Raw genomic sequence first — 57,671 nt, forward strand, 5'->3', positions numbered from 1 at the left:
GTGGTCGATAAAAACACACTCTGGGATGGTTTAAAAGAAAGTTTCCGCGCTAATTTGTCACCCGTTACCTTTAATACGTGGGTCGAATCAGCACTGCCACTTTCTTACCAGCCGCCACGCTTCGTTTTACAAGTTCCTTCCCAGCTTCATAAAGACTACTGGGAGCGAACGCTAACCCCCAAACTGGTCGAATTTGCTTTCTCTGATTTTCAAGCTGAATTGGAACCAGAATACGTCATTGAAGGTGAGCAACCTGCTCAGCCAACAGTAAAAGAACCTGTTACTGACACTGCCACACCTGAAGTTACCAATCATGCAAACTCGTTGAATGACAAATACACGTTTGATACATTCGTTATTGGTAAGGGGAACCAGATGGCGAATGCGGCTGCCATGGCGGTTTCTGAGGAACCCGGTACCTTGTATAATCCCTTGTTTCTCTATGGTGGTGTTGGCTTAGGTAAAACACATTTAATGCACGCCATCGGTCATGCCATGATTGCCCGTAACCCTAATACCAACGTTATGTACGTCACCAGTGAAGAGTTCACCAATGATATGGTTATGTCAATCCGTGACAAGACTCAGGAACAATTTAGGTTGAAGTATCGGTACGTTGATCTACTCCTTGTGGACGATATCCAATTCTTTGCAGACAAGGAAGGGACTCAGGAAGAGTTCTTCCATACGTTTGAGCAACTTTACAATAATAGTAAACAAATCGTGTTGACGTCTGACCGCTTGCCCAACGAGATTCCTAAGTTACAAGACCGCTTAGTAAGTCGCTTCAAATGGGGCCTATCCGTTGACATTACGGCTCCTGACTTAGAAACACGGATTGCCATTTTACGTAATAAAGCTGAACGGGAACAAATTGAAATCCCTGACGATGCACTCGAAATTATTGCCAGCCAGGTCAATAGTAACGTCCGTGAATTAGAGGGCGCGCTCGCACGTGTACAGGCCTATTCGCGCCTTCAAAAGAAGCCGATTGATGAAGACTTAGTTCACAACGCATTGAAGAGTCTTAATCTTGAAAGCAAACCAACACTTACAATCGAACTCATTCAACAGAAGGTTGCAAGCTACTTTGACGTTAATCTCGTCGATCTTAAGGGTAAAAAGCGGATGAAGGAGATCGTTGTTCCACGACAAATCGCTATGTATCTAGCCCGTGAATTAACGAATTCATCCTTGCCAAAAATCGGTAAAGCCTTTGGTGGCAAAGATCATACAACTGTTTTGCATTCTTGCGATAAAATTGCCGAGAGCATTTCAAACGACGCAAAACTTGCTGAAAACATTCAGCAGCTTAAAATTGAGATACAACGCTAGTAAAAACTGGCGTATCATGGGGGCAGGACGTCGTTAGGACCTGTGGATAAGTGAATCGAAACCATCTGAGTTTTACTTAAGTTATCCACAGGTGGAAAACTTTACCAGCTCTTGGAATTCTTGGTTTTCCACAGTATCCACACTGCCTACTACTACGACTATCTTTATATCTTAAATAAGTAATGGGGCTTTGCCCCAAATTACATAAACCACTTTGGGGGACTAAGAATGAAATTTACGGTCAATCGACAAAGTTTTATTAAAAAGCTCAATGATGTTTCACGTGCTATTTCTACAAAAACGACAATTCCGATATTAACCGGTTTAAAACTAGAAGTTACCAGCAACGAAATCACCTTTACCGGATCTGATACTGATATTTCAATTGAAACCACGCTCCGTGCAGATGATGAAAACGCAGAACTAAATGTTGAAGAAGCCGGTAACATTGTTTTACCAGCACGTTTCTTTGGTGAAATTGTCAAACGTTTACCAGAAGCTACAATGACTGTTGCGGTTAAAGAGGGTTTTCAGGCAAACATTACCTCTGGAGCAGCTGCCTTTACGATCAATGGTTTGGATGCCAATAGTTACCCACACTTACCTGAAATTGAAAGTGATGATGAAGTAACGTTGGCTGGTGATGTTTTTCGTGACATTATCAACACTACGGTTATTGCCGTTTCGAACCAAGAAAGTCGTCCAATTTTAACTGGAGTGCACTTTACTTTGGCCGGTGATCAATTTACGGCTGTTGCGACTGATTCACATCGTTTAAGTCAGCGCAAAATTACTCTACCGACGCCGGCGACCGAAACTCACGACGTAATCATCCCCGGAAAATCCTTAGTTGAACTATCACGGATGATTGGCGAAGACAGCACTGACGTTAAGATGCGCCTAGCTGAAAACCAAGTGCTCTTCTTACTTGGTGACACATCGTTCTATTCACGTTTGCTAGAAGGTAATTATCCAGATACGTCACGTTTGATTCCTAGTGAATCTGACACGACTATGGAAATCTCTGCACCAACGTTACTATCTGCTATTGAACGTGCATCATTGTTATCACATGAAAGTCGGAACAACGTGGTTAAAATTACGCTGAAGGGTGAAGAAAAATCGGCCACAATTTTCGGCAACTCACCAGATGTTGGTGCTGTTGAAGAAAATCTATCAGCCATCAGCCTAGAAGGTTCAGACTTAGAGATTTCATTTAACCCAGACTACCTGAAGGATGCATTGCGTTCCTTTGGTCAATCACAGATTAAATTAAGCTTCACTTCAGCTTTACGACCATTCACCTTGGTCCCAAGTGAGGATGAACAAAACTTTATTCAGCTAATTACACCTGTGCGGACGTTTTAGTTGATTGCATAAGTAACCCAAAAGGAGCACTCCAAGACCAGTAGTATTTTGGTCGCGGGGGTGCTCTTTTTTGTGTCAATCTTGTGAAAGTCACATTCTGTGGTTGGGATGTTTGCGATAATTTCAAACGACAGAACGTGGGAATTAGAAACACAACGCCAAGATTCGGGATAAAAGTCGTTTTTTAAGGCGATTTTGTCGTATTTTGCGTTTAAAGCGTCTCTTAGCCATTTTGAGGGTTCGTTAGTATCGGGTATTTAAAAAGATATAAAATCGATTATAGGGCGTAAAAACCGGTTAATTAATTGTTTTTCGGTTCTGAAAACGGTATAATAGTTACTGTAAGTAAGGGATGGTGTTGATTGTGAAAAAAGAAGTTTTAATCAAGACAGCCTTCATTACTTTGGGCCAACTATTGAAAGAAGAATCAGTTGTTGATTCAGGCGGCCAGGCTAAGTGGTACTTACGCGAGCATTCAGTATCCGTTAATAACGAACCGGATGATCGTCGTGGTCGTAAACTTTATCCTGGTGATTCAGTAGATGTCCCAGATGTAGGGCTATTTTTTATACGGCAAAATCAGTCAGCAGACACGACGGAAAAGGATGCGTAAATGTACCTGGAAGGTTTACACCTCAAGAATTTTCGTAATTACGCTGACCTTGACGTCAAGTTTAATCAAGGTGTGAATGTGTTACTGGGCGAAAATGCACAGGGGAAGACAAACCTGCTGGAAGCAATTTACGTTTTAGCCTTGACGCGTTCACACAGAACGGCAAACGATCGTGACTTAATTGGCTGGCAGGCTAATGAGGCCCTAGTTGCTGGTCGTGTTCATAAAACGAATACGGTTACGCCATTAGAGCTGACGTTTAGCAAGAAAGGCAAAAAAGCCAAGGTGAACCACCTTGAGCAGGCTCGTTTATCGGCTTATGTGGGCAATCTTAACGTGATTTTGTTTGCCCCAGAGGATTTGGAGCTGGTTAAAGGGTCGCCATCAGTGCGAAGGCATTTCATTGACCAAGAATTTGGGCAAATGAGTCCTAAGTATCTGTATAACGCTGGCCAGTATCGGTCAATTTTGCGGCAGCGAAATAATTACTTGCGACAATTACAACGTAAACAGGCTAAGGATTTGGTTTATCTCGGGGTGTTGAGTGATCAATTAGCTGCGTTTGGCGCTGAAATTGTTGCAGCACGGTTGAATTTTCTTGATCAATTGGCCGTTTGGGCGCAACAAGTGCATAAAGTGATTTCGCAAGAACGCGAAGAACTCGCGTTTGAATACGTTAACCAGATTAAAGCAATGCGCGAAAAAAGTGTTGATGCCTTATACAAAGCGTATCAGGAACAGTTTGAGCGACAACAAGCGAAGGAAATCGAGCAAGGGACGACATTAATTGGCCCTCACCGCGACGACCTTCACTTCATGGTTAACGGCAAAAATGTCCAGACGTTTGGCTCACAAGGTCAGCAACGGACGACGGCATTATCTGTGAAACTAGCTGAAATTGATTTGATGAAGGCAATCACAGGTGAATACCCAGTGTTGTTACTAGATGATGTGCTGAGTGAACTGGATGATGCAAGGCAGACACACCTGTTGCGGTCTATTCAAGATAAGGTTCAGACCTTTCTAACCACTACATCGTTAAGCGGTATTGCCCGCAAACTGATCAATGACCCGACGATATTCAATATTGCCAGCGGTCATTTAAGTCAGGATGAATCAGTATCATCAAGCGATGGTAGTGATAGCCAAAACGGTGACGATGGACGGGAAACACAACAGGAGTAAGTAACAAGTTAGTAAGCAGCAGTTTTTGAGCAACGTGGTTAACGGTCCGTTTTTAGATGCTGGACCACGTTTGAGGAGGAATTACTTTGGCTGAACAAGACGACGAGCAAAAGTTAACGCAGGCGGAACGCGAACGTGTGGAACAGGCAGAAGCTGACCAAGCATCTAAGGTTGCTTCCGGCGATGCCAACCAACGTGAAGCTGAAGCTGGTCAGTATAATGCTGATCAAATTCAGGTTTTGGAAGGCCTCGAAGCCGTCCGTAAACGTCCCGGAATGTACATTGGGACGACCAGTTCTCAAGGACTGCACCACCTTGTGTGGGAAATTGTCGATAACGGGATTGATGAAGCATTAGCCGGTTTTGCTAATGAAATTAATGTGGTTGTTGAAAAGGACAATTCCATTACCGTTACGGATAACGGTCGTGGGATTCCGGTCGACATTCAAAAGAAAACGGGTAAACCAGCGCTAGAAACTGTTTATACAATTTTGCATGCCGGCGGTAAGTTTGGCGGTGGCGGTTATAAGGTTTCTGGTGGTCTGCACGGGGTTGGTGCGTCCGTTGTTAACGCCTTGTCCACTGAATTAGACGTTAAGGTTATGCGAAACGGCAAAATCTATTACATGGATTTTGATACCGGCCACGTTAAGACGCCAATGAAGATCATCGGCGATTCAGAACCGCATGCTCATGGAACCATTGTTCACTTTAAGCCGGATCCGGATATTTTCCGTGAAACAACGGTTTATGACATTAAGGTCTTGACGACTCGAATTCGTGAACTGGCCTTTTTGAACAAAGGCTTACGGATTACGATTGCCGATAATCGCCCAGAAACACCGACCAAACAAGATTTCCACTATGAAGGTGGGATTAAGGAATACGTCAAGTTCTTGGATGATGGTAAAGATGTCTTGTTTGAGGATCCTGTTTACGTTGAAGGAACTCAAAACAACATCGTGGTTGAAGTCAGTCTGCAATACACTGATGATTTCCACAGCAATTTACTAACGTTTACAAATAATATTCACACCTATGAAGGTGGGACTCATGAAACTGGGTTTAAGTCAGCGCTGACACGAGTCATCAATGACTATGCGCGCAAGAGTGGTCAATTGAAGGATAATGATGATCCATTGTCTGGGGATGATGTTCGTGAAGGTTTGACGGCCGTTGTTTCAATCAAACACCCAGATCCACAGTTTGAGGGTCAAACGAAGACTAAATTGGGTAACTCGGATGCCCGGACCGCCACGGATCACTTGTTCAGTGACACCTTCAGTCGGTTCATGATGGAAAATCCGGACACGGCTCGTAAAATCGTGGACAAAGGCATTTTGGCCTCGAAGGCACGGGTCGCTGCTAAACGGGCACGTGAAGTTACACGGAAAAAGTCAGGTCTAGAAATTTCTAATTTGCCTGGTAAGTTAGCGGATAACACCTCTAAGGATCCAGCAATTTCAGAATTATTCATCGTCGAAGGTGATTCGGCCGGTGGTTCAGCTAAACAAGGTCGATCACGGTTAACACAGGCAATCTTGCCAATCCGTGGGAAGATTCTGAACGTTGAAAAGGCTAGCTTGGATCGTGTCTTAGCCAATGAAGAAATTCGGTCATTATTTACCGCATTAGGAACTGGTTTTGGTGAAGATTTTGATATTTCAAAGGCTAATTACCATAAGCTAATTATCATGACCGATGCCGATGTCGATGGTGCCCATATTCGGACACTGTTGTTGACATTGTTCTACCGGTTTATGCGGCCAATGATCGATGCTGGTTACGTGTATATTGCGCAGCCACCGTTGTACCGAGTTGCTCAAGGTAAGATGATGCGCTATATCGACTCAGATGATGAACTAAACACGATTTTAGGTCAGTTGCCACCGTCTCCTAAGCCAATGATCCAACGGTATAAAGGGCTTGGTGAAATGGATGCCGAACAACTTTGGGAAACAACAATGGATCCTGAAAAGCGCCGTTTGTTACGAGTTGATCCACAAGATGCCATTGAAGCAGATCAGATTTTCACCATGTTGATGGGTGATAAAGTTGAGCCACGTCGGAAGTTTATCGAGGATAACGCTAAGTTCGTTGAAAACCTTGATGCTTAATTTGTTTGCATAAATTAGGGCACTAGAGCACCGACGTAAGAACGAAGACAAAGGAGTAGCGAAATGAGCGAAGATTTACCGAGTCGCATCACCGACGTCAATTTGTCGCAAACGATGCGGACATCATTTTTGGATTATGCGATGTCCGTTATTGTCGCCCGGGCGCTGCCAGATGTTCGTGACGGAATGAAGCCGGTTCACCGCCGGATTTTGTACGATATGCATGAACTTGGCAATACACCGGACAAACCCTACAAAAAGTCCGCCAGAATCGTTGGGGACGTTTTGGGTAAGTATCACCCACATGGTGACAGTGCCGTTTACGAATCCATGGTGCGGATGGCACAAGACTTTAGTTACCGGTATATGTTAGTTGACGGTCACGGGAACTTCGGTTCTGTCGATGGTGACGGTGCGGCTGCTATGCGTTACACGGAAGTGCGGATGAGCAAGATTGCACTGGAAATGTTACGCGATATCAATAAAAACACGATTGATTTCCAAGACAACTATGACGGTACAGAACGTGAACCAACGGTATTGCCAGCGCGATTCCCTAACCTGTTAGTTAATGGTGCTTCAGGGATTGCCGTGGGGATGGCTACGAGTATTCCACCGCATAACTTGGCTGAAGTTATCAAGGGTATCCACATTTTAATGGACAACCCAGATGCTACAACGGCTGATCTAATGGAAGCTATTCCGGGACCAGACTTCCCAACTGGTGCGATCGTCATGGGTAAGGCCGGTATTCGGAAGGCTTACGAAACGGGTAAGGGATCCATTACCGTCCGTTCGAAAGTTGACATCGAAACGCAAAAGAACGGCAAGGAACGCATCATCGTGACCGAATTACCATACATGGTTAACAAGGCCCGCTTGATTGAGCATATCGCTGAATTAGCACGTGACAAACGTATCGAAGGTATCACGGATATCAACGATGAATCTGATCGTGAAGGTATGCGGATTGTGATTGACGCGCGTCGGGACTTTTCTGCATCCGTTATTTTGAACAACTTGTACAAGATGACGATGTTGCAAACCTCATTCAGTTTCAACATGTTGGCTATCGAAGATGGCACGCCAAAAGTCCTTAGTCTTAAGCAAATTTTGATTGACTACTTGCGCCATCAAGAAAGTGTTATCCGTCGCCGGACCGAATTTGATTTAAAACGTGCTCAGGCACGGGCTCACATTCTTGAAGGTTTGCGGATTGCCTTGGATCACATTGACGCCATTATTTCGATTATTCGTAATTCACAAACGGCTGATGTTGCCAAGGCCCAGTTAATGAATAACTATTCGTTGTCTGATAAACAGGCGCAAGCCATTTTGGACATGCGGCTGGTTCGGTTAACTGGTTTGGAACGTGGCAAAATTGAAGATGAATACACTGGGTTGATGAAAGATATCGCTGATTACAAGGATATCTTGGCCCATGATTCACGGATCAACGAAATCATCTACCAAGAACTACTTGAAATTCAGACTAAGTTTGGTGACAAACGACGGACTGAGTTACAGGTCGGTGACATTTCGAATATTGAAGACGAAGATTTAATCGAAGAAGAAGACGTCATTGTGACGTTGACCCACAATGGTTATATCAAACGTCTACCAACAACTGAGTTCAAAGCTCAACATCGTGGTGGTCGTGGGGTTCAAGGGATGAACGTTCATGATGACGATTTCATCGAACACTTAATTTCTACGTCGACCCATGACCGGTTGATGATGTTTACCAACACTGGGAAAGTTTATGCCATGAAGGGCTACGAAATTCCTGAATATGGCCGAACAGCTAAGGGAATTCCAGTGATTAACTTACTTGGTGTGGATGCCGGTGAACGTATTCAAGCGGTGATCAACGTCAAGGGTGGTCCGGATGAGAGCAATAATTACTTGTTCTTCACAACGGTTCATGGTGTGGTTAAACGCACGGCTGTTAGTGAATTCAGTAATATTCGGAGCAATGGACTGAAGGCCATCAACTTGCACGATGGTGATGAGTTGATGAATGTTTCCATCACGGATGGTCATCAAAACATGATTATCGGGACTCACCTTGGTTATGCGGTATCATTTGCTGAAGATGCTGTTCGTGACATGGGTCGTTCTGCGGCCGGGGTTCGCGGAATTCGTTTGCGTGACGATGACTTTGTCGTTGGTGCTGACGTGTTGAAACCGGACAGTCATGTTCTTGTTATTAGCGAGAAGGGTTACGGTAAGCAAACCAAAGCCAGTGAGTACCCAATTAAGGGTCGCGGTGGTAAAGGGATTAAGACCGTTAACGTGACAGCTAAGAACGGGCCACTGACTGGATTAACAACGGTTAGCGGCACGGAAGACATCATGCTAGTAACCAATAAGGGTGTCATGATTCGTTTTAGCATCGATTCTGTTTCTGAAACAGGTCGTGCAGCGCTTGGGGTTCATTTGATTCGGATCGATGAAGATGCCTCAGTCGCAACGATGGCCAAAGTAGAACCTGAAATCGACGACGAAGATGATTCAGCTAGTGCGACCCCAACTGATGGTGATAACACAGTGGTATCATCTTCAAGCGAGGATGTTGATTCGACGACACCAGTAGCAGGCGATGAACCAGCTGGTGACGCTGATGCACAGGTCAACGAATTGTTGAAACGTGCTGAAGCTGATCAGGATGATACATCTGATGATTCTGATGACGACAATGACTAAAAAATATAATTAGATTTAAAAAGAGCATCGCGACGAGCAAAATCGACGCGGTGCTTTTTTTATGACTCAGGGCCTGTCGATTGCTTTTGCGATGCTAATCCTGGACAATAAACTTGAGTTATAAATTCTAGCTAAGGACGTGATACTGCATGAGTGATTCAAAAAAGATTCTCGTTGTGACGACCGAACGAATCCCCGGTCAAGAGTACGAAGTTATTGGTGAAGTCTTTGGGTTAACAACGCAATCCAAAAATGTTGTGCGTAATATTGGTGCTGGTTTGAAAAACATCGTCGGCGGCGAAATTAAAGCTTATACTGAATTGCTCAGTGAGGCACGCGATATCGCAGTGGATCGATTGAGAGAGAATGCTACTGCGATGGGTGCTGATGCTGTGGTCATGATGCGTTACGACTCGGATTCAATTAGTCAAGACATGGAGACCGTTGCTGCGTACGGAACTGCAGTTAAATTTAAATAGTGAGACACAATTTTAAAAAAATTCGACGACAACAAACATTTGTTGTCGTTTTGCGTATGTTATAGGTGTGTGAACGAACAACAGGCGTTGCGGATTAGGAGTTCTGTGGTAAGACAAATAACCGTTTAGTGTTTGTAATGTGGTTGCATATATGTCGATCAGCTACGTCAAACGCAATAAGCTACACCTTGTTATTTAAGCTTTGCCATGCTATACTTTTAGTTCGTGAGCGTTCGCCATCCTGGCGAATGACTCCTTACCCGTTTGAAAAACAGCGGGTCAAAAGTCCATAAGGAGGTAGACAGTCAATGTTAGCAACTAAGTATGAAATTACTTATATTGTTCGCCCAGATCTTGATAGTGAAGCTAAGCAAGCCTTAGTTGAACGTTTCGACAAGATTTTGACAGACAATGGTGCACAAATTGCTGATTCAAAAGACTGGTCAACTCGTCGCTTTGCGTACGAAATTGGAGGCTTCAACGAGGGTACTTACCACGTTGTAAACCTAACCACTGACCAGGCTGAAGCTTTAAACGAATTTGATCGTTTGGCTAAAATCAGCGATGGCATCTTGCGTCACATGATCGTTAAACGTGACGACAAGTAAACAAAACAAAAATTTTAAGAGAGGAGCACTACAACTATGATTAATCGCGCAGTTCTTACCGGACGCTTAACCCGTGACCCTGAAGTTCGTTACACACAATCAGGAGCAGCTGTTGGTTCATTTACGTTGGCGGTGGACCGTCAGTTCACTAACCAACAGGGCCAACGAGAGGCTGATTTCATTAACTGTGTAATCTGGCGTAAGTCAGCGGAAAACTTCGCTAACTTCACGCATAAGGGTTCACTAGTTGGCATCGAGGGCCGGATTCAAACCCGGAACTACGAGAACCAACAGGGCCAGCGCGTTTACGTCACTGAAGTGGTCGTCGAAAACTTTGCCTTACTAGAATCCCGTTCTCAATCTGATCAACGGACTTCTGGTAACACAAATGACAACGGCGGCTACAACAATAATGCTCCTCAATCAGGAAGCGCCAATCCGTTTGGCGGCACTGGCAACAATGGCGGGAACAATGCAGGTAATACTGCACCTTCCAGTCAATCAAGCCAGGCCCCTGCCGATCCTTTCGCTGGTAACGGTGAAAGCATTGACATCTCGGATGACGACCTTCCATTCTAGTCTCAGAAGATAGGAGGATCATATCATGGCAGATCAACGTCGTCGTGGTGGTAACCGTCGTCGCCGTAAGGTAGACTTCATCGCCGCAAACCACATCGAATACATCGATTACAAAGACACTGAATTGTTGCAACGGTTCATCTCAGAACGAGGCAAGATTTTACCTCGTCGGGTGACTGGTACGTCCGCTAAGAACCAACGTCGTTTGACGGTGGCAATCAAGCGTTCACGGATCATGGGCTTGCTTCCATTCGTAGCCGAAGACTAATCAATGTTTTATCAAACAGCCCTTTTAGGGGGGCTGTTTTTTTTAGTCTTTAGGTTTGCCAATTTCATTATCCACAGACTGTCGTGTGCTGTGTATTGGTCACATTAGATGTGATAAACTGGTAACAGTGTAACGGTACCGAAGTACTTTACTGGTAACAATACTTTATAGAAAGGAACGAACAACATGAGACAATTACTCGCAAGATTTCGTTTGCCCGTTTTCATGCAAAACACGCGTTTGCGGTGGATTGCATTTTATGGGTTGGCATTAGGCCTGTTGGGCGTTATTACAGCGTTTATGTTGAATTGGATATTTGGGCTCATTGTGCTGATTGCGGCCGTTGTCGTGTTGGTCGTGATTTTCAATACTCTGCAGGAGATCAGCATCGATACGCAAGAGTTCATTGCCGATTTATCCTATCGCATTAAACGCGGTGAACAGGAAGCACTGATTGAAATGCCAATGGGCGTGCTGATTTTCAATGATCATCAACGCGTCGCTTGGATTAATCCATATTTACAGGCCTATTTTGGTGATACAGAAGTGTTAGGGAAGAGCATTGCTAGCGTGGATCAAACGTTGGCTGATGCGATTGAAGCACACGCAAAAGATGAAACGTACAGTACGATTACATGGGCTGATAAGCAATTTTACTTGCTGGTTCAACCAGAGTTAAACGTTGTGTACCTGATGGATGTCAGTCATTACGCGCAGATTGAACGGGACTACCATAATGAACAACTTGTCCTTGGAATTATTTCATTGGATAACTACGATGAAGTGACTCAAAGCATGAGTGATTCAGATATTTCAACACTTCGTAATTATGTGACGAGCACACTGACAGACTGGACTAAAGATTTTAATACGTACTTGCGCCGTTTGAATTCAGACCATTATTTATTAGTTGGCCATTTGAGCGACTTGGAAAATTTGGAAGCTGATAAATTTAAGATTCTCGACACGATTCGTGAAACCACTTCTAAACAGAACTATCCGCTCACATTGTCCATGGGATTAGCTTATGGACAGAAAGATATCAATCGTCTAGCTAGCTTAGCTCAGAGCAATTTGGACTTAGCTCTCGGCCGTGGTGGTGATCAGGTTGTCGTTAAAGCTGAAAATGAGGAAGCTCGTTTTTACGGCGGTAAGACGAACCCAATGGAAAAACGGACGCGTGTGCGTGCCAGAATGATTTCTCAGGCGTTACAAGAATTATTCAGTCAATCAGACCAGATATTTGTTGCCGGTCACCAAACGCCTGATATGGACTCATTAGGGGCAAGCTTGGGGATTAGACGGATTGCACAGATGAATGGTAAGAAATGTTGGATCATTTTGGATGAGGCACAACAGTCCCATTCTGATATTCAACGTTTGCTACAGTCCATTGATAATTATTCGGAAGTAAAAGATGCGATCATCACGCCGGCAGATGCTGCTAATCGGGCCACTGATCAAAGTTTATTGATTATGGTGGATCATTCCAAACCATCCATGTCGATGGCTGAGAGCGTGTATGACAAGCTTCAGAATCGAACTGTGATTATTGATCATCATCGTCGGGGTGAAGAATTCCCCGAAAACCCAATTTTGGTTTACATTGAGCCTTATGCAAGTTCAACTTGTGAGTTGATTACAGAGATGTTAGAGTATCAACCACAGGAAGCAAATGCAATGAACAAAATTGAAGCGACAGCAATGCTATCCGGGATTGAAATTGATACTAAAAACTTCACGAACCATACCGGTACGCGAACGTTTGATGCAGCCAGCTATTTGCGATCAGCTGGTGCCGATGCAGAACTGATTGTTCAATTTAATAAGGAAAATCCGGACAGTTACATGCAACGTAATCACCTCATTAGCCGAGTTGAACTGATTAATGAGAGCGTGGCATTGATTGCTGGAGAGGACGGTACCACATATGATTCGGTAACGGCGGCCCAAGCTGCTGATTCGTTGCTAAATATGGCAGGCGTCGAAGCCTCGTTTGTTATCACCCAACGTGCTGACAACCGAGTTGGGATTTCTGCTCGTTCTACTGGTGAAGTTAACGTGCAGGTCATTATGGAACAAATGGGCGGTGGCGGTCATTTACAAAACGCAGCCACACAGATTGAAAATCAAAGTGTTACCGAAGTTCGTCAAGAATTATTGAACATTCTCAATAATCAGGCGGCAGAAGCAACACAGGATGCAAAGGAGTAACAACGATGAAAGTTATTTTTACGCAGGACGTTCGTGGCCGTGGCAAGCGCGGTGAAGTCAAAGAAGTACCAGATGGGTTTGCTCAAAATTTCTTAATTAAGACAGGCAAGGCCAAAGCGGCAACCGCAACTGCCATGAGCCAACTAAAAGGCCAACAACGTGCGGAAGCTCGCGAGGAAGCAGCCGAATTAGCAACGGCTCAGGAATTGAAACAGAAATTAGAGGCTGATGAAACAGTTGTTGAAATTAAGGCCAAAGCTGGTTCAGACAGTCGTCTATTTGGTTCAATTCCTTCAAAGCAGATTGCTCAGGCATTAAATCAACAATTCAATATTAAGTTAGATAAGCACAAGATCGAATTGCCGGATCCAATTCGGGTGCTCGGTTATACGAATGTACCAGTTAAACTACACAGCCAAGTGACTGCGAAGATTCGTGTACACGTGGTTGAACAATAGTTATTAAGGCATTTTGACCGCACTATTTCCCGGGAAATGGTGCGTTTTGTTATTTTGGTTCAGAATCAAGTGGAGATAGCATGGATAATGTAGATTTGCGGGAACAAACCCCGCCACAAAACATTGAAGCAGAGCAGGCCGTTTTGGGGGCCATTTTCTTAAGTAATGACGCCATGCCTGAAGCGATGGAATATCTCCAAGCTGAGGACTTTTACCGTCGAGCACATCAGATTATTTTTCAAACGATGATTGATTTGAACAATAACGGCAGTGTTGTTGATGCTGTGACAGTTAACGATGCCCTTACTGCTAACGCACAAATTGATGACGTTGGTGGTGTGACTTATATTGCTGAGTTGGCGCAGGCAGTACCAACTGCGGCGAACGTCGTTTATTATGCCAAGATTGTTCAAGAGAAGGCTTTGCTACGTCGTTTGATAAAGACAGCGACAGACATTGTCACCCGTTCGTATAATGAAGAGGATGATGTTTCGACACTGCTTGAAAATGCCGAGACAGAAATCATGAAGGTGGCCGACGATCGCAATAGTGGTGGTTTCAAACCGATTGCGGACGTGTTAAATCAGGCCATGAATACTGTTAACGAGTTGTCGAAGAATGGCGATGAAATTACCGGTTTAGCTACCGGCTTTCATGAATTGGACAAGATGACGACTGGATTCCATGACGATGAATTGATTATTCTTGCTGCTCGTCCCGGTGTTGGTAAAACAGCGTTTGTTCTGAATATCGCCGAAAATGTGGCAACCAAGACGAATAAAACGGTAGCTTTGTTTAGTCTTGAAATGGGAGCTGAATCGTTAGTCAACCGGATGCTTTGTGCTGAGGGTAGTATCGACGCAAACCATTTGAGAACAGGCCAGTTGACTGATGAAGAATGGCAGAACCTCGTTGTGGCCATGGGCGCACTATCTAAGACTAGTGTTTACATTGATGACACGCCAGGTAACCGAATGGCTGAAATCAGTGCAAAGTGTCGTCGTTTGGCCAAAGAACATGACCTAGGGATTGTTATTGTCGATTACCTTCAGTTGATTGAAGGTGGGAATAAAGAAAACAGGCAGCAAGAAGTTTCTGATATTTCCCGTCAGTTAAAAAAATTGGCTAAGGAATTACGTGTGCCAGTTATTGCTTTGTCACAGCTATCTCGTGGTTTGGAACAACGTCAGGATAAACGACCAGTGTTATCTGATATTCGTGAATCTGGTTCAATCGAACAGGATGCCGATATTGTTGCCTTCCTGTACCGTGATGACTACTATGAACGTGACAACGATGATGAAGATAATGACAACGATCCGCGTGATGATGAGGATCAAAACGTTGGGGAAGTTGAAGTCATTATTGAAAAGAACCGTTCTGGTGCCCGGGGAACTGTCAAATTACTATTTGTTAAGTCGTATAACAAGTTCTCAAACATTGCGTATAACGCGCAAAACTAAAGTGACAACCAATAAAACGGGCGTGCATCGATATGATGTGCACCCGTTTATCAGTACTAATCAATCATTATTTCCGGGGAAATAAATTTGGAGGGAAGACCGATGCAACAACAAGTTACTGGGAAAGAAATTAAGCTGCCATGGTTATTAGTTGCCGGGCTGCTCAACAATATGGGACAAAGTTTTATTTGGCCATTAACAACCATCTATATTCATGATGCACTTCATGAATCATTAACGGTCGTTGGACTTGTATTGTTGTTTAACTCAACTGCAAATATCATTGGTGCTTATTTAGGTGGCTGGCTGTTTGATCGTGTTGATGCTTATAAGCTGACGTTAATTGCGACAGTTTATGAGTTTATTGCTACGGCCTTCTTGATTTTCTGGCATGGGTGGCCGGCATTTCCAATAGGTCTTGTATTTATGGGCTTTGGTAGTGGACTTTTGATCACGCTGATTAATTCTTTGGGAACAACCATTAAAAGTCGTGACGGTCGATATGTGTTCAACATGATTTACTTTATGCAGAACCTTGGGGTTGTCTTTGGGACCATGATGGTTGGCTTTGTTTATGAACACGGTGTTCAATATCTATTCATTATCACTGCGGTAATGTATGTAGCCTACTTCTTTATCGCAATGACGCAGTTTAATGTGGATAGTGTACGTTCTCATGCAACCCATGCCAAACAGACTAAGAGAAAAGTCAAATTGCCTAAGCCGAATTTGGTTATCATCTGGACGTTCTTCGCTACATTGATTGTCATTTGGATCATGTATGAACAATGGACATCAAACATGGCAGTGTACATGACTGATCAAGGGATTCCATTGACAAAATATAGTTTGTTATGGACGATCAATGCCGGGCTTATTCTTGTTTTTCAAATAGGCGTCAATTTTCTTGGCGACCGGATTCGCAATCCATATTATCAAATCATCCCAGGAATTGCTGCAGTAGCAATATCGTTTGTTATTTTGCTCTTTGTTAAACAGTACATTGGGTTTGTCCTTGCCATTGCTGTATTGACGCTGGGCGAAGCGACGGCCTTTCCAGCAATCCCGGCGATTGTCAATCAGTTGACGCCATTAGATGTGAAGGGAAAGTATCAAGGTGCTGTTAATGCGTCCGCCGCTGCGGGACGGGCGATTGGTCCACTTCTAGGTGGTGTCCTGATTGATGCAACCTCATACAAATTTTTGTTTGGTTTTGCGGCGGTTGCCATTGCGTTAACATGGTTCATGGTGATTGTCATTCGCCGATTGATGTATCATAAAACGACACAGTATTAATGTGTTTGCATAAAAAATAAATACTAATAAGATCGGCAGCAACTCTGATTAGGGTCGCTGCCGATTTTGTTTATAGCGTTATTTCCAGAATTGTCAGTGAATTTGAGGTCAGAACCACGTACAATGAATATAATTATGCTTATATTCGAGGAGATTGTGTAGTTGCGACGACAAGAAAAAATTTCACTGACGATTTTAACCTTTGGCGCGTTTTGGAGCTTACTGTGCTCCACACTGATGAACATTGCATTGCCAATTTTAATGCGGACGTTTCACGTTACAGCCGAACAAGTCCAATGGGTTAGCAATGGTTACATGCTAATTAATGCACTGATGATACCGGTGAGCGCTTATTTAATTAAACGTTTTTCATTCAGACGGCTATTTCTTGGTTTTACCAGTGTCTTTTTATTTGGGACAATCCTTGGTTCAATGGCACCAGCTTTTTGGCTAGTCGTGTTTGCACGCATGATTCAGGCCGTTGGAGCAGGTGTTATGGTGCCGCTAGTAAATGTCATGGCGATTCGTTATGCGCCCAAAGGTAAGCAGGGTTCAGTGATGGGCTTTATCGGATTGGCATTCAATTTTTCGCCCATTATTGGTCCGACGCTGTCAGGTGTCATTCTGACTTACTTCTCCTGGCGGTATTTATTTATCTTACTAATTCCATTTTTGGCAGGCGTGCTGGTTGTGGCTTTTAAGGCGTTACCAGCAGAGTCGCATAGCTTGGCGTTGTCCTTTGATTACCGAGGGTTAATGCTGATCAGTTTAGGCCTATGGTTCTTATTGTGGGCATTATCAAACGTCAGCCAGTTGCTGTCGGGAGAAGGGTTACTGATTAGCTTATCCTTAGCAGCGGCGGTAGTTTTCTGGCTATTATTTGTTTGGCTACAATTGCGAACGAAACAACCGCTGGTAAACCTTAACGTTTTTAAAACACGTCAATTTACGTTTGCACTGGTGATTAATTCACTGATAATCGCGACAATGTATGACAATACGATCTTATTACCGCTGCTTGTCCAAAATAGCATGCATAAGAGCCCGCTCGTGTCCGGACTGGTTATTTTACCTGGGGCACTAATTACCGGCCTTATGTCGTCTACCAGTGGCAAGTTTTATGATCGTTTCAAAATCAAACATTTAGTGCTCATTGGGCTCACAATTGATCTTTGTGGAACGCTGTTACAAATGTTGATTGGTGCGCAGTCATCGATTTGGATGGTGACGTTAGGACAAGCAGTTCGTCAGTCAGGCTTAGTGTTGATGTTGATTCCGCTACAAACGCATTCGTTAGTTTATCTGAAACGGGCGCAACTTCCCGATGGCGTCGCAATTTTTAATACGTTGCGTCAGGTAGCCGCAACAATGGGAACGGCATTAATTGTGGCGGCCATTACGATTACTGATGCCCGTTTACATGTACCAAACTCGCGAATTGGAATCCAAGTTGGTTTCGGCATTTGCCTGTGTTTATTACTGGTTGCAGTGACGCAGGCCTTTCGTTTACAAAATGCGAAGGAAATTCCAGACAATGACTAGGCAGACACAATTTTAGTTTCACGTGTAACAATATGGTTTTCCGTTTCTTCTAATCAAGAGGTGGATTCATGAACACTTAATAGTACGCGACCGCGCGATGGCGACTGTAATAGTCGTTGTTGCGCGGTTTTAACATCTTGCATTGGAAAAATGCGGTCGATGTGTGCGACAAGCTGACCAGTAGCGAGCATATGAATGATTGTTTGATATTGTTTTGGAGGAATCGGATTGTTGTTGAACTGACTACGGATATCTTGTCTATGCGGCTGATAATTCGGCAACGCTGACGTAAATAAAATACCATTCGTTTTTAACGTGCGCTCAATCTTGCCTAGTGTTGTGACATCGCTGGATGTGTCGAGGACATAATCGAATGTTTCATTAGCGAGTTCTTCAACCGTTGCATGGATGTCGGCACCCACAAAAGTTTGCCGTGTGTACTCTAAGCTTCTTTGAGAAGAAAGAATTGTGAAGGTTATTCCACGTGAAGTTAAAAGCTGGGCGAGATAATCGCCAACGCCACCAGAGGCACCAATGAGTAAAACGTGGTCTGTTGCTTTCAAACGGACATTGTTTAAAATCATCATTGCGGTATCAGCGCCGCCAAAAATGGTTGCGGCTTCCGCCAGGGAGACCTCGTCTGGCAAAGTGAATAAATAAAGTGGAATTGGTGCATTGACGATTTCTGCGTAACTACCCGTTGGTGTTGCCCCAACGACACGTGTTCCGACAGCTGGTCCAAGGAGATGACTCGTGTTAACAATTCCTGAAAAGCCATAACCCGGTATTTTGGGCAAATGGTCGGCGTGGACATCAGGTAGTAATCCCATTTCACTTTTTACCTCCCAGGGTAATACTGGAACAAAATGGACATTTACCAGTGTTCCCATTAGTTTTAGTTGACCACGCGGGGATGGTGTCTCAATAATCTGTAATGCATCAATGCCGTCGTAACTCGTTTGCATAATTGCCTTCATGATATGGACCTCCATTTGTTTTGATGCACGCAGTATAAAATGCATTTCGTTTTGATAAAAATCAGTATTCTGATTTTGTTGATTTCTCACTTGCGAGCATACTTTTCTCATGGAGGTGGTTATATGCCAGTCGTTTTATGGTTATTAGTTTTGCTAGGTTTGGCGAAAATCTTCTCGGTGAGTTTTGTGGTTGTTTTAGGCTGGGCAAGCGTCGCCTTGGCAATTTTCTTGGCGGTGAAAATTTGTGCGGTTTTATTCTTTAAGCGAAGGTTGTATTAGAAACAGGCATAATCACACTGAGATTGAGTAAAGCAGGATCAGTTTTAAAAAAGCAGCAATGTGCGCTTGAACGCAGAATATCCCCGCTCCAAATGATAGGAACGGGGACATTCTGCATTATTTTTGGTAAAAAAGATTCGTTACCAAACGCTTAGCTGCTTTAGTCGATTGTTTGATTGACGGGCTGATGAAATAATGACTCAAGAACTTGATACTTTTGCGTTGCTGTTCGTGCGTTGTCATCGTCTTTGATCGTGATATATTCTTTTGATAACAGAAAGAAGAAGTCAGCTAACATAAACGTGACGTTATGGTCGGTAGCCCATTTGATTCCTGTCTGTAGAATAGCGATGGATTCTATTTTTTCGCCATGGTGAAACAGAGTTAGCGCGTACTGATAGAATATTAAACTATAGTTTGGATCAAGAGTTAGATTATCATCGTTTAAGATAATGCTTTCGAGCCGTTTGAATCGCTTAAATTCATGATTGATATTGGATTCACTTTCGACAAAATCAATGCAGGACATAATGACCATTTCTAAGCTGGTGAGGTGTGCCTGATGTGGAGAGTAGGTGAAGGATAAGGCTAGGTTTAATTCTCTCAGTGATACTGGCGCATCTTTTGTTAATTGGTAAACGCTGCAGGCATGGTAGTAATAATAAATCTGCAAGTCGTCATCTCGTTGCAAGTGATCCGCAAGTTCGGATTTTTCTAAATAGTCCCGCATTTGTTGATATAAATGCTGATTACATAGTTGTTCAACAGTTTCGTTAAAGTCCTCGTGGTGACTAATTTTGTAGTAATGGTTCAATAAAGCGTGATCGATGGACATTTTCAATCGGTTGCAGATTTGACCAAGTAGAATCGCATTGGGTACATAATTACCACGTTCAATGTTGCTGATGAGTCCCTGCGAACAAATATCACGCGCTAATTGTTTTTGCGTTAGGCCTAAACGACGGCGTTGCATGGCTAAATTCTTGCCCAATGTTTGTGCCATGGTAGCAAACGATGTTTCATATTCAGACATGATAATTTCCTCTTAAAACGTCTCTGTCTAAGCAATCCAATTAATTAATGTGTGCAGTTTAACATCCTTTTCATAAAAATGGGCAGGAAAAGTGTTGATAAAGTTGGTCTGTCAACATTGTTAAAAATGTGTGTGTTAAATAGTGTTCAATATGAGTTAAATTCAAAAGCCTGATTTCTCAACCAACACTGTGAGAAATCAGGCTTTTTAGACTATTTAAAGTTTGGTACACCAAAACGAAGGTAAAGCGCGATGGTTACCACAACGTAGGCTGTCCGCCCAATCAATGGCCACCAACGAATGAGACCCTTGGACCGGTCCGTTTGATAAGCCAATTCAAGTGAGGCGAGACTGCCGACGACAAGAAAGACCCAACTGGCAAGTGTGAGTGCCATTACGATAGTTACGGCGGACCACCACATCGCAATGTGAGTAGACACCTTGGGGTCAGAATATGCTTTGACAGTGGTTACCAGACAAGCAGCGACATAGCCAACGGCCAGTAACTGAGCAAGAAAATAATACACGAGCAGCACTCACTTTCTTCACGGTTTCATTAAAACGTTCGGTTAATTGTACCGCAAAACGTGCACCTCGCCCACTGTGATTAGAACATCGTTGGTACAATCCCGCCGTCCATACGAATAGCGTTACCACTAAAACCACCAACGGCAGGACTAGCGACAAGGGTGACAAGTTTGCCAATTTCTTCTGGGCGAATGAGTCGGCCAAGCGTTGACGTTGGTCGATTCTTGGCCATGTATTCACGTTCTTTTTCTTCAAACGTTTGCTTCGGGTCAGGATACAAATCGTTAATGAAATCGACTACGCCCTCAGTCAGTGTGGACCCTGGCATAACGGTGTTTACCGTAACGTTAGTACCACGAGTGACGTTGGCTAAGCTCTTGGATAGATTCAGTTGCATGGCCTTAGTCATACTATATTGCGGCATTTCTGGGGATGGCATGATAGCGGCTTCACTAGCGATAAAGATAACCCGACCAAAATCAGCTTTCATCAGCCCTGGTAAATAAAATTTGACGAGGTCATTAGCACTTAAAACGTTGGTATTAAAGTAGTTATTCCAGGTTTCGTCGTCGATGTCGAAATAATCCATAGCGCCAAAAATACCTAGGTTGTTGATAAGAATGTCTAGTGTTGGAAACTTTTCTTCCAGTGCTGTGCGACCGTCAGGCGTTGTTAGATCAAACGGGGCAGGTTGCAAAGATGCATCTGGGACAGCTTCGGTAATGTCGCTGATTGCCATTGAAACACTCTTCTGACTGCGGCCATTGATAATAACCGTGGCCCCCTCCCGAGCTAATTCAGTAGCAATGGCCTTACCAATTCCCTTGGTTGAACCTGTTACGAGAGCGATTTTGTGCGTTAATTGTAAATCCATATGTCATAATCTCCTGTCTTTTTTCAATCATCAGGTTAGTTGGTTCTCAGTTAAAGAACAAGTAGGCACTTTTTGGTAACCAATAAAAATAGAATCATAACAATTAATATATTTGTAAAATACGAACTATATAATTAATACATAGCGGAATAGTTAATGTTTATCGTTGATTTAAGAAATGTGCAATGATAGAATTCCTTTATTAACTTTGAAACGAGTTGGTGGATGCTTTTATAAACACGAACTTTATTTAAATGCTCGAAATTAATTAGAAAAGTCAGTCACTCATTTGATGGTAAGGAGATATTAAGGTGAAACGTGCATTGATTAGCGTATTCAATAAAACAGGAGTTGTGGATTTTGCCCGTGGTTTGGTTGACTTGGGTTTTGAAATTGTTTCAACAGGCGGTACTGCACGCCATTTAAGCTCCGCTGGGGTGCCAGTTATTAGCGTAGAGTCAGTGACACAGTTTCCTGAAATGCTCGATGGAAGGGTTAAAACGCTCCATCCCCGCATTCATGCAGGAATTCTTGCGCAGCGCGATAAAACTGAACACATGCAAACGTTGTCTGAAAACGATATTGAACCGATTGACGTTGTGTGCGTCAATCTATATCCATTTTCTGAAACGATAAATCGACCGGACGTATCACGTACTGAAGCAATTGAGCAAATTGATATCGGTGGTCCGACGGCACTGAGGGCGGCTGCGAAGAACGCTAAAGATGTTTGGGCTGTTGCAGATCCGAGTGATTATTCAGCTGTACTGAGCGGCATTAAGTCTGAAGATGCGACATTACGTAGTCAGCTGGCGGCAAAAGTTTTTTCCATTACTGCCGCCTACGACACAACTATTGCACATTATCTAAATCCTGAACCTTTCCCAGAAAAATTAACGATGACTTATCAGAAGCGCCAAGCTCTTCGTTATGGTGAAAATGCACATCAACAAGCCGCTTTTTATGCAAAGGAATATCCTTCGAAAATAAGTCTTGCATCTGCTAAACAGCTTCATGGTAAAGAACTGTCCTACAACAATATCAAGGACGCTGATGCAGCGTTATCTGCACTTAGTGAATTTGATCAACCAGCAGTGGTGGCAGTCAAACATATGAATCCGTGTGGCATTGGTCTTGGAGATGATATTGAGCAGGCATGGGACAAAGCATACAGTGCAGATAAAATGTCGATTTTTGGTGGCATTGTTGCGCTGAATAGATCGGTCGACCTTGCCACAGCGACAAAGATGCACGCCTTGTTTCTAGAAATTATCATGGCGCCTGCGTTTGATGATGATGCTTATGCAATTTTGGCTAAGAAAAAGAACGTCAGATTGCTAACTATCGGATTAGGAAAAGCACAACCAGGTGAACTTGAGGCGATTTCTGTAACAGGTGGGTTGCTTTTACAAAATAAAGATCTTCAGACTGAAGCAATTACTGATATGACCGTTGTAACAGAAATTCAGCCAACTGAGGCAGAACTAAAAGCTCTTCAGTTTGCACAAACTGTTGTGAAACATGTTAAGAGTAATGCCATTGTTGTAGCTACTACTGATCAGACATTGGGCATTGGTTGCGGCCAAATGAATCGTATTGGTTCAGTGGAACTAGCTATTAGCGCCGCAAAAAAACAGCCTCGATTTAACGAGGCCGTGTTAGCTAGTGATGCCTTTTTCCCGATGGACGACTGTGTTGAATATGCGGCTAAGCATGGTATTCATGCAATCATTCAACCGGGTGGTAGCATCCGTGATCAAGATTCTATTGATAAGGCCAACGAACTTGGCATTGCAATGGTGACGACAGGTGTTCGACATTTTCGACACTAGTTTATGATCTGATAATTATTACGCCAAACATACAGAATGAAATCCGGGGGTATTTGCATGCATTGGTTGGCTGATTTAATGGCGGCAATAGGAGTTGTCTTGAACGGGATTCCTCAAGGTATTATGGCCATGACTCTGGGATTCGCCATTTTTCCAACGTCCTTTTCCTTTGTTTTTGGTGCATTAGTGAATGGCGCAGTTGGGTCAGTTGCGCCGATTTCATTTCAAGCTGAATCACTTGGGCTGCTGAGTCATTTAGGGCAAACGCACCGTGAACGTTCTTCAATCATTTTGGGTGGCTCACTCATTATGTTAATTATTGGTTTGACGGGCACGTTGACTAGTATTGTGCACCTTTTGGGCAATGGCATCATTGCGGGGATGATGGCTGGCGTCGGGCTAATGCTAAGCAAGATTAGCTTAACGATGGTTAAAGAAGAACGCATCGCAGGTGGGACGTCGATTGGCGTTGCTGTGCTGACATATTTATTAACCAAGGACTTGGTTTGGACAATTGTCTTATCCGTCATTGCATCAAGCTTAGTGGCCGTTTATGGCACTCACTATCGGGTGGAACTGCCACAATACGTTATAGAGCGGCGATTTCACTTCTTGAAACCAATGGTTAATCTGCGGGTGATTCGGGGAGCACTAAGCTTGGCCTGTTTGAATATTGGCGCGAACATTTCATACGGGCTGGTAACAGGTCAGTTAACGAACATTAAGCCAAATCCGGTGAACCTGAATATTCTGACGGGGACTCAGGCCTTTGCGGATATGGGAACGAGTTTACTTGGTGGGGCGCCAGTAGAAAGTATTATTTCGGCGACTGCAAGTGCACCGGAACCAGTTGTTTCTGGAATATTGATGATGTTACTAATGGCACTTTTACTATTTTCCGGTTGGTTACCACGATTGGGTAAATATGTACCAGCTGCTTCAATTGCAGGATTTTTGCTAATTTTGGGAGCCGTGATTATTTTTCCAGAGAACGCTGCATTAGCGTTGAAAGGATCTGGTGCATCGGTTTCTGCGTTGACATTGATTGTCACAGCATTAGTTGATCCAATGTCAGGCTTATTGACAGGGGCTATTTTCAAATTTATTTTGCCAATAATCGGATTGGGGTTATGAGGATGGAAAAAAGTTATGAAGTCACGATAGGAGTTCTGAAAAGAAAGTTGCCGATTATTCCGATTAGTTCAACTGTTGCAATTGCGTCATTTGTTCTGCTCGGGGATACAGAAATGGCTAGTTATGCGGCCGCTGAACTTGTCAAACGAATAACTGAACCGTTTGATGAAATCGTCACAATTGAAAGCAAAGGTATTCCGTTAGCAGAAGAAATAAGTAAAATAACGCATCGTAAAAACTATGTTGTTCTTCGAAAAAGTGTAAAGGGGTACATGGCTCATCCAATAAGTGTTCCTGTAAAATCAATTACGACAAATGAATCACAAACGTTAGTGTTAGATGGTAATGATGTTCTTCGACTTACTGACAAACGAATACTCTTAGTGGACGATGTGATTTCGACTGGAGGTTCATTGACTGCAGCAGAAAATTTAATGGCTAAAGTTGATGCCAATGTTGTTTATAAATGTGCGATTTTGGCCGAGGGAACAGCAGCAACGAGGGATGATATTACTGTTCTGGGGTCTCTGCCAGTCTTTCCAATTTAAGGCTAACCAATAAAAATAGACAAAAAGAAACTGACCTAGGATCGGGGAATCCTAGGTCAGCCATCATTCTAGAGAGAGTCTTAACATATCTGGGGGGAGATACATTACGTCGGAGGAGTGAGGGGTATGAACTCCTTCGATGTTTATAATATACCGACGTTACCTAAAAGTAAGCTTAAAAAGACTTAATGAAATAGTTGCGAAACGTGGAAATTTCGGTGTTAACGTTTGTAAACGATTGATGTGACAACGTTTACGAGTTTGAAACGTGGCGCATATTTTTTGGAAAAATTTTTAGTGACGCTTCTTCCCCTGGTGCCACAATTCAACTGATGCGTAATCTTCCTTCAACAAGGTAAGCATTTGTTGAAAGTGTGCTTGCTGAGTTACAGACGTTTTAGGACTGAATACATAACGTGCCCAAGAACGCTGATAGCCAGGTGTCAACGTATCGAAGGCTTGATGGGCATCAGTATCTGCATCGATTAGTTGTTTGAGTTCGCTCAACCGATCTTCATAAGTTGCCACGCGACCAGACGGATTGTCAGCACGACGAGGATTGCTTGCCAGCCAGGTCAAACCCACGGCTGTATAGTTGTCATCAAAACTCACCATCCGAGAAAATTTAAGGCCAGTATCGGCTACTGCACCACTGTCCGCATCAACGTGGAGAGCGGGAAAAAGGACGTCGCGATGAATCCCTGGTAGGCCAAGTTTGTTTTTCAATTTTGGATAAACTAGGTAAAGATAGCCTCTGGATGAAAGCAATTTTTCGTCCGCAATCGTTTTAATTTCCGTGGCCATCATGTCTGTTGATAAACAAAAACTTAGAATGAGGTCGTTTGTTTTTGTTGAGTCACTGGCTTGGTTAAACGGCAGTGACTCAATTGTATCTGGTTGATGACGGATCGAAACATATTTGTACGTGGATAGTTTGATTTTGTCGGCAAATGTTTTAGGCATAAGTAATCACCTTTCGTATATACATTGATCTTAGCGTTGATTTTCACCGACAGCATAGCATAGTGCGCAAGAAAAGGGGGTTAAGTGCGTCGTTTAAAGCGCATTTAACCCCTAATATTTACTTCATTTAGTGAAAATCAGTAGCGACTGATTCCAACTGGTTGACCATCTGGCAACTGGTCTTCATTAACAACAATCACATCACCGCCATGTTGAAGCATAGTAACGCACAGTGAAGGAATAGCATTAGCGGCGGTTGGATCGGCAATGAATTGATCACGATCTAAGTGACCGTTCCACTCAGATGTGTCGGCAACGATCAAAGTCCCTAATTGACCATGAGAAACGGCTGTGGCAATGTCGGTCGGTAACTTGACCTGATGATTGGCATTAGCAGCATCATGGTAGGTTTTGAGTCCTGTTTGAATAATTTGGTCGGCATGCTGTTCAAATAAGGGTTCAACCCGTTGCTGAATCTGGGCAGTACTTAAGTTGGCGGGAGATTCATTCAACACATACTCTGTGGAAACATGTGCTAACCGACTGAGTTTGCGGAACAAGGCTTGGTTTTCTGGTAAGGCAAACAGAATTAGAGGACGTTGCGTATCTTTTTGCCAAGCTTGCATGAAGTTATCAACGGCTTGGAAGTAATTTGTCAGGTCAATATCTTTGCCGACATCCTTTGTGTGGTGACCGTGATAGCCGGCGTGTTCGCCGCGACTGACACCGTTAACGTCTCCGCCACGAATTTCTGTGCCGAGCGCCTGTGTCAAGGTGGTTGGTGCATCCTCTGGCAGAGGGGTCAAAATCACGCGATGATTACGAATTTGGTAAAGCTTAAACGAATCGCCATTTAGAGCAAGTAAATCGAAATCGAATGCGCGCTGTTGTTCACGTAGGAGTGGTCGTAACTCGGGAACGGTGCTCACAGACACTTGGTCAGTTACATTGGTGGACAAATGATCGATGATTACTTGATCTGCTGTGGTTAAAACGGCGATGCTTTCTTTAATGTTTTGTGCAAACAGTGCGTCATCGCTGAGTGCAGCTGTTACTCGCGGTTCAATGCTGGCCCACCAGTCGGTGCCAAACTGACGGGTGACGTGTTGCTTTGCCTGACGAATAAGATCCTGAACACGCAATCTTGTGTGTGGCCGATCAGCAGGATCAATGTTTGCGTAAATTGATACAACTGGTGCGTCAGGATGCTGTGTTAATAAAGTTGTTAGTGTAGCTGTATTTAACAGTGAGTTTGGCATATGCGTTATCCTCCTAATTTAAACACGTCTTAGTTGTTTAGGCATGCGTCCTTTAAGGCATCAAACACCTGTTGGACGGAGCTTTCTACTTGATAGCGTAGCAAGCACCACGGTTGGACGCGAATTATGTGCCTATGGGGATGAATCCGCATACAACGCCAAGCAAGCCGTAAATTAGTTAATTATTGAATGTAATTCTCACTGATTCGATTTGCGCAGCCAAAATGAAAAGTAGCTATTTTAAGCTGATATTATAGGCAAACCGGCGTTACGTGGCAGGAGGATCTTGCTTAAAAAGAAACTGTGAACGTTTATTAACACTATTCAATGAGAGGACATTTGAAAATGATAAGGGCATGCTTTCGCAATATTATTCCCATAAGCAAATAAATTGAGAAAGCGTCAATTAACACAGGAAATGCAGGCTAACTGCTAGTCATTGACCTTTGATTTAAAAATAATAACGATCATTTAACATTGGCTAATTATTCATTGTATAATTTAGTCTGAGAAAACATTAGCCACTAAAGTATGTAGTGACTAATATAATTTATATGTTGAGTAAGGAGATAATTCTCAAATGAAAAAGCATAAGTTATTGTTTTTAATCCAGTTTATGGTGTTAGTAGTTAGTCTAATGGGACCGTTGATGTCCGTTAACACTGCAAAGGCAGCCAACGTCTCAGTATCTGGCCTGGATGCCAACGATGCCACTGTTTGGGATGACGCGGGAAACAATGTTACCGGTCAAAAGGATCTCGATCGATACAGTAACTATACGGCAAAATATCAATGGAAGATCGAAGATGGGGTAGTGATCTCTGCAGGAGACACGGCGCCGTTCTCACTGCCAGACAATGTCGTTATGAATAGCGATGTCACGTTTAATATCACCAATAATGATGGCAAGGTGGTCGGTACTGGAACTATTTTAAAAGGACAGTCGCAAGGGACGATTACTTTTTCTAATGCCTTAGAAGACACTAATTTTAATCGCGAAGGGCATTTGTTTTTAAATGTTATTGGGACACATTCTGGCGGTGGGCCAGCAAGTTATTTTATCAACAAGATTGGTTGGGTGGACAGCAGCACCTATGACAAACAAGGCTATCCTACCGAGGTGATTTGGGAAGCGTCAGTTAATCCGGGTGCAGCAAATCTTAAAAATGTGGTGTTAACTGATACCCTCGGTGAGGGACAAGAGTATATTCCTAACTCAATGACTTTGACTAAGCGTCATGAAGAAAACGGTCAGTGGGTCAATGATGGCACAATAACGCCAGATGTAACTGTAAATGGTAAACATTTGACGATTAACCTTGGAGATATATCCACTAATATTGATGTTGTTTACAAGGTCAAAGTCACAAATTTAAATTCAAATGGCGGTAATACTTGGAGTAACACGATTTCTGCCAATACATCAGATAGTCCAGAGCATGGCACCACCGTAAATAGCAATGTTGTTTGGGGTGGTGGTGGCACCGGAAATGGATCAAGTGGTTCCGTTGACTTAGTAAAATATGATGCACAAACGCATGCTACGCTGGCAAATACAACATTTGACCTTTACAAGGACAACGTATTGATTAAGTCAGGCTTAACAACGGATGCTAACGGAAAAATATCAGTCGCAAACTTAGCAGCTGGAGATTATTCTTTTGTGGAACATCAATCCGCGTCAGGCTACCAATTAAGTAAGACTTCTATTCCGTTTACGATTAGTAAAGATCATCAACACGCTGATGTGTCAGCGTACAACACGGCGGTTGTTTCTGTTACTGGCACCAAAACATGGGTTGATGACAATGACGCTGCCGGCAAACGACCTCAGAATGTTGTTATTGATCTTTATGCAAATGGCAGCAAAAAAGACAGTCAGACGGTTTCTAATAAATCAAAATGGCGATACGCTTTTGACAACCTGCAAAAGTATGACAATCAAGGCAATGTCATTAATTACACCGTCAAAGAAGAGCCTGTCGCAAATTATAAGAGTACTCAAACAAGCGAAGGGTTTACCAACACGTACGTGCCTAGCGAACCCGATAAACCTGGTGAACCGTCAAATCCGGAAACCCCAGGGACCCCGGAAGTACCAAGCATTCCAAGTAAGCCAGAAACACCAAGTACACCAAATAAAACAGAAACCCCAAATACATCTGTTGTACCAAACAAACCAAGTGCGCCAAGTACTTCATCCGAAAGTCAGGCAGCATTGCCTAAAGTTGCTTTGCCGACGCCAACAAATCCCGCGCCCGAAAACGGTGAAGCTAAGACAGCTAAGTCGAATAAGGAAGGTCGTTTACCATCCACAAACGAAAAGAGCAGTGGTCTTTTCGTTGTAATCGGCGTGGCCGTGTTATTAGTTGCTGGTCCATTTCTATTGCGTCGTAAACACAGTTAATTGAAATGCATCTTCTTCATCAATCGTCTCGGTGTGCTTAAGGGTTAGACAGCCGATGTGGTCAGGTGTACAAGACTGTGGTTTGTCACAGACATGCAGGACAAATTCAGGACAAAATAGGAATGAACAGGGTATAATTTCCTCAGTTTAAGAAGGAGGAATTGATATGGAACTAACAAATACAGATTACGATATCTTAGATGCGATTGCCTCAGGACGTGTTGAATCCGGGACGCCAGTGACTCATTTCGTAGACTACTGTGATAATGCGATTGGCGGCGATCCGCGGCCTTTGATCGATGCTGGTTACATCGAAGCAAGTGGCAATACCGTCGAAGGATTAACTGATCAAGGCAAGCAGGCTTTAGCAGATCGTAAGACAAAGTAATAACGTCGGCCATTTTGTCCCTTAGATTAGCAAAGTGTGTCATAATGAATCAACTAACTAAGGATAAAAGGACGGATTTAAAATGAATCAGGAATGGCGTGAACAGGCTAATGCCGCCGTTCACGGGTTATTACTATGGGCAGCCATTATCAACATCTTTTCCGGTGTTGTCATTAGTTTGACAATGTTGACAGGTGGGGCATCATTCTTCGTTTACACGGTGACCTTGATTCCAGCCATTGTAGGTGTGTGGGAGTTGTCCAAATTGAATCAGCTCACGGATCGATGGCTGGCTAATGGCAGTGCGTTTTATCAGCAAGGAATTATTAGCGTGATCTTTGCTTCTTGGGTGGCGGCTATCCTATTGTGGATTGCTGGCCATCGTTTGCAAGTCATTGCAGCTAATCATCGAAACTAAAATAGAGTTGAACCATCAGTTATTATCTTGAACAATCAAATTTGCGATTGTTTGAAATAAGCTCATGGTTCAACTCTTTTTCTATGTAATTTTGAAAATGCACACGAAACGTAATTATTTTGTAGCGAAATGGTTAATCACAGGTGTTTAGTCTGTATTTTTAGGCTAAATAGGGTATCATTTAACTCGAACAAAAGTTTTCTAAATTTACATATTCCTGGAGGGAATGAAAATGAGAAAGTATTTTGCCGAGTTTATCGGAACTTTCATGCTTGTTTTCATCGGTACTGGTACAGTTACGGTTGCTAAAGGCGGCACTTTAGCCATTGGTTTAGCATTCGGATTGGCCATTACGATGATGGCTTACGCCGTTGGTGGCGTGTCAGGTGGTAACTTCAACCCCGCAGTATCTATTGCGATGTTGATCAACGGTCGTTTGTCAGCTAGTGACACCATTTTTTACATTATTTCGCAATTTTTAGGTGCCACAGTTGCTTCAGCCGTTTTGGACTTCTTTGAACACGCATTAAGCTTGCCCAAGAGCGTTGGTTTTGGTCAAACGGATTTTCCTAAGATCTCTGCTGGTGCAGCGTTCTGCTTCGAAACAATTATTACCTTCTTGTTCGTATTTGTTATCTTGATGGTCACGAGCGACAAGTTTGGTAACGCTACAATGGCACCAGTAGCAATTGGTTTAACCTTAGCCTTTTTGATTATTGTTGCCTTGAACTTGACCGGTGGTTCTTTGAACCCTGCTCGTAGTTTTGGACCTGCCATCTTTGCTGGTGGTACTGCTTTGTCTCACTACTGGGTTTACTTGATTGCTCCAGTTTTGGGTGCTGCTATCGCGGCCTTTGTTGGTCGTTGGATGGGTAGCGAAGACTAGACTGAATTTTAAAGTTTTATATACGAACACCCTGGATACTTGGCCATTTGGTCAGGCAACCAGGGTGTTTTTTGATGTCGAACGCTGTTTTTCATTCAATGCTCGCACTGGTAATAAACATTACGACTCTAGAAAGTTAAGCAATATAAAAATTATTAAATTCTTAGAAATCAATTCTTTTGTCAGAAAGAGCCTCTTTTGTTTTTGGCTTTAACGTTCCAATAGTGGCCTGTTACTTTGTGATAAGGGAGTTTTGAACCGTACCAATTTCAATAAAACCAACACTATCTAAAAATGTAACTAAATGTTTTGATAACGCATTGTTTTACTATGTTTACAAATAAATTGTGCGATATATAATTAACAAAATGTGATATTTAACGATGCTAATTTTTCCGAAACAGGGTTTCTGAGGGGATTTATGAAAGATAGTGAGTTGGGTCGGTTCTCAACGGCACGTAAAGAGCACTACAAGATGTATAAGGCAGGGAAGCGCTGGCTGTTTGCAGGCATAGCGCTACTTTTTTTTGGCCTGGGAATGATTGGTACAGATCAAATGGTCTCGGCGGATCAAACTAGTGCTCAGTCACAAACACCTGAGACTTCAATCACTACTTCTTCGAGTCTTGGCAACGACGGAGCTGTCAAAAACACACCTAATAACAGTGCAATCAGCAGTATTGTCAGTAGCACCTCAATAACTAGTGACGCTTCTGAATCCAACGCGGCTCAAGCAGCTGATTCAGCGCAACTGACAGTTAGTCAGCCGACTGATGGTGAAAATCCAGATTTAACTAGTGTTAATAGTCAAAGCAGCGTTGACGGTAGTTCAGAAAAAAATCCTGACAGTAGCGCGTTAACTTCACGTGCGTATTTGGCTCAGCAAGATAATGATCAGGTACCGACAAGTGCTCCGGCTGAAAAGCCAGCGGCCGTTACTGGGAATGTTATTAATCCGGCCACGCTAGTTTCACGCGCGACACAGGCAGATGCTGCTTTATCGGTTTCTACTAGTCAAAGCGTAGCAGGTAGCCTTGAGCAAAGTACGGCATCATTAGTATCGCCGGCACAATCTGCTGTAACTCCGGTATCTGAAGCTAGTACCATGGGCGTTCAGTCCCGAGCAAAAACGACTGTTACACGTGAAACACCCTTACCATTAGACGCTAATACCAATGTACCCACGTCAATTGTTCAACAAGCTGTATTACCGACAGGCAGCACGCTAACGATGGTTAATGGCATGATGGTAATTAGTGTCCCAGACGCAACAACAACGGCTCAGCTGACAGAACTGAAGAAGTCGTTGGCGCTTGTTAACCAGCCTGTGATGATCACACAAAAGGATGCCAGTGTTAGCCTGCCTACTTTAAGCAACAACATGGAAATTGGGACAGCTACTGGAAATGTTTCGGGCACAAATGCGTCAACTCAATTCACTGGTAACGGGACCAGTGTGCAGTTTGATAATACGGGAACGGTTTATCTGACTGCGGACGACAATGACCAAGTTGGACATGCTAATTTGAATACAACTGTCGATTTTACGCATGATTTCAGCTTAACCGGTGCTATGCAAGTTGGTTATTCTGGCGGTGCTGATGGTGTGTCAATCGTGTTTGTTAAGGAGCCGGAAAATCCAACTGAAACCTTTAATGGCATGAAAGGTGGAGGTCTTGGTATTGCGGGCCTTAAGAATGCCTTTGGATTTGTTTTTGATCCATGGGGAAATCAAGGTAATCCTGCCAATGGTGGGGAGATTCAGAATCGTTTCGGCGATCCAACAACACCCTACATGGGCTGGAGAACCACTGATGCAAATGGGTTAATCAATAATTACGCCCGCACAAGTAGTTCCTCCACAACTTGGCAAAATATGAGTTCCCAAATTCTTGATGGGGGATTTCATAATTTCACGCTAAGTTACCACTATGATGTTGCTTCTGGCACAGGGACGTTGACGATGTCTGTTCCTGACAACGGCAGTCGATATACTTTTACTAAAACGGTCTCTGTGGACACATCACAATCGACTGCTTACACATTGTCTTTTGCCGCTTCCACTGGTGGTGCTAAGAATCCGCAGTCAGCCAAAATAACTAATTTAAGCTACACAAAGGGTACTTCGCGGGTGACGTTGGACGTCAAAACGCCTACTGGACAATCGGCACCAATCGTGATCACGGGCAATGTTGGGGACACCATTCATGTGTACCCGGATCAAAAATCTGCGCAAGCGGCGATTGACATGGGGATGGATCCTTCGACTGTTGTCGCTTGGGACAACAGTGTCGGTTATGGTCTTAAGTCAGCGTTCACGTATACTGTGAAAAATAACGCAACTCAAATAACACAACCGATTACGACTGGCGCCATTGTGACTACCACCATTCATTATGTGGATGCGAATGGTAAGCAGATCAAGGCGGACCGGACTATTTCTGGAGTTGATGGCACTGCAATCGATCTATCTGCAGTCGAACCGACCTCAGAAGTTAAAGGAACCGATGGACTGAACTATCTCTTAACCAAGTCGCCAGACTTGAAAGAAACGTTTGGCACAAATACCTCGCTAACTTATACGTTTACGGCAGATCCAACGCCGACCGTGACTGCTGCTGAGTCACAGGTTAATTCATATCAGGCGATGACCAGTGGCGCACTTTCTAGTGCTAAATCGGCGTTAGTTGCTGCCAGTTATGCCGCTTCAGTTTCGTCTAATGATCAAAAGGTTACTGATCAGTATTCTGCAACACAATCCTACTATAATGCCATTTTAGGACAAGGGAGCGCAGCGACAAGTGCTCAGAGCGTTTTAGACTCGGTCAACGGTAAAGTTGCTGAAGTTATTACAACGGCCAATTCCGCTAATAGCTTAGCTACAAGTCTTGAACAAGTTTATTTGAAGGAGTTGGCGGACGCTTCTGCGGCAGTTGTTGCTGCCAACTCCGCTAATTCCTTATATAAATGGGAAAGTTCAAGCTTTAAACAGGATTCAAATCTTTCCTATTATTCGGATATGGCAACTAACGATCAGAAAAAAGCTGATTCTGCAAATGCTGTAGCGGCTTCTGCCACAAAGCAATACAATTCAGCACTGGCAGTAGCATCCACTGCAATTGCCAACGCTTCTTCAGTAGCGAATAGTGCTGCAGCGGCGGCGCAAACGTTGACGAATGCAACCAGTATCACAGCGGCCCAAACGACATCCACTGCTTCTCAAGCCAAGAGCACTGCGGCCACCGCGACCTCAATTGCCGCTTCAAATGTGGCCTCGACAGCTCAGAGTGTTGTCCATTCAGTTCAGTCAGCCGCGTTATCTGCTGCAATGACGGCGATTCAGGCTAACATGACCGCTAGCCAGGCAATGTCATTAGCAGCTGCGGACCAGGCTAACGGGAATGTTCAAACTGGCGCCGGCACGACTTCGCAAAATGCGGATGCTGGGAATAAAGCGGCTCACTCTGCCAATAATGACGCCAACAAGGCGTTACAATTTGCGTCATTGGCCGCCAGTGCCGCTGATGATAATGACGTCAGTGCTGCGTACGATTACGCCATGAGCGCGTCTAGTTTGGCGGCTCAGGCGAACTCGGAAGCACAGGTGACGCACAGTGCGGCGGCTGTCGTTACTAGTTCGACAAAAACCGTGGCCAGTCAGGTTACCGTTGATAGTCAGGTTTCTTCACAACTTGCTAGTCAGGCTCAAAGCATTGCGTCGAATGCCGTTAATAATGCCGTAACCGCCAGTGGTGCAGCTGTTCAGGCTGTGACTAATGCCAATGCGGCCTCAGCAACGGGGAAAACCGACCTTGCGAATAACAAGGTTGTCAGTGCCGCCAGTTTAGCCCAGTCAGCTGCTAGTGGTGCAGCATCTGCTGCTTCCGTGGCCAGCTACGAGGCTAAACAAGCGACGTCATTTGCCAGTCAATCGAGTAACTATGCTTCTGCTGCCAGTGACTTTGCTTCACGAGCTTCACTGGCCGCGGCTTCAAATGATGCGAGTTTAGCCAGTGAATACGCTGCTTCGGCGACGAGTGCCCAAACGGCAGCTTTGTCGGCCGCTATGGTCGCTACCAGTCTATTCACGGTTGCTCAAAGCGCCAATGATTTCGTTCAGAGTGCTGTTAGTTCCGATAGTATTGCGGCGAGTTCTGCGGCGAAGGCCACCAGTGCGGCCGCAGTACAGGCTAGCGCGGATATTGGTACGATTCAAGACTTTGTGACGAGCAACAACTCGCTGAGTGTCAGGGCCGCTAATAAGGCTGTACAGGACAAGCAAAATGCTCACGTTCAATCGCAGGCAGCAGCGGCCGCATCTGCCGCTGCATCCACACAGTCTTTGCAGACCGTTGCAGCTGATCAAACTGCAATTGCTAATAATCTGTACAAATCTGCTCAGTCAGCCGCTGCCCTAAATCAGGCAGATAATGCCAAAACGTTATATGCATCGGCTGTAGCTGCGCAAAGCACAGCCGACTCCGCAGCAAAAGCAGCGCGGGCTTTCTACATGGACTTCTTAGCTGAAGACGATGATATTGATAACGAGGTTAGTGCAGATAGCACCGCTGCTTCACAGGCCGCTTCCGCAACGAAGTCAACAGATTCCGATACGGTATCGATGATGGCTAACCGCTCTGATGTTGCCTCTCAGGCAGATAGTATTGCACAAAAAGCTGCCAGCGATGCAGCAACTGACAGCACAAATGCCGAAGTTCAAAAATCGGCTGTTGCAACCAGCCAGGCAGCGGATTCTGCCGCCTCGATTGCAACCAAGTTATCTAATGATCGGGCAACAGTTGACCAACTGACGAGTACGGCATCCACGGCTGCGTTAAACAATGACGCGACAGGTGCTTCTCAAGCTGCCTCAACGGCGGCATCAATTGCGAGCCAGGATGCACAACTAACATCGTCATTAACTTCGTTGAACAACGTTATTAGTCAGACGGCACCGATTATTACCAACGCGGTCCACGTTGATAGTGTTACTGCCAGTGAACAGGGTTCCGATGCGGCGGTAGCTGCCTCCACCGCTTCTGGTGAGGCGACAACAGTTAGTCAGCAAAACAGCAATGTTAATAAAGCAATTTCTGAGGTTGCCAGTGCTGCGTCAGCGACGACCGCTGATAGTGCGCTACAGAGTTTGGCCAAACAAGGGCAACAGGTTGCTAGCACCGCGAATAGTATTGAAACGACAGTAAGTGATTTGGCTAAGCAGGCCAGCACGTATAGCTCGATGGCCGCGTCTGCAGCAGCACTAAACGATGTAAATGAGGCCGCAAAAGATGCCTCTTTGGCCGCAAGTGCTGAGCATCAAATTCCTGGCTTACAAGATTCACTTCAGGGATTAATGAGCCAGGCCAATTCATTGGCCATTTCAGCTAACCAAACAGCTATCGCCGATAGCACGGCTGCGGCCATTCAAAACTCGGCTGCTTCAACAGCTGCTAGTATTGCGAATAAGGCAACGATTGCAGCCGCTAGTGAGGGAACAAACGTTAATAGTATTCTGAACGCTGCTAATTCAGTTGCAGCTACAGATCCTAAAAACACTGAAATTACTAATCTAATCGACGGTGCTAATTCGTTGGCAAGCGCGATTGCGAGCGATAATCAACAAGCGTCATCTGCTACTAACGAAGCTAATTCTTACGCAGCGTTAGCAGCTTCTGCCGCGGCCAACAATGACGCGTCATTAGCCAGCCAGTATGCGGCCAAGGGTTCTGCGGCCGCTTCGACTGTTAGCTCTTTAGAGTATCAAGTTGATAGTTTGGCCTCTCAAGCAAACAATGTTTACAGTCAGATAACGACTGCTATCGCTGGTGACGGCAGTATCGCTAATTCAGCGGTAAATGTCGCAAACAGTTTAGCTAGTCAGGCCACGAGTGATGTTGGCCAGACTAACGGTGCGGCTTCTCAAATGAACGGCGCTGTTAGTGACGCGGGTCGATTAGTGAACACCGATAGCGCGAATACTGATTTGGGTGGTATTCTGACGTCTGCCAATCAGCTTAATAATCAAGTCAGTGACCAGAAAGTCAGTCTTTCAACGGCGACTAGTATTGCCGAAAGTGCGGCTAGCGCGGCGTCAAACGTGGCATTGCTGAATGATCAATCAGCTGCAAAGTCGTTGGCGTCCGTGGCATCCACACAGGCCAGCACGGCGAACAGTATCGCCTCGACGATTGCCAGCCTTCAATCAGGCGTCAACAGTGTTCACAGTCAAATTGCCAGCGAAGTCGCCTTGGATAGCAATAATGCGTCAACAGCGGCTAGTGCGGCTAGCATCGCCGCTTCAACAACGATCAGTGTTGCCAGTCAAACAACGCAAACGGCATCAACGGTCAATTCGTTGGCAAGTAAAGCAGCGTCAATTGCTGCCCGTGATCCGAAAAATAAAACGGTTCAAAGTGAAACCAGCGCAGTCAATTCATTAACAAGTGAAGCTTTAACCGCTGCATCTGCTGGAAGCGTTGCTGCCAGCAATGCTAGTGTGTTTGCTAGTGAAGCCGCGTCAGCCGCAGCTTTGAATGATGCCAGTGCATCTAGCACGTTTGCCAGTCAGGCTGCCTCTGCTGAATCCTTGGCAGATTCTGACGATAAGGTTGCCAATGGGCTTGCCTCACAAGCTAAGTCACTCACAAACGATGCTCAAAATACGTTGATTCACGACAGTATTGGCGCCAGTCAAGCAGCGGATACGACTAGTAGTGCTGCTAACGTGGCTAGTATTGCCAGCTCACTGGTTGATAGTTTGGCCAGTGCAGCGAGTGCTAATGCCGCATCAGTTGCTAAAACGACGACTAGTGATACCAGTAATACGCAATTGATGACGCCTTCCAAGAGCGCCGCTAATTTAGCCAGTTCGATTAATGGATTGGTTGATCAGGCCAAACAAGCCGCTGCTAGTGCCGCTACGTTAGTGGACAAAGCCACTAGTGCAGCTAATGACAACGACTTTACGACTGCTAGTCAACTCGCCAGCGAGGCAAACTCAGACCAAGATGTCGCTAATAGTTTGGAAACTAAGGCTGAGTCGTTAACTAGTGACTTTAATTCAGTCGCAACGACTGTTGACCACACGGTTGCCAGTGATTTAGCCAGTCAGGCTGCCAGTGCGGCGTTGTCAGCTGCTAGTGCCGCACCAATCATTAAAGCGGCCTCTGCCACAACGGCGACTAATTTGAGCTCGTTGACCAGTGTTGCCAGTCAAGATCCTCATAATGCAAATATTCAAACGGCCGTTTCAACGGCAACGAGTTTGCTCAATAAGTTTGCCACAACGGCTAGTGAAGCCAGCGCTGCTGCAGCATCAGCAACGGATTATGCAAAGAGCGCGACCAGTGTTGCCAGTTTTAACAAGCCAATTTTGGCGAGTCAGGATCAGTCTTTGGCACTAAGCGCTGCTAAGATTGCTAATGATTTGGCCTCTACAGCGGCAAGTGCACAATCTGAAGTGACGAGTATTATGAACTCTGCCACATCGGCACTGGCTAGCGATAGTACAGCAGCAAAAGATGCTGCTACTTCTGCTGGCAACACAGCCACGAGTGCGGCAACTGGTGTAACGACCAGTAAAAATGTGGATAGTCAAATAACCAGTAACGTTTCAAGCACCAATTCACTGGCTAAGACGGATTTAATGAATTCACAAGTTCAAAGTCTGGATAGCGGTGCTAAAAGTATAAATAGTGAAACAACGAGTCTGAACACTGTTGTCTCACAGCAAGCATCGATTGCTGCCAGTGCCGCCAGTGTTGCTTCCTTGGCAGCTTTAACAAACGATCAATCAACGGCTCAGTCTGCTGAAAAATTGGCAACGTCAGCTGGTGCTGTTGCGTCTGCTGATGTTGCAAAAATCAATCAGTTAAACGATTCGGCCACATCGATTTATGCTCAGGTACAAAAGTTGGTCACAGACGACCACCAAGTTGCTAGTCAAGCTGCCGGAAAAGTGACGACAACGAGCACGACTGCTAATGGCGCAAACAAAACGATTTCCGATCAGCGTGCTGTTATCACCAGCTTAGTAAATGAACTGAGATCACTGGCTGGCGCGGATACGAAGAATCAGGCAGTCTCAACTGCGGTCAGTCAGGCTGTAATTGCGGCCAAATCAGCTGACAGTACGGTTGCTTCGGCCACGTCAACGATCAGCAAATTGGCATCCGTGACTAGTGCAGCCAAGTCCACGGCTTCGTTAAACGATGTCAATGGCGCTACGAGTGCACAGTCGGCCGCTACGTCTCTAAATGATGATATGACGAGCAATCAATCTGCAATTAACTCATTAGAGTCGCTGGTTCATAGTTTGGCAGACGACGCGAACGACAAAGTGACTGCCGATCACACAGCTGCCTCTGAGCAGGTAACCTCGGCGACCATCCATGCCAACATTGCAACCAGTGAGGCGACATCAACGAGCAGTCAGATTGCGAGCGTTGCTAGTTATACGTCAGCTGGCAAAAAGTTGGCGGATACAGATTTAGCGAATAAGACGGTTCAGAGTCTAAACCAAAGTTTGGTATCGTTAGACTCTGCCGCCAGTGCGACCTTATCTGCGGCTAATTCTGCCGCTAGTGTAGCGCGTTCGCTACAGTCGTTAGCTAGCGCTGCCGCTGCGTCTAATGATCCAGCGTTAGCGACTAAGTTAGCTCAATCAGCCAGTGCGGCAGCATCCACCGTGGCCAGTTTGGAAAGCGATGCTGATGCAGACAACACATCGGCTCAGTCATTAATGACAGCTCTTTCAGATGACGTCAAAGCAGATGCGAATGCGGTAAGCCAAATTGCCGATGGGGTTAATGATAAGGCGAGTGCGGCAACTAAACAGTCCAGTGATGTCAGCAAGCAGGCAGCATCATTGGCTGGCAGTGCCGCAACATCAACAACCGCTGTTCAGTCGGGAGCAGATAAGGCAAACAGCAGTTACCAAAGTTTGATCAGTCAACAAGTAGCAACACAGTCGGGGCTAAATTCGGCAGACAGCGTAGCCGCCAGTTTGAACGATGACGCGCAGCAGTTAGCTAGTCAAACGGCCTCTGCCACGGCTCTGAACGATGTTAGTGCGGCAAGTAACTTTGCAATGAGTGCCGCAAATGTTCAAAGTTTGCTGAATTCTGAACAGAGTGTCGCCAACTCGTTAGCTAATCAAGCTACTGCCAATAATCAACTGATTACGCAGGCATTAAGTGCCGATAGCCATGCCGCTAGTTTGCAAGCCTCTGGTGCAAGTAATGCTGCGAGTGTCGCTAGTTCGGCGACAGCAACCGCTCAACATGTTGTAAATGGGACCAGTCTCGCTGCATCGACGGCTAATCAAGATGCTGATAAAGATACTGCCAACAAAGCCGTCAAGAGTTGGGCTAGCCAAGCAACTTCTGCTGCGAGTGCCGCTCAATCAATCGAAAAGATTCTTAGTGCAACCGCAAGTACCGCCGCATCATTAGCCAGTCAAGCAGTATCTGCCGCAGCTGATAACGATGTTTCTGCTGCCAGTCACTATGCCAGTGCTGCGGCATCAGCTAATGCCAACACGCAGACACTCACAGATCAAGCACAAGGTTTGACCAGTCATGCCACAGATTTACAATTATTGGTCAATAACACGGTTACGACAGATACATCAACAGCCGCCAGTTACGCGAGTGAGGCAACGAAGCAGGCATCCAGCGCTGCGTCCGCCAATCAGTCAACTAATTCGCTAGCATCAGTGGTGGCTTCAACAGCAATGGTTGCGACAAGCGCAGCCGAAACAGATAAACAAAATGCCAGTGTCCAGCAACTGGCTAGTGAAGTGACACAAAAGGTTAATGAGGCGACTAGCGCCGAAACGGCCGCAAGTGAGGTCGCTGCTTTAGCCGAAGACTTTGCCAAATCTGCTGCCAGTGCTGCTGATATTAATGATGCATCTGCAGCTAGTGAATGGGCCAAGAAGGCACAAAGCGCTCAATCAGCCGCTACTAAAGCGCAACGGCTAGCGGCTTCTGCTGAGGATGCCGCTAGCCAGGCATTAGCTAGTTTGCAAACGGCGGTTAGTGCGGATTCGAGTGCCGCTACAAGTGAGGCAAGTGCAGCCTCGGCAGCTAACGAGACCGCGCAAAGTACTGCTAACAACACGACTAGTCACGTTAATTCGGCAGGTGCAACTGCAACTCAGGCCGGTCAACAAGTTGCAAGTGATCCGACGAATGCAACTGTTCAAAGTTTGGACAAACTGTTACAACAGCAAGTCGCTACGGCTCAATCAGCTGGTAAAGTTGCCAGCAGTGCTGCCAACTTGGCGAGTGTGTTAGCCAGCGAGGCGGCTAGTGCTGCGTTGTTGAATGATGCTAGTGCTGCCAGCCAATTTGCGAGTGCAGCTGCTAGCGCCGAACAGGTGGCAACATCTGCTGCACAAGCGGTTCAGTCAGCTGAGGCGGCTGTTCAACAGATGGCGACAGCGATTCAACAGACGGTTAATACAGACGCACAAAATGCCAGCGTTGCGGCTAGCGAAGCAGCCAGTGCAGCAAGCCAAGCAGCTCAAACGGCTCACGCAAGCGTCTTGACACCAGCTGGTCAAAATCTGGTCAATGCTGCTCAATTAGCTAGGGATGAAGCCCAACAAGATGCCCAGTTAGCTGCTGAAGCAGCCGCGCATAATGATGTCGCATTAGCCCAACATTATGCACAACTGGCTCAAGCTGCATTAGAGCAAGCTCAACAGTTGCAGAATCAAGCGGATTTATTGTTGCAAGCGAATAATGAGTCCAGCATGAACGATGCTTCGGACCCAACCGTTGACCAGCAGGCATCACCGACTTCACAGACTGGAGAAAATAGCGGTCTGACGATGGTTTCAACTCGCCCTGGTGCGTTTGCTAAGCAGGCTGTTCAACATCATCGACTGATTCCATCTGCCGTGGTTAAACCAATGCGGTTCAAACATGACGGGGTGAATTCAACGACTAACAACAAAAAACTACCCGAAACGGGTGAACAGGGTAACGCTAACCTCCGTTTAACAGGCGTGATTAGTCTTGCTTTACTTGGTTTAGCCACATTATTGGGACTTGGCGAGCAAAAACGGCATTAAAAAAGGTATTAAGCTCGCGAAAAGGTCGTTCATCAGGCTCAAGGTACGTTAAAATAGGACTTAGCAATTATGCTGAGCCCTATTTTTGTGAGCTTCTGGTATGATTAAAAAATAGGTGTGCAGATAAGTGAGGTAATGGGATGTATTACTTTATCAACGCAAGTTTTAACGAAAAGAAATCAGGAATTGAACACGCGGAAATGAAGCGGCTGGGGATGTTTAAGGATCACGGCGAACCGGCAAAGATTGTTACACGCTTTTTTTCACTGACGCTACATGATACGTTGGCTCATGCTGGATTGGCGGATAGTGACATGGTCAATCTGTTTGACTTCTTCGAAGGTACAGAAGACCTTAAGAAGACGGCATTTACATTGGCTGATTTACACGTGAAACCAAATTTACAAGTGCTGGTTAATGATCAAGACGAGCACGGGTTTATGGTGCGTAATTCTGAACGAATTATTCAGCGAATTAAAATGCGAGCACCAGAATATAAGGAAGTTGAAACGGTGTGGACATTTGATCGGTATGGCAAACTGGTAAAGAGTGAATACTGGGATGCCCGTGGCTTCAAGGCGCTGGAGCAGTGGCACGATGCAGACGGCGTGGTTAATGCTGAGCAGGTCTTTAATCCTGATGGTAAAGTGGTTTACCAAACATTCCACATGAAAAATCAGGAAGGTAAGTACGATAATTCGCTATACCGGATCATGAACTGGCACGGGACGAACTACTCATTTAACGGTGAGCGGGCGATGATGCGTTTCTTCCTCGATGAATTGAACAAACGCGACGGTGAAAATAACGTATTTGTCGTTGACCGGACGTTTGAATTGGCTTGGTCTGTGCTTAACATGCGGACACGGGCATTTAAGATGATGCACCTTCATTCAAATCACTTGAATGATCCTGAAAAGATCATGACGGCGACCCTGAACTATAACTACGAATATGCAATTAAGAATTTGGATCAGTGGCAGGGTGTGGCAGCACCAACGCCGCAACAACGGACAGACTTTATTGACCGTTGGGGCGATCAAACACCAGTCTTTGAATTACCTGTTGGTATCGTTGACAACGACGTTTTAAATGCGCCTCACGTTAAATGGTCGGACAGGACACCAGGACAAATCATCATGGTGGCCCGTCTTTCTCCCGAAAAGCAGCAAGATAAAGTAATCGAAGCCTATGAAAAGGTTCATGCTAAAGTGCCGGCAGCGCGCCTAGATTTCTGGGGATACGCGAACGGTAAGGAAGGCGAACGATTGAATAAGATCGTTGCTGATAAAAAGCTTGGCGATTTAGTTACCTTCCACGATTACACCTTGGATGTTGGCAAGGTTTACGATGGTGCGCAAATTAATGTGCTGGCGTCACGAGCTGAAGGATTCTCGCTGGCTTTATTGGAAGCCCAGTCTCATGGGGTGCCAACAGTGTCTTATGACGCAAAGTATGGTCCTCAGGGAATTATTGAAAATGATCGCGATGGCTATTTGGTTGAGTTGGACAACGTCGATGCTTTGGCGGATGCCATCACGAAGTTGCTTAAAGATGACCGGCTAATGCAAAAGTTCAGTGAAAATGCCTACGAGGATGCCAAACGTTTCTCAGAAGATGCTGTGTGGGACAAGTGGCGACCTGTTTTAGACGATGTTAAGGCGTTTGCTGAAGCTGACTCAAGAACTCAGGCGGACAAACAACAGGAGGCCAGCAAATGATTTATTTCGTAAATGAATATCTGATGGCCTTGAATTCAGGAATCGAACATGCTGAAATCAAACGGCTGCAACTGTTTAAGCACCAGGGCACGCCTGCTAAATTGGTGACACGAAATTTTGATCAAATGTTGTATGCAAATAAACAACGTTTCGGTATCGAAGATGATCAAGTCGTCAATATGTATGATTATTTCCAGGGTATTGAAGACTTAAAGCCAGTTGGCAAAAACGAACCCAAAATTGAGTCCTTAAACCTGGCTGCGGATTACAATGTAGATCCTGGAGCTGATGTGAGTCACGTTTATGATGGCGATAAGCTAGTGATGAATGTTCATTTCGCACCAGGCACAATTGGCCAGTTGTACAGTGTTGATGCGTTTGACCGCAGTGGCAAAAAAGTCCAAACAGAACTGTGGGACTTCCGCGGTTTTAAAACACGTGATCAGTTCTTTAGCGACGCGGGCGAACTCATTAGTCAAGTGACCTACGCGCCAGATGGCAAACGGGTGATTGAGGAATACTTCAGTCATGACAAAGATGGCCACAACTTCTTGTCGTTACTCCAATTATTGGATTATAAAGGGCAGGATCTGTTCTTTGATAGCTACGATGAATTGTTCACGTTCTTCCTCGACGAATTGAACCGTCGTGATGGCGAGGGTTCAACGTTTGTTGCTGATCGTCCGGGCGCGGCTTACGATGCAATGTTAAGTATGACGACCAAGGTCAGCCGGTTTATTACATTGCCGACGACACATACTATTGATCCTAAAGATCAGGTCTACGCTAACCTGTCTGGTATCTATGCCAATCCGATCGTTAATCAAATTGATAAGCTTTCCGGTATTATTGTGGCCACAGACGAGCAGAAGGCTGATTTGACGCGGTGGATGGGCGGTGAAGCGCAGGTTAAGGCGCCAATCACCGTCGTGCCATTTAGTGTGGTCAATGATGAACAAGCTCATGCCAAACGTGTTCGTTTGCCGCAACGGACAGCTCACAAGGTGATCGTCGTTGGACGGTTGACTAAAGAACGACATACAGAAGACGTTGTCAAAGCGTTTGTGACGGTGAAGAAACATATTAGTGATGCGACACTTGATATCTATGGGTATGGTGATCAGGAAAAGCCACTTACTGAGCAGATTAAGAAAGCTGAATTGACGGATAGCGTCACACTTAAGGGATACCATCCAGATTTGGACAAGGCTTACGATGGTGCACAGGTCTACGTTAATGCTACGGAAAGTGACAATGAACCATTGGCACTGGCAGAGGCACTGGCACATGGGGTTCCATCAGTCGTTTACAATGTGCATTATGGTCCATCAGAAATGATTGATGAAGGTAAGAACGGTTATCTTGTAGCGGATAACGATGTTGTTGGTTTAGCAAACGCTATTCAACGGGTCATGAAAGATGACCAGGTTTGGGAAGCGATGAGCCGCAATGCATACGACAGCATTACACCGCGCACGGAATCAATCGTGTTTGCCAAATGGAAGCGGGCATTGCACATTAAACACTAGTTGTTTGTGAGACGTTGAATGCCGCTTGCGGTTGGCAACATTGATACGCTCGCCGTGGGACCGGTTCATGCCTCCCAAGTTCGGAGTCTTTCATCTCGCCGCAAAGCCTCGTGAGGAGCCGAGTCGTTACGACCGTCCGTAACCTAAATTCGAGTAAATCACTCGAATTAACGTTACCTTCACGGCTCGGTGTCAATGTTGCCGCCCTCCAGCTGATATAAGTGGCAAGATTCATCTGAGATCACTAGATAATTCAGTACTGTTAATCTTGATGAATTAAATAGAAAAACACAAAACTTAAAACCGAAAACCGTATCAAATATGACTAAACATATTTGATACGGTTTTTTTGCTGTGAAAAGCCTTTATTGATGACAAATTTCGCATCTTTTATCGATAACCACAGAGTTATGATTTGAATTCAAAAATGCTAATTGATATATTGTGAAAAAATCAGCATTAACGGAGATTTGCCAATGAAACGATTGTTTACTTTGTTTATGATTGCGTTTTGGGTTATTGGGGCTAATCAAGTTGGTCCGCAGATGATGGTGCAGGCTAATGAATCAGTAGAGAATGCACAACAGTCTTCACGGGATGACTCGCAGACGGCTAATTCAATTGATGCTTCAGTGGTCAGTGATTTTACGACAAACAAGATAACGGCGGTTGCAGATAGCTCATCCGCCGATAAGACTGATGCTATTGAGGTTAAACCGACTGTTCATACGTTTGCCGAATTCAAAGCTGCCTATGAAAATACCGATGTTCAGGAGATTACATTAGCCGCAGATATTAGTGGTGATGTCCGTCAATTAGCTGCACGGACAACTTCGCTAGTGATTACAGGGAGGCAGCACCAGTTAACTTTAACTGAAGGTTCACTGCCATTGGGTAAATCGGGTGATAATACGCGATTAACTTTACGAAATTTGAGCATTAACAATGACCGAAGTGGTTCGTTTATAACTGCTCAGGCTGGCAGCCTTGGCTGGTTGTTGACGTTTGAACATGTGGATACGAAAAACGTGACTAAACTCAGTGACCTTCCTGCTGAACAAGTGTCACTGAGTGGAACGATTGATCCTGCTGCTGAAGAATCAGCCAGTGAAAGTGGATCTTCAAGTAGTAGTTCAGTGTCTTCAATGAGTGAAAGTAGTCAATCTGGTGAAAGCAATCGTGAATCAAATGATTCTGACACTAATAGCGACGTCAGTCAAAGCAGCAAGGCAAGTTCAAAATATTTGGAAAGTGACACGACCGTTTCACGTGAAACCAATTCAATTGATTCACAGTCATCTAATCAGTCTAGTAGAACCGATGAAGAAACTAGTTCACGATCAGAAAGCACACAAACTTCCCGGGTAGAGGAAGACACAAAACTTGGCGAGACAGAGCGCGTGGTTAGCAATATTTCTGAGTTACAAACTGCGATTAACGAGCCATCCGTAACCAAGATTTTTTTGAAGAATAACATTTCTGCCACCTCAATATCTGCCAATCCCATCACTCGCAGTTTAGAAATCGATGGGCAGCAACATACTCTAAACATTGGCAGTGGCGCTTTACGTTACGGTGTACCGGTTTCAGGCAATCCGACACTAAACGTGCATGATATTCAAGTGGCAAACACGGCGGCAGCATTTGTCACGTTCAGCGGTACGGCTCGAGGTCAATGGCACTTTGAATTCAGCAATATCAGTACGGCTACAACGGTTAATCGACTGGTCATTGCAACGTATTCGGACATTACGTTTTCAGGAACCTGCAACATAGATACGCGAGCGGAAAACGTTTATACCGGGAGCGTCAAAATGGCCGACAATACGGTCTACACTGGGAACGTCAACAATACGAACTATTCGATGTTTTATTATGATTTGCGGCCATCTGAGGACCAGACAGGTGGGACTCGGGAATTTACAACGGGGCAAAACTGTACGCTGAACTTGACTGGAACTAACGGGACACAAGGTTATCCAATTGTTTATCTTTACTATAACAACATTACGTTAGGAACCGGGACGAAGTTTAATGCGGAGTGGCCTGGAAATAACGTTTATTTTCAAATCGCCAATGACAATGCTTCTTTAACGATTGGTCAGAATGCCCAAATGAACCTAGATACAGATAATCGGTCAATTGCGGCGATTCGTTCCTCAGGTGGAAACAATAATATTACTGTTGCTTCCCGAGGATCATTGACTGCGCGAAACAATAGTACAACTGCTGCAACGGTAGACTTAGGCACAGGTACGACAACGGCTGTCGTTGAGGACCCGGCTGCATTTGATTTACAAAACACTGGGACTGGTACAAATTCCCGGGCATTGAATCTGAACGCTAATTCCAGCTTAACCTTATCGAATTCGCCGTTTGCATATTGGGATACCACTGCAGTTAGCGGTGATCCAACACAGTCGTTTGAAAAAATTGAGTGGGGAAAATTTGCTGGTAGCACGGTCACCAGTGATCCGGAAGCGATGGCAACTGCCGTCAGGGGCAAAACGTTGCACCGAATGGCCGCTTACAATCCGCCCGGTACGCTGCAATTATCCAGTGTCCCCAAAAATTTGAATTTTGGGCGTGATCTGATTGTGCGGCAAGCCGATCAACTGTTTCCGCTAGTAAGCTGGGATCAGCCATTGAGTGTGACCGATCAACGTTATGTAACCAAACAGTGGTCGTTAACGTTGACACTGACGCAGGCGTTAACAAATACGACTGGCGATGTGTTGCCGGACGCAATTAAGTATAAAAAGAATGGTGAACTACTGCCGGTAAGTCATGCAGCCATTGAGATTGAAACAGCACGTAATCCTGACAATGATCCGTATGTCGTTTCTAATCAATGGAATAGTGAAGAGGGGCTCATGCTCCAAGTCTCTCCCTCAGAGGCCAAGGCAGGTACTTACAATGGCGAAATTACTTGGAACCTGAGCGATGTACCGAACGAAACGGAGGGGTGATGGTACATGAACAAAATGAAATGTTTGCATCATGTCCGTTTGCCACCAATTCGGGCCGATAACAATGAACGATGGCCGTCCCTTTGCAGATAAAAAAGTGAGGTAAAAATCATGAAATTAAGCAAACTAACGACCATTATTGCCGCATCATTACTGACGCTGGGGTTGGCAACACCGGTTATGGCAGCGTCATGGGATTCTACAGCGACGGTTTCATTTACTGATCCGAGTAGCGTTACGACACCATTGGATCCTAACGACGCAGCAACTGAGCTGACAGGATCCGGGACGACTAATCAGAGTGGTTCATTGACCATTGATTACGCGTCCAAACTAGATTTCGGTCAACGGACAACATCCAACACGCAGGAACAAACATTCAATGCCAAGACAGATACAGTTCAAATCGACGGTATTGAAGGTTCAGTTAAGCGTTCCAACTTCGTGCAGGTTACTGACAAACGGGGTGGCGGACTTGGATGGCAATTAGCAGTCAAGCAGAGCCTGCCCTTTAAGAACGGCGAGGAGCATCAAATGACTGGTACTAAGATTCTATTCAATGATCGAGCCGTATTAGGCACTGAATCTGGCCAGGAACCAACTATGGTTGGCGGCAATGTGACGGTTCTTGATGATGACGCGAATGTGAAATTATTAAACGCGCCAACGGGTAAGGGAACAGGAACGACCATCCATCGTTTTGGTGGTGAAGTGACTGGTACTGAACAAGAAGAAACAACTGGTGTTCAGCTAGTAGTTCCAGCTGGTGCCGCTCGTGCGGGGACCTACAATGGAACATTGACTTGGACACTAGAAGATACACCAGATGAAACCGTTTAGTTTTAAAGGTTTCAAATATGCGAAACACAGGAGGGTTCAACATGACCAAGAAAACATTAACGAAAATTATAGTGATGCTTTGTGGGGTGGTTGGCCTCCTGCTACATAGTCAAGTGGCTCACGCACAAAGCATGGATTTCAGCGTGGAGCCACAAAAATCGTCACTGCAACGGGATCAATCGAAAACGTATTTTGATTTAAACGTGATGCCGGGTCAAAAAGAAAGTGTCATGGTGAAGGTTACCAATACGTCCGACAAACGCATTAGAATCAACACAAGTGTGAACGTGGCGAAGACGAATCCAAACGGAGTGGTTGAGTACGGTAAGTCACGGTTTAAGTCTGACAAAACGTTGACCACACCCATAACAGATGTTGTGACGACAGAACCAAAGCAACTCAGTTTAGCGCCCAAAAGTTCGAAAATGGCGATTTTTGAAATCGATGCGCCTAAACAAAAGTTTAACGGTGTGATTGCCGGCGGAATTTCGTTTAAAAAAGTAGCACCCGACAAGAAAAAGACCTCGAAAGGAATTTCCGTCACGAATAATTATCAATACGTGGTGGGAATGGTCCTTCATCAAGGTCGGCAAAAATTAACACCAATGTTAAAACTTGGGGATGTAAAAGCTAAATCTGAAGCGGGTCGTAATCTGGTCACAGCTCAATTGCGCAATGTAAAAAAACGTTACTTAAGCCAGGCAAAAATCGTGGCAAAGGTTCAAACAACGAGCAAACGGACGTTGTATAAGTCGACAAAGGATCACGTTCAGTTTGCACCAAATTCGATCATGGATTACCCAATCCGTTTGAACGGGGAACGATTTAAACCAGGGCGCTACCGGCTTGATTTAACAGTCACTGCCGTCAAGAAAAAGTGGCATTTTGTCCGTGAATTCACGATTACTAAGGAACAGGCCGAAAAATACAATAACCAAGATGTGACGCTGAAACCAGATCATACGATGATTTACTGGGCTGTCGGTATCGTGCTGATTATCATCATCGGTGTGCTGAGCTGGTTGATTATCAAATTGAAACGTAAACGCTAGGCTAATTTGAGCCGGCTGTGAACACAATTAATGCTTTTTCCCGTATATGTTCCGTGAGGCAACGAGCGTAATGGCTAAAAAGATGTCTAAAATAGGTATGCGTATCCTTCTCATGGTGGCGAGTTTAAGTTATTAAGTCCAACGTTTATGCTGCTAGATATCTTGACAGTTAGAAGTGGACGCTAAGTTAACAGCAAAAAAATAATCCAGAATTTCAAAACGTGTTAGACGAGTTATGATAATTTCGCCTATCACGTTTTTAACTTGTCTAAGATGATTGAAAAATAATTATTTCAGAATGCTTCGATGTTTGTTGCAAGGCGTACAATCAACATAAGCACCATATTTCACACATAAAGGAAGTTGCGATTCATGAAGATTGAAGAAGGCTACATGCCATTTCGCGGGTATAAAACATATTATCGAATTGTCGGTGAGAAGACGCCGGGCAAGGCACCATTACTGCTAATTCACGGTGGTCCTGGCTCATCGCATAATTACTTTGAATTGCTGGATGACTACGCAGAAACTGGTCGTCAGTTGATTATGTATGACCAAGTTGGTTGTGGGAAGTCATCATTGCCTGAGGACGAATCCGTTTATGTGAAGGAAACGTGGGCCGAGGAATTAATCGCGCTCCGCAAGTACTTACACCTGGATGAAATTCACATGTTGGGTCAATCTTGGGGCGGCATGCTTGAGATGCTTTACCTTACGCACTATGACCAAACGGGAGTTAAGAGTGTCATGATCGACGGTTCGCCTGCTTCCATCAAGTTGTGGACGCAAGAGCAACATCGGTTGATTTCCTATTTGAGTTATGAGGACCGTGAGGCAATTGCTGAGGCTGAACGAACAGGTGACTTCTCTGGTCCTAAGTACTTGGCTGCTAATGACCGTTACATGGAGCGTTATTGCTGGGATGATCCCGACGAGAATTCACCAGAACCACTGCGTCGTGAAACAAATGGTAAACGTGCCAGCCTAATCGCTGAGGGACCAAACGAATTTACCGAGAACGGGACCATCAGTGATTACGATGTAACCGATGATTTGAAGAACATTCATGTGCCCGTATTGGTTACTAATGGGACGGATGATCTATGTACACCACTGATTGCTAAGTCCGTTTACGATCACATTCCAGGCGCTAAGTGGCACTTGTTCGCCAACAGTCGCCATTTGGCTTTGCTGGATCAGCATGATGAGTTTATCAGTGTGCTGGATAAGTGGTTGAAGGAAAATGACTAAATTAATTAATGAAAATATGTTTGGTCATTTTGAATTCCAAGGAATTTGGTCTGTTAAAAAGGAAATTAATCCAGAAAATTGGATTCCGGGAAAACTTCATTATGACTCTGGAAATATACTTCTCGAAGTTTTTGGAACGCTAAATGTTAGTGAGACATCAGCGATAGATGTACTCAACTTTGAGGATTATGAATCAGTATTTGGTTTTGCCCAAACCGGCGAAAATATTGTTTTATCCACGGTGAGCATGATTGGCAATACAAACTCTATACCTGGATTAATCTCAGAGAGATACCGAGTGTCAGATATGCTTATTACAAATGGAAATTTCAACAAGGTTACCCAGCGCCAGTATTTATCTTTTTTTAGATTTTCTTTAACTGATTTAAACGTGTGGCTGCCAAACAACATGTTGACCATCAAAAAAGAACCAAAGAGCGGTAAACAAATTTTTGAAGTCAAGAAACCTGAGCGAAAAATTTTAACTAATTTCGACTTTGATGGAGGTAATTTCAGTGTTAGTTTGGACGAATCTGGCACAATTAATTATCCCCGTGAACTTCTAAAAGTTAATATAAAAAATGAAACAGGATTAATAATTGAACCTAATTCTAATTCGGTTTCGATGTTGCAATCGACCAAAATAGTTAATGAAACTGCGAAATTTTTTACTGTTTTACTTGGTGAGACTATTAGTGCTAAATATTTACAAGGCAATTTGTCAAACGGCTTGAAAGCAAATGTGTTGTTCAATCAAACTTATCCCATAAGAAGTGTAGAGAGAGAAAGTGACCTTAGAATCACGCCCAGATATAATGATGTTGAAGATGAATTACCTAATAGTTTGACTAACTGGTTTGATATGTCTAGCGAATTAAAGTTACTGGCCGATGATTATATATTGACAGTTACGCAGGAAAGTATCATTGAAAACACTTTAATCAATTTAACGGAAGGTGTTGAGTCATTTTTCCGTAATCGTGATGCTTGTTTACGAGACAAGCTAACATTTCTTTTTAAGAGAGTGCCAAATGAAATTTTAAATAGAGATGTTTTACAAAAGAGTATTGACAGTGAAGATGATTTTATTAAAAGTTTAGTCAATACAAGAGTGTATTTGACACATGGAAAAGTTAGACCAGGTATTTATAAAGATGAAAAGCTAATAATTGCAACAAGAATTTTACAATTAAGTGTTCGATACTTTCTTTTGTCAGAGATTGGATTTTCAAAGAAATCTTTACAGAGTGTTGGTGCGGACATTGCAGAGATATTTCATACACGATTTTTCAACAATGAACTTCATTTCTAATGTTTCCCTTGCCTTCAAGTACACATTAAGGTCTATTGTGAACACATCAATGAGACTGACCGTTATTTAGGCCATTGTGCTACTATGATCCACAAGGAGAAAACGCAATGAATATTAAAGAAGCTAGTGAAAAAACGGGCGTATCGTCGGCAGCCATTCGGTATTATGAAAAAGAATCGTTGATTCCAGAAATTGACCGAACAGAGGTTGGCAATCGTGATATTGATGATCGCATTATTCGTCGCATTACGTTTGTGACGCAGATGCGGGCTGCTGGAATGAGTATTGACAGTTTGCGGCGTTATATCCAGCTATTCGACGCGCAGGAAGATAATACGAAAGAACAGAAGGCTATTTTGCAGGAACAACTCGTTGTGATGGAAGAAAAACGCGATGACCTGCAATCTGCCATCGATCACCTTAATTACAAACTCAACCATTTCTATGATCACATGGAAACGACTGAGGAAGAACTTCGTGAGCTAGAACGACAGCACGCGGAGAAAAAAGCAAATCAGTAGAAATGAAAGGAGCTGGTCACAATGTCCGCTGAAGACATTGTGATCAGCTCCTTTTTTCTCTATGAGAGTAGATTGGAAATTTCGGCGACTGAACTAGCAGCTTTTATTTGCTTAACCCAGTGATCATCTTGGATTTTTTGCATAAGTTGCGATAGGGCAGATAAATGACTGGTTTGATCCAAAGGTGCTAGGCCAATGACAAGTTGAATCGTGCGTTTGTCTGCGTGGTTCTTATTTTCAATAGTGACTGGGTGTTGCAGTAACAGTAAGCTCATGCCAAGATCGTTGACGCCGTCGTTTGGTGTGCCATGGGCTAACATGATGCCGTTACCAAGTACCATGTAGGGACCGTTGACGACTGTTAATCGAATGATTCGATCAATGTAACGTTGTTCGATAAGATGTTCAGTCAGCAGGGGTTTCAAAGCTTGTTGAACAACATTTTTCCAATTATCCAACTCATCATCAGCATAAGTAATGTGGCTGTTGGGTAAAAGCTTCTGTAGGCTTGTTGGTCCTGTGACAGGAGCCTTTTTTAACGGCAGTTTTGCTCTTTGATTGAGGTAACCACGTAGAGCATCCGTCAGACCATCAAAGTTCTCGATACGAGCGTAATTACTGATAATATCGAGCAGAGAATTTACACTGGCTTCGTTAAAATGGTTATCAGTTAAGTGGCCATTGATGAATGCTTTTTCGATTGTTTCCCAATCTTTTTTATTTGGTAGCGGTGATACGCGAACAATGGGGATATGAACGGGGACATTGAGTTCGATGGTACTGATGATAAGCTTGATGTTGGATAAATCTTGATTTTTATACTGGAAAACACTAAGAGGCTGAGAAAAATCAATGTTGGGATAATGTTGAATGAGTTGCTGCTGAAGAATATACGAGGTACCAATACCACTAGAACAGACAACTAAAACATCCACATGTTTGCCACGGCGGCTTTCAATGGCTCGCAATTCACCGCCGAAATATAGTGCAATCAGCGCGATTTCGTCATCACTAAGGTGGCCATTGATGAATTTTTCAAACGGACGAATGGCATACTTAGTGAACGAAAATAGTTCGCGAAAGCCTTCGGTGATTTGTTCAAGGTTGGGATGGTGATAGGGAATCATAAATTTTGAACGATAAAAGGTAGATAATAAGTGTGTAGATAGTGTTAATTCAAGCTTTTCAGGGGATACATTGGCCCCAGACACGGTGTTAAAGCGATCGATAATTTCCCGGGAAATCGGAAAGATAGTTTGGATTAATCCGTCAGCACGATTGACACGATAAAATTGGCTCGTGTTGATGATGCGACCCAAGAAATATGATTCACTAAAATTATGAATGTTGTTATCGCTTAAGAACTTAATTGACCAATTAATCGACATTGAATCTACATTGGTTGTTCTTAAGGGAGAATCTGGCAATTGATTTTCTGGCTGTTTGATTCGTTCCAAAAACCATAAAATAAAGTCATCAAGTGTTGATAAAGCGTCGTCACTAAAGTAATTGCCCGTAATTTTTTCCAGCTTATGAATCTCAGTGTTGATTGCAATCAAACGTGAAGGATTAATGTCGATTTGACTGTATAGAATTGAGTCACGATCATTAAGCGCCTCTAATACCCAGTTTCGTTGTGATATTTCAGATCCGGAAATATGCTTTCCTTTAGGCTGTTGAATAATATCGAGTCCATGGGATTCTAAACGTTCACGAACAGATTTGAGGTCGGATATTGCCGTATGTTTGGAGATTTGAAATCTGTTGGTTAAGTCTGACAGGGATAGTGACTTGTGATTGATGAGATCCCAAGCGATAAGTTGGCAACGCTGATGTTTTGTAAATTGTTCCGTCACAGCTTGAGTTTCTGAATATCGATTCAGAAGCTCTTTTTTTGTTTCTTCAGGAATGAAATAGCCGACTCCAGCGAGGTTCATGATGATATCAAGCTTAGAGTCGTTTAACTCTTCATTCACGCGTTTTAGAACATAGAAAGTGCCGCGACGAGATAATCCAAGCTGTGTTTTTAATTCTTCAAGAGTGGTGTAATCCTGACGTGTTAGTAAGTAATTAAGAAGATCATTGCCATGTTTGATGTTAGTAAAGTTAATCATGAATGATGAGCCTCCAAATTAAGCACATTTTTTGATGGGGTGAATATTTTGCACTATTGGTAGTGTAAGTATTGCACTTGTTAGCGTTTTCATCAATGCTAGGATTAAACCATAAATTAATAGCGGAGGTGATGGAATGCTGAATGACCTTTTGAACCAGGAAACAGTCCAGTTAACGGATGCAACTGATTTGAGTTGGGAGGCAGCAATCCGACTTGCGGCAAAACCTTTAGTTGCCAACGGTAGTGTGACAGAGCAATACGTTAATTCAATGATTGATGTGGTCAATAATCAAGGCCCATATATTAACATTGGTGACCATATTGCACTTGCACACACGCGACCTGAGAATGGATCAAATCGGATCTCGCTTGCACTGCTCAAAACGAATCATGACATTGCACTTGTTAACCAGGATCATCCCATTACTTTATGGTTCGTTTTATCAGCGGTTGATAGTGAGAGTCATTTAGAAGTCATTAAGCAATTAATGACACTGTTAACCAACGAAGCAACAGTTAAACAGTTGATGGCTGCTTCGTCGGCTGAAGATCTGCTCACAATAATTCATAGTCGCAACGAATAACGGAGGAAATAACATGAAAATTTTAGCAGTATGTCAAAGCGGTTTAGGCAGTAGCTTTATGGTGCAAATGAACGTCCAACAAATTCTAAAGGACGAAAATGTGAATGTTGATGCAAACAATATTACAGTCGATCACTCAGATGTTGGCAGTGCCACAGCCGATTCAGCAGACTACTTTTTCGTTGAATCAACATTGGCTGATGCGCTAGGTAGCATTCCTAAAGATCGGATCGTTTTGCTAAAGAGTCTGATTGACAAGAAGGAAACTGCAGAACATGTCAATTATGTTTTAGATAACGAAAACATTGCTCACGATTAATTCGTAAAGGACAAAAAAGATGAAAAGTGTATTGAACTTATTTGTCTCCATTGCGACTCAACCAGCTATTTTAGTTGCCTTGATCGCTATGTTGGGACTGCTCCTACAAAAGAAAAAGGCGACTGAGGTTGTTCAAGGAACGATTAAAACGTTTGCCGGCTTCCTTGTCTTAATCGGTGGTGCTGGGATCTTAAGTAACTCATTAACGCCGTTTGCCAAAATGTTCCAGTTTGCCTTACATGTTCAAGGTGTCGTGCCAAGCAATGAAGCGGTTGTCGCCATTGCATTGGTTAAGTATGGTACGACGACAGCATTAATTATGTTGGTGGGGATGATTGTCAATATCCTACTAGCCCGTTTCACTCGGTTTAAGTATATTTTCTTAACTGGTCAAGCAATGTTATACGTTTCCTGTTTGACGGCGGTTATTTTAATCAGTGCCAAACTTGGTACTGGTTGGCAGACCATTATTCTTGGTGGAATTTTCGAAGGAACATTACTCACTGTGACACCGGCTTTGTGTCAACCATTTATGCGTCAAATCACTGGTGGCGACGAGGTTGCCATGGGTCATACGGGTAACATTGGTTACGCAACTGCTGGTTTGATGGGTAAATGGT

Annotated in this window: 42 protein-coding genes (1 of these 42 running past the window's edge); 35 read left to right on the forward strand and 7 right to left on the reverse strand. The window is 44.2% G+C overall.

The window, feature by feature from the left end:
- From dnaA to LROSL1_RS00245, 15 genes are all read left to right on the forward strand, one after another.
- Positions 1-1,335, forward strand: coding sequence for a chromosomal replication initiator protein DnaA (dnaA, locus tag LROSL1_RS00175; protein WP_178913290.1), 1,335 nt, complete (start codon positions 1-3; stop codon positions 1,333-1,335).
- A gap of 228 nt (positions 1,336-1,563) precedes the next feature.
- The gene (dnaN, locus tag LROSL1_RS00180; protein ID WP_178913291.1) at positions 1,564-2,703 is read left to right on the forward strand and encodes a DNA polymerase III subunit beta; all 1,140 of its coding nucleotides are present in this window, start codon (positions 1,564-1,566) and stop codon (positions 2,701-2,703) included.
- A gap of 352 nt (positions 2,704-3,055) precedes the next feature.
- The gene (yaaA, locus tag LROSL1_RS00185; RefSeq protein ID WP_017262427.1) at positions 3,056-3,316 is read left to right on the forward strand and encodes a S4 domain-containing protein YaaA; all 261 of its coding nucleotides are present in this window, start codon (positions 3,056-3,058) and stop codon (positions 3,314-3,316) included.
- On the forward strand, positions 3,317-4,501 hold the full coding sequence (gene recF / locus LROSL1_RS00190; protein ID WP_178913292.1) for a DNA replication/repair protein RecF: 1,185 nt from the start codon (positions 3,317-3,319) through the stop codon (positions 4,499-4,501).
- Between the two features lie 86 nt (positions 4,502-4,587).
- Entirely contained in the window at positions 4,588-6,618 is a 2,031-nt protein-coding gene (gene gyrB / locus LROSL1_RS00195; RefSeq protein ID WP_268885857.1) for a DNA topoisomerase (ATP-hydrolyzing) subunit B, read from the forward strand.
- Between the two features lie 63 nt (positions 6,619-6,681).
- Entirely contained in the window at positions 6,682-9,324 is a 2,643-nt protein-coding gene (gene gyrA, locus LROSL1_RS00200; protein WP_178913293.1) for a DNA gyrase subunit A, read from the forward strand.
- Between the two features lie 149 nt (positions 9,325-9,473).
- Positions 9,474-9,803, forward strand: coding sequence for a heavy metal-binding domain-containing protein (locus LROSL1_RS00205; RefSeq protein WP_017262423.1), 330 nt, complete (start codon positions 9,474-9,476; stop codon positions 9,801-9,803).
- Positions 9,804-10,111: 308 nt separating this feature from the next.
- Entirely contained in the window at positions 10,112-10,411 is a 300-nt protein-coding gene (gene rpsF / locus LROSL1_RS00210) for a 30S ribosomal protein S6 (RefSeq protein WP_017262422.1), read from the forward strand.
- A 36-nt stretch (positions 10,412-10,447) separates the two neighbouring features.
- Entirely contained in the window at positions 10,448-10,990 is a 543-nt protein-coding gene (gene ssb / locus LROSL1_RS00215) for a single-stranded DNA-binding protein (protein ID WP_178913294.1), read from the forward strand.
- A 25-nt stretch (positions 10,991-11,015) separates the two neighbouring features.
- Positions 11,016-11,258, forward strand: coding sequence for a 30S ribosomal protein S18 (gene rpsR, locus LROSL1_RS00220; protein ID WP_017262420.1), 243 nt, complete (start codon positions 11,016-11,018; stop codon positions 11,256-11,258).
- Between the two features lie 186 nt (positions 11,259-11,444).
- The gene (locus tag LROSL1_RS00225; protein ID WP_178913295.1) at positions 11,445-13,472 is read left to right on the forward strand and encodes a DHH family phosphoesterase; all 2,028 of its coding nucleotides are present in this window, start codon (positions 11,445-11,447) and stop codon (positions 13,470-13,472) included.
- A 5-nt stretch (positions 13,473-13,477) separates the two neighbouring features.
- The gene (rplI, locus tag LROSL1_RS00230) at positions 13,478-13,930 is read left to right on the forward strand and encodes a 50S ribosomal protein L9 (protein ID WP_017262418.1); all 453 of its coding nucleotides are present in this window, start codon (positions 13,478-13,480) and stop codon (positions 13,928-13,930) included.
- 80 nt (positions 13,931-14,010) lie between these two features.
- Positions 14,011-15,393 (forward strand): replicative DNA helicase, encoded by a 1,383-nt coding sequence (dnaB, locus tag LROSL1_RS00235; protein ID WP_017262417.1) that lies wholly within the window; start codon positions 14,011-14,013, stop codon positions 15,391-15,393.
- Between the two features lie 102 nt (positions 15,394-15,495).
- Complete coding sequence (locus LROSL1_RS00240; protein WP_178913296.1) at positions 15,496-16,689, forward strand: MDR family MFS transporter; 1,194 nt, start codon at positions 15,496-15,498, stop codon at positions 16,687-16,689.
- A 162-nt stretch (positions 16,690-16,851) separates the two neighbouring features.
- Complete coding sequence (locus LROSL1_RS00245) at positions 16,852-18,231, forward strand: DHA2 family efflux MFS transporter permease subunit (RefSeq protein ID WP_178913297.1); 1,380 nt, start codon at positions 16,852-16,854, stop codon at positions 18,229-18,231.
- Between the two features lie 53 nt (positions 18,232-18,284).
- Here the strand turns inward: LROSL1_RS00245 and LROSL1_RS00250 are convergent, their stop codons facing one another.
- A complete protein-coding gene (locus LROSL1_RS00250; RefSeq protein ID WP_178913298.1) occupies positions 18,285-19,208 on the reverse strand; it encodes a quinone oxidoreductase family protein in 924 nt (307 codons plus the stop codon).
- 123 nt (positions 19,209-19,331) lie between these two features.
- Between LROSL1_RS00250 and LROSL1_RS00255 the strand changes: the two genes are divergently transcribed.
- On the forward strand, positions 19,332-19,487 hold the full coding sequence (locus LROSL1_RS00255; RefSeq protein WP_178913299.1) for a hypothetical protein: 156 nt from the start codon (positions 19,332-19,334) through the stop codon (positions 19,485-19,487).
- Between the two features lie 160 nt (positions 19,488-19,647).
- Here LROSL1_RS00255 and LROSL1_RS00260 read toward each other — a convergent pair whose 3' ends face one another.
- From LROSL1_RS00260 to LROSL1_RS00270, 3 genes are all read right to left on the reverse strand, one after another.
- Positions 19,648-20,520, reverse strand: coding sequence for a helix-turn-helix transcriptional regulator (locus LROSL1_RS00260; protein ID WP_178913300.1), 873 nt, complete (start codon positions 20,518-20,520; stop codon positions 19,648-19,650).
- 212 nt (positions 20,521-20,732) lie between these two features.
- Positions 20,733-21,047 (reverse strand): hypothetical protein, encoded by a 315-nt coding sequence (locus LROSL1_RS00265; RefSeq protein ID WP_152323480.1) that lies wholly within the window; start codon positions 21,045-21,047, stop codon positions 20,733-20,735.
- Between the two features lie 80 nt (positions 21,048-21,127).
- The gene (locus LROSL1_RS00270; RefSeq protein WP_178913301.1) at positions 21,128-21,922 is read right to left on the reverse strand and encodes an SDR family NAD(P)-dependent oxidoreductase; all 795 of its coding nucleotides are present in this window, start codon (positions 21,920-21,922) and stop codon (positions 21,128-21,130) included.
- Between the two features lie 311 nt (positions 21,923-22,233).
- Between LROSL1_RS00270 and purH the strand changes: the two genes are divergently transcribed.
- Genes purH through LROSL1_RS00285 form a run of 3 tightly spaced genes read left to right on the forward strand, consistent with a single transcriptional unit; the run spans position 22,234 to position 25,436 of the window.
- A complete protein-coding gene (gene purH / locus LROSL1_RS00275; protein ID WP_178913302.1) occupies positions 22,234-23,754 on the forward strand; it encodes a bifunctional phosphoribosylaminoimidazolecarboxamide formyltransferase/IMP cyclohydrolase in 1,521 nt (506 codons plus the stop codon).
- Between the two features lie 57 nt (positions 23,755-23,811).
- Positions 23,812-24,888, forward strand: coding sequence for an NCS2 family permease (locus tag LROSL1_RS00280; RefSeq protein ID WP_178913303.1), 1,077 nt, complete (start codon positions 23,812-23,814; stop codon positions 24,886-24,888).
- A gap of 2 nt (positions 24,889-24,890) precedes the next feature.
- Positions 24,891-25,436, forward strand: a complete 546-nt coding sequence (locus LROSL1_RS00285; protein WP_178913304.1) for a phosphoribosyltransferase family protein — start codon at positions 24,891-24,893, stop codon at positions 25,434-25,436.
- A gap of 294 nt (positions 25,437-25,730) precedes the next feature.
- Here the strand turns inward: LROSL1_RS00285 and LROSL1_RS00290 are convergent, their stop codons facing one another.
- Positions 25,731-26,399, reverse strand: coding sequence for a YdeI/OmpD-associated family protein (locus LROSL1_RS00290; RefSeq protein ID WP_178913305.1), 669 nt, complete (start codon positions 26,397-26,399; stop codon positions 25,731-25,733).
- 137 nt (positions 26,400-26,536) lie between these two features.
- A complete protein-coding gene (locus LROSL1_RS00295; protein ID WP_178913306.1) occupies positions 26,537-27,658 on the reverse strand; it encodes a baeRF6 domain-containing protein in 1,122 nt (373 codons plus the stop codon).
- A gap of 580 nt (positions 27,659-28,238) precedes the next feature.
- On the opposite strand from LROSL1_RS00295, the gene LROSL1_RS00300 reads away from it, so the two are divergent.
- From LROSL1_RS00300 to LROSL1_RS00360, 13 genes are all read left to right on the forward strand, one after another.
- The gene (locus LROSL1_RS00300) at positions 28,239-30,065 is read left to right on the forward strand and encodes a Cna B-type domain-containing protein (RefSeq protein WP_178913307.1); all 1,827 of its coding nucleotides are present in this window, start codon (positions 28,239-28,241) and stop codon (positions 30,063-30,065) included.
- Between the two features lie 166 nt (positions 30,066-30,231).
- On the forward strand, positions 30,232-30,453 hold the full coding sequence (locus LROSL1_RS00305; protein WP_161002613.1) for a hypothetical protein: 222 nt from the start codon (positions 30,232-30,234) through the stop codon (positions 30,451-30,453).
- Positions 30,454-30,535: 82 nt separating this feature from the next.
- A complete protein-coding gene (locus LROSL1_RS00310) occupies positions 30,536-30,871 on the forward strand; it encodes a hypothetical protein (protein ID WP_017261136.1) in 336 nt (111 codons plus the stop codon).
- A gap of 232 nt (positions 30,872-31,103) precedes the next feature.
- Positions 31,104-31,757 (forward strand): MIP/aquaporin family protein, encoded by a 654-nt coding sequence (locus LROSL1_RS00315; protein WP_017261135.1) that lies wholly within the window; start codon positions 31,104-31,106, stop codon positions 31,755-31,757.
- 421 nt (positions 31,758-32,178) lie between these two features.
- Positions 32,179-42,837, forward strand: a complete 10,659-nt coding sequence (locus LROSL1_RS00320) for a KxYKxGKxW signal peptide domain-containing protein (RefSeq protein WP_178913308.1) — start codon at positions 32,179-32,181, stop codon at positions 42,835-42,837.
- 140 nt (positions 42,838-42,977) lie between these two features.
- Positions 42,978-44,558: a glycosyltransferase gene (locus LROSL1_RS00325; RefSeq protein ID WP_178913309.1), complete on the forward strand. Its 1,581-nt coding sequence runs from the start codon at positions 42,978-42,980 to the stop codon at positions 44,556-44,558.
- A complete protein-coding gene (locus LROSL1_RS00330; protein WP_178913310.1) occupies positions 44,555-46,087 on the forward strand; it encodes a glycosyltransferase in 1,533 nt (510 codons plus the stop codon). The genes LROSL1_RS00325 and LROSL1_RS00330 overlap by 4 nt, the downstream gene beginning before the upstream one ends.
- Before the next feature lie 476 nt (positions 46,088-46,563).
- Positions 46,564-49,056: a pectate lyase-like adhesive domain-containing protein gene (locus LROSL1_RS00335; protein ID WP_178913311.1), complete on the forward strand. Its 2,493-nt coding sequence runs from the start codon at positions 46,564-46,566 to the stop codon at positions 49,054-49,056.
- 111 nt (positions 49,057-49,167) lie between these two features.
- Positions 49,168-49,896 carry a WxL domain-containing protein gene (locus LROSL1_RS00340; RefSeq protein WP_178913312.1) on the forward strand — a complete coding sequence of 243 codons (729 nt, stop codon included), beginning with the start codon at positions 49,168-49,170 and terminating at the stop codon, positions 49,894-49,896.
- Between the two features lie 41 nt (positions 49,897-49,937).
- The gene (locus LROSL1_RS00345; protein WP_178913313.1) at positions 49,938-50,948 is read left to right on the forward strand and encodes a DUF916 and DUF3324 domain-containing protein; all 1,011 of its coding nucleotides are present in this window, start codon (positions 49,938-49,940) and stop codon (positions 50,946-50,948) included.
- 372 nt (positions 50,949-51,320) lie between these two features.
- Positions 51,321-52,199 carry a proline iminopeptidase gene (pepI, locus tag LROSL1_RS00350; protein ID WP_017261128.1) on the forward strand — a complete coding sequence of 293 codons (879 nt, stop codon included), beginning with the start codon at positions 51,321-51,323 and terminating at the stop codon, positions 52,197-52,199.
- Entirely contained in the window at positions 52,192-53,511 is a 1,320-nt protein-coding gene (locus LROSL1_RS00355; protein ID WP_178913314.1) for a HEPN domain-containing protein, read from the forward strand. The genes pepI and LROSL1_RS00355 overlap by 8 nt, the downstream gene beginning before the upstream one ends.
- A 107-nt stretch (positions 53,512-53,618) precedes the next feature.
- Positions 53,619-54,032 carry a MerR family transcriptional regulator gene (locus tag LROSL1_RS00360; RefSeq protein WP_178913315.1) on the forward strand — a complete coding sequence of 138 codons (414 nt, stop codon included), beginning with the start codon at positions 53,619-53,621 and terminating at the stop codon, positions 54,030-54,032.
- A 59-nt stretch (positions 54,033-54,091) separates the two neighbouring features.
- Here the strand turns inward: LROSL1_RS00360 and LROSL1_RS00365 are convergent, their stop codons facing one another.
- Positions 54,092-56,146: a BglG family transcription antiterminator gene (locus tag LROSL1_RS00365; protein WP_178913316.1), complete on the reverse strand. Its 2,055-nt coding sequence runs from the start codon at positions 56,144-56,146 to the stop codon at positions 54,092-54,094.
- Between the two features lie 136 nt (positions 56,147-56,282).
- Between LROSL1_RS00365 and LROSL1_RS00370 the strand changes: the two genes are divergently transcribed.
- The 3 genes in view from LROSL1_RS00370 to LROSL1_RS00380 are tightly spaced (at most 19 nt apart) and all read left to right on the forward strand, a layout consistent with a single transcriptional unit that may run on beyond the window.
- Positions 56,283-56,732: a PTS sugar transporter subunit IIA gene (locus tag LROSL1_RS00370; RefSeq protein WP_161000770.1), complete on the forward strand. Its 450-nt coding sequence runs from the start codon at positions 56,283-56,285 to the stop codon at positions 56,730-56,732.
- A 13-nt stretch (positions 56,733-56,745) separates the two neighbouring features.
- The gene (locus LROSL1_RS00375) at positions 56,746-57,051 is read left to right on the forward strand and encodes a PTS sugar transporter subunit IIB (protein WP_178913317.1); all 306 of its coding nucleotides are present in this window, start codon (positions 56,746-56,748) and stop codon (positions 57,049-57,051) included.
- Between the two features lie 19 nt (positions 57,052-57,070).
- Positions 57,071-57,671 carry the start of a PTS ascorbate transporter subunit IIC gene (locus LROSL1_RS00380; protein ID WP_017261379.1) on the forward strand. It continues 776 nt past the right edge of the window, so 601 of the gene's 1,377 nt are visible here — the first part of the coding sequence; the start codon lies at positions 57,071-57,073; the stop codon falls past the right edge of the window.

The sequence above is a fragment of the Furfurilactobacillus rossiae genome (assembly GCF_013394005.1).
GTDB classification, from domain to species: Bacteria; Bacillota; Bacilli; order Lactobacillales; family Lactobacillaceae; genus Furfurilactobacillus; species Furfurilactobacillus rossiae.

Excerpts from the sequence above, each read along its gene's own strand:
- dnaN (WP_178913291.1), top strand. The coding sequence starts at position 1,564 with ATGAAATTTACGGTCAATCGACAAAGTTTTATTAAAAAGCTCAATGAT.
- yaaA (WP_017262427.1), top strand. The coding sequence starts at position 3,056 with ATGGTGTTGATTGTGAAAAAAGAAGTTTTAATCAAGACAGCCTTCATT.
- recF (WP_178913292.1), top strand. The coding sequence starts at position 3,317 with ATGTACCTGGAAGGTTTACACCTCAAGAATTTTCGTAATTACGCTGAC.
- gyrA (WP_178913293.1), top strand. The coding sequence starts at position 6,682 with ATGAGCGAAGATTTACCGAGTCGCATCACCGACGTCAATTTGTCGCAA.
- LROSL1_RS00205 (WP_017262423.1), top strand. The coding sequence starts at position 9,474 with ATGAGTGATTCAAAAAAGATTCTCGTTGTGACGACCGAACGAATCCCC.
- rpsF (WP_017262422.1), top strand. The coding sequence starts at position 10,112 with ATGTTAGCAACTAAGTATGAAATTACTTATATTGTTCGCCCAGATCTT.
- ssb (WP_178913294.1), top strand. The coding sequence starts at position 10,448 with ATGATTAATCGCGCAGTTCTTACCGGACGCTTAACCCGTGACCCTGAA.
- rpsR (WP_017262420.1), top strand. The coding sequence starts at position 11,016 with ATGGCAGATCAACGTCGTCGTGGTGGTAACCGTCGTCGCCGTAAGGTA.
- LROSL1_RS00225 (WP_178913295.1), top strand. The coding sequence starts at position 11,445 with ATGAGACAATTACTCGCAAGATTTCGTTTGCCCGTTTTCATGCAAAAC.
- rplI (WP_017262418.1), top strand. The coding sequence starts at position 13,478 with ATGAAAGTTATTTTTACGCAGGACGTTCGTGGCCGTGGCAAGCGCGGT.
- dnaB (WP_017262417.1), top strand. The coding sequence starts at position 14,011 with ATGGATAATGTAGATTTGCGGGAACAAACCCCGCCACAAAACATTGAA.
- LROSL1_RS00240 (WP_178913296.1), top strand. The coding sequence starts at position 15,496 with ATGCAACAACAAGTTACTGGGAAAGAAATTAAGCTGCCATGGTTATTA.
- LROSL1_RS00250 (WP_178913298.1), bottom strand. The coding sequence starts at position 19,208 with ATGAAGGCAATTATGCAAACGAGTTACGACGGCATTGATGCATTACAG.
- LROSL1_RS00255 (WP_178913299.1), top strand. The coding sequence starts at position 19,332 with ATGCCAGTCGTTTTATGGTTATTAGTTTTGCTAGGTTTGGCGAAAATC.
- LROSL1_RS00260 (WP_178913300.1), bottom strand. The coding sequence starts at position 20,520 with ATGTCTGAATATGAAACATCGTTTGCTACCATGGCACAAACATTGGGC.
- LROSL1_RS00270 (WP_178913301.1), bottom strand. The coding sequence starts at position 21,922 with ATGGATTTACAATTAACGCACAAAATCGCTCTCGTAACAGGTTCAACC.
- LROSL1_RS00280 (WP_178913303.1), top strand. The coding sequence starts at position 23,812 with ATGCATTGGTTGGCTGATTTAATGGCGGCAATAGGAGTTGTCTTGAAC.
- LROSL1_RS00285 (WP_178913304.1), top strand. The coding sequence starts at position 24,891 with ATGGAAAAAAGTTATGAAGTCACGATAGGAGTTCTGAAAAGAAAGTTG.
- LROSL1_RS00290 (WP_178913305.1), bottom strand. The coding sequence starts at position 26,399 with ATGCCTAAAACATTTGCCGACAAAATCAAACTATCCACGTACAAATAT.
- LROSL1_RS00295 (WP_178913306.1), bottom strand. The coding sequence starts at position 27,658 with ATGCCAAACTCACTGTTAAATACAGCTACACTAACAACTTTATTAACA.
- LROSL1_RS00300 (WP_178913307.1), top strand. The coding sequence starts at position 28,239 with ATGAAAAAGCATAAGTTATTGTTTTTAATCCAGTTTATGGTGTTAGTA.
- LROSL1_RS00305 (WP_161002613.1), top strand. The coding sequence starts at position 30,232 with ATGGAACTAACAAATACAGATTACGATATCTTAGATGCGATTGCCTCA.
- LROSL1_RS00310 (WP_017261136.1), top strand. The coding sequence starts at position 30,536 with ATGAATCAGGAATGGCGTGAACAGGCTAATGCCGCCGTTCACGGGTTA.
- LROSL1_RS00315 (WP_017261135.1), top strand. The coding sequence starts at position 31,104 with ATGAGAAAGTATTTTGCCGAGTTTATCGGAACTTTCATGCTTGTTTTC.
- LROSL1_RS00320 (WP_178913308.1), top strand. The coding sequence starts at position 32,179 with ATGAAAGATAGTGAGTTGGGTCGGTTCTCAACGGCACGTAAAGAGCAC.
- LROSL1_RS00325 (WP_178913309.1), top strand. The coding sequence starts at position 42,978 with ATGTATTACTTTATCAACGCAAGTTTTAACGAAAAGAAATCAGGAATT.
- LROSL1_RS00330 (WP_178913310.1), top strand. The coding sequence starts at position 44,555 with ATGATTTATTTCGTAAATGAATATCTGATGGCCTTGAATTCAGGAATC.
- LROSL1_RS00335 (WP_178913311.1), top strand. The coding sequence starts at position 46,564 with ATGAAACGATTGTTTACTTTGTTTATGATTGCGTTTTGGGTTATTGGG.
- LROSL1_RS00340 (WP_178913312.1), top strand. The coding sequence starts at position 49,168 with ATGAAATTAAGCAAACTAACGACCATTATTGCCGCATCATTACTGACG.
- LROSL1_RS00345 (WP_178913313.1), top strand. The coding sequence starts at position 49,938 with ATGACCAAGAAAACATTAACGAAAATTATAGTGATGCTTTGTGGGGTG.
- pepI (WP_017261128.1), top strand. The coding sequence starts at position 51,321 with ATGAAGATTGAAGAAGGCTACATGCCATTTCGCGGGTATAAAACATAT.
- LROSL1_RS00355 (WP_178913314.1), top strand. The coding sequence starts at position 52,192 with ATGACTAAATTAATTAATGAAAATATGTTTGGTCATTTTGAATTCCAA.
- LROSL1_RS00360 (WP_178913315.1), top strand. The coding sequence starts at position 53,619 with ATGAATATTAAAGAAGCTAGTGAAAAAACGGGCGTATCGTCGGCAGCC.
- LROSL1_RS00365 (WP_178913316.1), bottom strand. The coding sequence starts at position 56,146 with ATGATTAACTTTACTAACATCAAACATGGCAATGATCTTCTTAATTAC.
- LROSL1_RS00370 (WP_161000770.1), top strand. The coding sequence starts at position 56,283 with ATGCTGAATGACCTTTTGAACCAGGAAACAGTCCAGTTAACGGATGCA.
- LROSL1_RS00375 (WP_178913317.1), top strand. The coding sequence starts at position 56,746 with ATGAAAATTTTAGCAGTATGTCAAAGCGGTTTAGGCAGTAGCTTTATG.